51 protein-coding genes and 1 riboswitch (1 of these 52 cut by a window edge) are annotated in these 57671 nt (G+C 35.2%); of the genes, 33 read left to right on the top strand and 18 right to left on the bottom strand.

Annotated features, from left to right (window positions below):
* From A994_RS13450 to A994_RS06080, 7 genes are all read left to right on the top strand, one after another.
* Positions 1-722 carry the 3' portion of an aminotransferase class III-fold pyridoxal phosphate-dependent enzyme gene (locus tag A994_RS13450; protein WP_004030491.1) on the top strand. 595 nt of this gene lie to the left of the window's left edge, so only the last 722 of its 1317 coding nucleotides appear in the window; its start codon lies off the left edge, out of view; its stop codon occupies positions 720-722.
* A gap of 12 nt (positions 723-734) precedes the next feature.
* On the top strand, positions 735-1712 hold the full coding sequence (locus tag A994_RS06105; protein WP_004030490.1) for a Gfo/Idh/MocA family protein: 978 nt from the start codon (positions 735-737) through the stop codon (positions 1710-1712).
* Positions 1713-1720: 8 nt separating this feature from the next.
* Entirely contained in the window at positions 1721-2737 is a 1017-nt protein-coding gene (locus tag A994_RS06100) for a hypothetical protein (protein ID WP_004030489.1), read from the top strand.
* Complete coding sequence (locus tag A994_RS06095; protein WP_004030487.1) at positions 2730-3662, top strand: class I SAM-dependent methyltransferase; 933 nt, start codon at positions 2730-2732, stop codon at positions 3660-3662. The genes A994_RS06100 and A994_RS06095 overlap by 8 nt, the downstream gene beginning before the upstream one ends.
* Before the next feature lie 49 nt (positions 3663-3711).
* Positions 3712-4923: an ATP-grasp domain-containing protein gene (locus tag A994_RS06090; RefSeq protein ID WP_004030485.1), complete on the top strand. Its 1212-nt coding sequence runs from the start codon at positions 3712-3714 to the stop codon at positions 4921-4923.
* Positions 4920-6128 carry a Gfo/Idh/MocA family protein gene (locus tag A994_RS06085; protein WP_004030484.1) on the top strand — a complete coding sequence of 403 codons (1209 nt, stop codon included), beginning with the start codon at positions 4920-4922 and terminating at the stop codon, positions 6126-6128. The genes A994_RS06090 and A994_RS06085 overlap by 4 nt, the downstream gene beginning before the upstream one ends.
* A gap of 66 nt (positions 6129-6194) precedes the next feature.
* A complete protein-coding gene (locus tag A994_RS06080) occupies positions 6195-8441 on the top strand; it encodes a hypothetical protein (protein ID WP_048204102.1) in 2247 nt (748 codons plus the stop codon).
* A gap of 106 nt (positions 8442-8547) precedes the next feature.
* Here A994_RS06080 and A994_RS06075 read toward each other — a convergent pair whose 3' ends face one another.
* The gene (locus A994_RS06075; protein ID WP_004030482.1) at positions 8548-10005 is read right to left on the bottom strand and encodes an oligosaccharide flippase family protein; all 1458 of its coding nucleotides are present in this window, start codon (positions 10003-10005) and stop codon (positions 8548-8550) included.
* A gap of 25 nt (positions 10006-10030) precedes the next feature.
* Positions 10031-10969: a GDP-mannose 4,6-dehydratase gene (locus tag A994_RS06070; RefSeq protein ID WP_004030481.1), complete on the bottom strand. Its 939-nt coding sequence runs from the start codon at positions 10967-10969 to the stop codon at positions 10031-10033.
* 81 nt (positions 10970-11050) lie between these two features.
* Here A994_RS06070 and A994_RS06065 point away from each other — a divergent pair, with 81 nt between their 5' ends.
* The gene (locus A994_RS06065) at positions 11051-12358 is read left to right on the top strand and encodes a UDP-glucose dehydrogenase family protein (RefSeq protein ID WP_004030480.1); all 1308 of its coding nucleotides are present in this window, start codon (positions 11051-11053) and stop codon (positions 12356-12358) included.
* Positions 12359-12376: 18 nt separating this feature from the next.
* Here A994_RS06065 and A994_RS06060 read toward each other — a convergent pair whose 3' ends face one another.
* From A994_RS06060 to A994_RS06030, 7 genes are all read right to left on the bottom strand, one after another.
* Positions 12377-13621, bottom strand: coding sequence for a CDP-glycerol--poly(glycerophosphate) glycerophosphotransferase (locus A994_RS06060; RefSeq protein ID WP_004030479.1), 1245 nt, complete (start codon positions 13619-13621; stop codon positions 12377-12379).
* A gap of 229 nt (positions 13622-13850) precedes the next feature.
* Positions 13851-15281 carry a hypothetical protein gene (locus tag A994_RS06055; RefSeq protein WP_004030478.1) on the bottom strand — a complete coding sequence of 477 codons (1431 nt, stop codon included), beginning with the start codon at positions 15279-15281 and terminating at the stop codon, positions 13851-13853.
* Between the two features lie 186 nt (positions 15282-15467).
* Positions 15468-17030, bottom strand: a complete 1563-nt coding sequence (locus A994_RS06050; protein ID WP_004030477.1) for a hypothetical protein — start codon at positions 17028-17030, stop codon at positions 15468-15470.
* 89 nt (positions 17031-17119) lie between these two features.
* A complete protein-coding gene (locus A994_RS06045) occupies positions 17120-18148 on the bottom strand; it encodes a glycosyltransferase family 2 protein (RefSeq protein ID WP_004030476.1) in 1029 nt (342 codons plus the stop codon).
* Positions 18149-18223: 75 nt separating this feature from the next.
* Positions 18224-19168 (bottom strand): glycosyltransferase, encoded by a 945-nt coding sequence (locus A994_RS06040; protein ID WP_048204100.1) that lies wholly within the window; start codon positions 19166-19168, stop codon positions 18224-18226.
* Between the two features lie 235 nt (positions 19169-19403).
* Entirely contained in the window at positions 19404-19997 is a 594-nt protein-coding gene (locus A994_RS06035) for an acyltransferase (RefSeq protein WP_237739708.1), read from the bottom strand.
* Between the two features lie 316 nt (positions 19998-20313).
* Complete coding sequence (locus A994_RS06030) at positions 20314-21636, bottom strand: hypothetical protein (protein ID WP_192812700.1); 1323 nt, start codon at positions 21634-21636, stop codon at positions 20314-20316.
* 235 nt (positions 21637-21871) lie between these two features.
* Here A994_RS06030 and A994_RS06025 point away from each other — a divergent pair, with 235 nt between their 5' ends.
* Together A994_RS06025 and A994_RS06020 are read left to right on the top strand one after the other, a co-directional pair.
* Positions 21872-24082 (top strand): STT3 domain-containing protein, encoded by a 2211-nt coding sequence (locus tag A994_RS06025; RefSeq protein ID WP_004030472.1) that lies wholly within the window; start codon positions 21872-21874, stop codon positions 24080-24082.
* 97 nt (positions 24083-24179) lie between these two features.
* Positions 24180-26417, top strand: coding sequence for an STT3 domain-containing protein (locus A994_RS06020; protein ID WP_004030471.1), 2238 nt, complete (start codon positions 24180-24182; stop codon positions 26415-26417).
* 38 nt (positions 26418-26455) lie between these two features.
* Here the strand turns inward: A994_RS06020 and A994_RS06015 are convergent, their stop codons facing one another.
* On the bottom strand, positions 26456-26623 hold the full coding sequence (locus tag A994_RS06015; RefSeq protein ID WP_004030470.1) for a class III signal peptide-containing protein: 168 nt from the start codon (positions 26621-26623) through the stop codon (positions 26456-26458).
* 351 nt (positions 26624-26974) lie between these two features.
* Positions 26975-27154: a class III signal peptide-containing protein gene (locus tag A994_RS06010; protein WP_004030469.1), complete on the bottom strand. Its 180-nt coding sequence runs from the start codon at positions 27152-27154 to the stop codon at positions 26975-26977.
* A gap of 203 nt (positions 27155-27357) precedes the next feature.
* Between A994_RS06010 and A994_RS06005 the strand changes: the two genes are divergently transcribed.
* A complete protein-coding gene (locus A994_RS06005) occupies positions 27358-27921 on the top strand; it encodes a hypothetical protein (protein WP_004030468.1) in 564 nt (187 codons plus the stop codon).
* Between the two features lie 141 nt (positions 27922-28062).
* On the opposite strand, the gene A994_RS06000 is transcribed toward A994_RS06005, so the two are convergent.
* Complete coding sequence (locus A994_RS06000; RefSeq protein WP_004030467.1) at positions 28063-28242, bottom strand: class III signal peptide-containing protein; 180 nt, start codon at positions 28240-28242, stop codon at positions 28063-28065.
* Positions 28243-28559: 317 nt separating this feature from the next.
* Here A994_RS06000 and A994_RS05995 point away from each other — a divergent pair, with 317 nt between their 5' ends.
* From A994_RS05995 to A994_RS05970, 6 genes are all read left to right on the top strand, one after another.
* Entirely contained in the window at positions 28560-29720 is a 1161-nt protein-coding gene (locus A994_RS05995; RefSeq protein ID WP_004030466.1) for a UDP-N-acetylglucosamine--N-acetylmuramyl-(pentapeptide) pyrophosphoryl-undecaprenol N-acetylglucosamine transferase, read from the top strand.
* Positions 29721-30094: 374 nt separating this feature from the next.
* Entirely contained in the window at positions 30095-31435 is a 1341-nt protein-coding gene (locus A994_RS05990) for a hypothetical protein (protein WP_004030465.1), read from the top strand.
* Positions 31432-32127 carry a metal-dependent hydrolase gene (locus tag A994_RS05985; protein WP_048204119.1) on the top strand — a complete coding sequence of 232 codons (696 nt, stop codon included), beginning with the start codon at positions 31432-31434 and terminating at the stop codon, positions 32125-32127. Before A994_RS05990 ends, A994_RS05985 begins: the two co-directional genes overlap by 4 nt.
* 4 nt (positions 32128-32131) lie before the next feature.
* Positions 32132-32776, top strand: coding sequence for an Era-like GTP-binding protein (locus tag A994_RS05980; RefSeq protein ID WP_004030463.1), 645 nt, complete (start codon positions 32132-32134; stop codon positions 32774-32776).
* 11 nt (positions 32777-32787) lie between these two features.
* The gene (locus tag A994_RS05975; protein ID WP_004030462.1) at positions 32788-33171 is read left to right on the top strand and encodes an OapB/ArvB family protein; all 384 of its coding nucleotides are present in this window, start codon (positions 32788-32790) and stop codon (positions 33169-33171) included.
* Positions 33155-33454 (top strand): Zn-ribbon domain-containing protein, encoded by a 300-nt coding sequence (locus tag A994_RS05970; RefSeq protein WP_004030461.1) that lies wholly within the window; start codon positions 33155-33157, stop codon positions 33452-33454. Before A994_RS05975 ends, A994_RS05970 begins: the two co-directional genes overlap by 17 nt.
* Positions 33455-33642: 188 nt before the next feature.
* Here A994_RS05970 and rqcH read toward each other — a convergent pair whose 3' ends face one another.
* Positions 33643-35778 (bottom strand): ribosome rescue protein RqcH, encoded by a 2136-nt coding sequence (rqcH, locus tag A994_RS05965; RefSeq protein WP_004030459.1) that lies wholly within the window; start codon positions 35776-35778, stop codon positions 33643-33645.
* 58 nt (positions 35779-35836) lie between these two features.
* On the opposite strand from rqcH, the gene A994_RS05960 reads away from it, so the two are divergent.
* Positions 35837-36118 (top strand): EMC6-like membrane protein, encoded by a 282-nt coding sequence (locus A994_RS05960; RefSeq protein ID WP_004030457.1) that lies wholly within the window; start codon positions 35837-35839, stop codon positions 36116-36118.
* A gap of 467 nt (positions 36119-36585) precedes the next feature.
* Here the strand turns inward: A994_RS05960 and A994_RS05955 are convergent, their stop codons facing one another.
* Positions 36586-38400 (bottom strand): DUF2070 family protein, encoded by a 1815-nt coding sequence (locus A994_RS05955; RefSeq protein ID WP_004030455.1) that lies wholly within the window; start codon positions 38398-38400, stop codon positions 36586-36588.
* A 616-nt stretch (positions 38401-39016) separates the two neighbouring features.
* Between A994_RS05955 and A994_RS05950 the strand changes: the two genes are divergently transcribed.
* The 7 genes from A994_RS05950 (at position 39017) to A994_RS05920 (ending at position 43119) form a co-directional block, all read left to right on the top strand.
* Entirely contained in the window at positions 39017-39577 is a 561-nt protein-coding gene (locus A994_RS05950) for a hypothetical protein (RefSeq protein WP_004030454.1), read from the top strand.
* A gap of 93 nt (positions 39578-39670) precedes the next feature.
* Positions 39671-40219, top strand: coding sequence for a FumA C-terminus/TtdB family hydratase beta subunit (locus tag A994_RS05945; protein WP_004030452.1), 549 nt, complete (start codon positions 39671-39673; stop codon positions 40217-40219).
* Positions 40220-40288: 69 nt separating this feature from the next.
* Positions 40289-41107 carry a DUF6282 family protein gene (locus A994_RS05940; protein WP_004030451.1) on the top strand — a complete coding sequence of 273 codons (819 nt, stop codon included), beginning with the start codon at positions 40289-40291 and terminating at the stop codon, positions 41105-41107.
* A 1-nt stretch (position 41108) separates the two neighbouring features.
* A complete protein-coding gene (locus tag A994_RS13380; RefSeq protein WP_192812699.1) occupies positions 41109-41600 on the top strand; it encodes a hypothetical protein in 492 nt (163 codons plus the stop codon).
* A 343-nt stretch (positions 41601-41943) separates the two neighbouring features.
* The gene (locus A994_RS05930) at positions 41944-42189 is read left to right on the top strand and encodes an AbrB/MazE/SpoVT family DNA-binding domain-containing protein (RefSeq protein ID WP_004030447.1); all 246 of its coding nucleotides are present in this window, start codon (positions 41944-41946) and stop codon (positions 42187-42189) included.
* The gene (locus A994_RS05925; protein WP_004030446.1) at positions 42190-42582 is read left to right on the top strand and encodes a type II toxin-antitoxin system VapC family toxin; all 393 of its coding nucleotides are present in this window, start codon (positions 42190-42192) and stop codon (positions 42580-42582) included.
* A gap of 345 nt (positions 42583-42927) precedes the next feature.
* On the top strand, positions 42928-43119 hold the full coding sequence (locus A994_RS05920; RefSeq protein WP_004030445.1) for a 4Fe-4S binding protein: 192 nt from the start codon (positions 42928-42930) through the stop codon (positions 43117-43119).
* 165 nt (positions 43120-43284) lie between these two features.
* On the opposite strand, the gene A994_RS05915 is transcribed toward A994_RS05920, so the two are convergent.
* The 3 genes from A994_RS05915 to acs all read right to left on the bottom strand — a co-directional run bounded on the left by A994_RS05915 (position 43285) and on the right by acs (position 48544).
* Positions 43285-43515: a hypothetical protein gene (locus A994_RS05915; RefSeq protein WP_004030444.1), complete on the bottom strand. Its 231-nt coding sequence runs from the start codon at positions 43513-43515 to the stop codon at positions 43285-43287.
* 80 nt (positions 43516-43595) lie between these two features.
* A complete protein-coding gene (locus tag A994_RS05910; protein ID WP_004030443.1) occupies positions 43596-45977 on the bottom strand; it encodes a PAS domain-containing sensor histidine kinase in 2382 nt (793 codons plus the stop codon).
* Positions 45978-46402: 425 nt separating this feature from the next.
* Positions 46403-48544, bottom strand: a complete 2142-nt coding sequence (gene acs / locus A994_RS05900; protein ID WP_004030442.1) for an acetate--CoA ligase alpha subunit — start codon at positions 48542-48544, stop codon at positions 46403-46405.
* Between the two features lie 544 nt (positions 48545-49088).
* Here acs and A994_RS05895 point away from each other — a divergent pair.
* The gene (locus A994_RS05895) at positions 49089-49862 is read left to right on the top strand and encodes a BPL-N domain-containing protein (RefSeq protein ID WP_004030441.1); all 774 of its coding nucleotides are present in this window, start codon (positions 49089-49091) and stop codon (positions 49860-49862) included.
* 78 nt (positions 49863-49940) lie between these two features.
* Here the strand turns inward: A994_RS05895 and A994_RS13375 are convergent, their stop codons facing one another.
* Complete coding sequence (locus tag A994_RS13375; RefSeq protein WP_004030440.1) at positions 49941-50108, bottom strand: hypothetical protein; 168 nt, start codon at positions 50106-50108, stop codon at positions 49941-49943.
* 407 nt (positions 50109-50515) lie between these two features.
* Positions 50516-50581: riboswitch (Fluoride riboswitch) on the top strand.
* 15 nt (positions 50582-50596) lie between these two features.
* Here A994_RS13375 and A994_RS05890 point away from each other — a divergent pair.
* The 7 genes from A994_RS05890 (at position 50597) to A994_RS05860 (ending at position 57553) form a co-directional block, all read left to right on the top strand.
* Positions 50597-51049 carry a universal stress protein gene (locus A994_RS05890; protein ID WP_004030439.1) on the top strand — a complete coding sequence of 151 codons (453 nt, stop codon included), beginning with the start codon at positions 50597-50599 and terminating at the stop codon, positions 51047-51049.
* Positions 51050-51110: 61 nt separating this feature from the next.
* A complete protein-coding gene (locus A994_RS12875) occupies positions 51111-51911 on the top strand; it encodes a prenyltransferase/squalene oxidase repeat-containing protein (protein ID WP_004030438.1) in 801 nt (266 codons plus the stop codon).
* 51 nt (positions 51912-51962) lie between these two features.
* A complete protein-coding gene (gene eno, locus A994_RS05880; RefSeq protein ID WP_004030437.1) occupies positions 51963-53204 on the top strand; it encodes a phosphopyruvate hydratase in 1242 nt (413 codons plus the stop codon).
* 53 nt (positions 53205-53257) lie between these two features.
* The gene (locus A994_RS05875; protein WP_004030436.1) at positions 53258-53806 is read left to right on the top strand and encodes an inorganic diphosphatase; all 549 of its coding nucleotides are present in this window, start codon (positions 53258-53260) and stop codon (positions 53804-53806) included.
* Positions 53807-53924: 118 nt separating this feature from the next.
* A complete protein-coding gene (locus A994_RS05870) occupies positions 53925-54446 on the top strand; it encodes an inorganic diphosphatase (RefSeq protein ID WP_004030435.1) in 522 nt (173 codons plus the stop codon).
* 359 nt (positions 54447-54805) lie between these two features.
* On the top strand, positions 54806-56164 hold the full coding sequence (locus tag A994_RS05865) for an ATP-binding protein (protein WP_004030434.1): 1359 nt from the start codon (positions 54806-54808) through the stop codon (positions 56162-56164).
* Positions 56165-56353: 189 nt separating this feature from the next.
* Positions 56354-57553: an aspartate aminotransferase family protein gene (locus tag A994_RS05860; protein WP_004030433.1), complete on the top strand. Its 1200-nt coding sequence runs from the start codon at positions 56354-56356 to the stop codon at positions 57551-57553.
* The last annotated feature ends 118 nt before the right edge of the window (positions 57554-57671 follow it).

Here is a 57671-nt window from a genome sequence, read left to right as displayed (position 1 = left end):
AACATGGCTATGATCTAGCCGCTATCATAATGGAACCTGTCAGAAATTATCATCCTGATGATTCATTTTTGAAGAGAGTTAGAGAAATTGCTAATTCAAGTGGGGCAGTATTGATCTTTGATGAGATAACTACTGGCTGGAGGCTTACCGTTGGTGGTGCTCACAATATTTATAATGTTGAACCTGACATGTTGATTTTTGGGAAGGCCATGGGTAATGGATATCCCACCGGTGCAATCATTGGTAAGCGAGAAATTATGGAATCAGCACAGGACACATTTATCAGCAGCACATTTTGGACAGAACGAATAGGCCCCACGGCCTCCATTGCCACCATAAACAAGATTAAAGAAACTAACAGCCCAAAACATTTGATAAAAATAGGGGAATACATTAATAAGGGATGGAAGGTATGTGCTGATAATAATGAACTGGATATCGAAATTGTGGGAGTCCCTCCACTTACCACATGCCTTTTTCAGTATCCTGAGGATACTGCCCTTGAACTCCAGACTTTATTTACTCAGGAAATGCTAGAACGTGGATATTTAGCATGGAACCATGTTTACACATGTTATAAACACACAGAAGAAATAGTAGACCAGTACATGGAACATGTGGATGATGTTTTTGGGTTAATGGCTGATGGTGTTAAACAGGGAAACCTCAAAAACCTATTAAAAGGACCAGTTGCCACCAAAGGATTTAAAAGATTAAATTAAGGAGATTAAGTTATGGATACCATTATAATTGTTGGTTGCGGGTCCATTGGTCAAAGGCATGCGATGAATGCGAAACAAATTGGCATTGAAAACATTATCCTATGTGATATTAATTTGCAAAGATTAAAAGAATTTGCAACAGAATTAGGCACAACATATTATTACTCTTCTTATGCTGATGCCTTTAGAAAACATCCTGAAACTGAAGCTGCAGTTATATCAACTCCTTCAGGGATACATATCCAACCCGCCACTTTCTTTGCAGAAAAAGGAATACCTATTTTTATTGAAAAGCCTTTATCAAATAATTTAGATAATGTGGATAACCTAATGGAAATAATTGCTGAAAATGATTTGGTGACCATGATGGGTCAATCCTATAGATTCCATGAAGGTTTCCTGCAGCTTAAGGAACTACTTGATAGAGATGTAATTGGCAAAATTTTCCATGTTAACTATTTTGGTGGGCATTACCTTCCTGATTGGCATCCTGATCAGGATTACCGGAAAGAATATGCTGCTCAAAAAAGATTAGGTGGGGGTGTTCTTTTAACCAGTGCAAGTCATGGTTTTGATACAATTAACTGGCTTTTTGGCGAAATTGATCAAATCACCGGATGGAAAACCCGTCAGAGTAATTTGGAAATCGATGTAGAAGATTCTATTTTCTGTTTAATTAAAACCCGAAAAGATATAATTGTTCAATATCAATCAGATTTCATTCAGAGAGAAAATAAGCATCAAATGATTGTATTTGGGGAAAAAGGCCACATTTCGGCGGATTTTGTTAAAAATGAGATTGAAATAGGGGTTATGGGTGAAAATCTCGAGAGAATTTATTATGATTTCGATCCTAACAAAAGATATGTTGATGAATTAATATACTTTACAAATATTATAAAGAAAAAGCTAACTAAACAAGAATTAGATCTTTCAGTAGGTAAAAAAATACTGGAAATGATTAAAAACCCTAATATAAAGTTTATATAGGAGTTGAAATGTTAAAAAAAATAATTTTTCGTTGTGATTCAAACCCCGATATTGGTTTAGGTCATTTAACTCGCTGTATTTCTATTGGAAGAGAACTTAAAGGGGATAATGACGTAATCTTTGCCACTATTTCAGATAAAACTAACTCTAAAATTGAGAATGAACTTTTTAGGATTTTTTTAAAAGAAAATTTTGAGACGGAAGAACTTTTTTTATTAAGGATCGTAGAGGAACTTGAACCTGATGTAATAGTCCTGGATAAGAAATATCCTTATTCAAAAGATATTATCATTCAATTAAAAAGTTTAGGTATCAAGATTATTATTTTAGATCACATCTGTGATGGAATATCGGAAGCAGATGAAGTAATTTTTCCAAATGCACATCTAGATAATAAACGTCTTAATACATATCTTTCAGAAGAAAAGATGGCAAAAGTTAAATTTGGTCCGGAATATGTAATTATTAGGGATGAAATTCTCAGATTAAAGGATAAAGAATATACTCAATTTAATCGTCCAATAGTTGTTGTCACTACTGGTGGAAGTGATCCAGAAGGTGTGTTAATTAAAATAATTCCATGGTTGATCGAAGGAAAATTTGATGCAGATTTTCGAATATTGATTGGAGAATCTTTTCAACATAGGAATAAATTAGAATATTTTTTAAAGAATTTGCCAGATAACTTCAAAATAATGGATTATTCCCCTCAAGAATTTGTTAATGCGAATTTGGTGATTTGCACGTTTGGAATAACCCTCTATGAAATGATTTATCTTGATAAGAATATTATATCCATTTCACATAGTTTAGAAAATGATTCAGTTTCTTCTTCATTGAGTCAAAAATTTGAAAGAATTGAAAATTTGGGATATATCAATGATTTAAATTTTAAAATACTAATTAAAACCATAAATAAAATACTTAACGAGAGTTCTTATAAAATTTTAAGTGATAACAATAATAATTTGATCAACGGTTTAGGTGCTGTGAGGATTGGAAAAATAATAAGGGGGGATGAATAACATCAATCATATTACGTATACTTCGAAAGATGGAAAAAAACACGTAGGTAACACCCTTGATGAAAAGAATGGATATACTGTAATTGAATGTAAAACTTGTGGATTCAAACATATTGTACCTATCCCTGAAAAAGAATTATTAGATAATCTGTATAAAGAAGAGTTTTACTCTTCAGAAAAGCCAAGGTACTTAACAGAAAATGAAGAAGATTTTAATTGGTGGGAATTAACTTATCATTTATATTATGATATGCTTGAAAGGAATATTAAATCAACTTCTAAAAAGTTATTGGAAATTGGTTCCGGTCCCGGATTTTTTTTAAAAATAGGTAAAGAAAGGGGATGGGATGTAACAGGGTTCGAACCATCTAAATTAGCTTATGAATATTCTAAGAAATTTAAAGTCTCAGTTGTGAACAATGTTTTTAACAGATCAACTGCTAATGAATCTGGAAAATTTGATGTTATATATATGGAAACAGTTATAGAGCATATTGATGATCCTGAAACTTTAATTAGTGACGTAAAATCTGTTTTAAAGCCAAATGGCCTATTTTGTGTGATTGCTCCTAATGATTATAATCCTTTACAAATGCTCTTAAAAAAAAAGTTAGGTTATATGCCCTATTGGGTTGCACCTCCACAGCATATCAATTATTTTGATTTTGATTCAATGGAAAAGCTCTTAACAAAATTAGGTTTTGAAGTTTTAGAATCATTTGCTACTTTTCCAATGGAATTTTTTTTATTGAGCGGTCAAAATTATGTTGATGATAATAAATTGGGGCGTAAATGTCATTTTATGAGGAAAAAATTAGAATCGAATTTGTATATACACGATAAAGATCTGCTGTTAAAAACTTATAATTTTTTTGCAGAAAATAGAATTGGTCGAGAATTTATCTTGTTGGTGGAACTGGTCTAAAATTAATTACTGTGATAGTTTAAAGAAAGAAATAATCTGTGGGAATGCGATGACTAAAATTTTAATACTTGGCGCTGGAATTGAACAAACAATCCCTATAAAATTAGCAAAAAATATGGGATTAAAAGTAATTGCAGTAGATGGAAACATTAAAGCACTTGGTTTGAGACTAGCTAATGTAGGAATTTCTGATGACATAAAAAATGTAGATAGAATGGTAGATATCGGGAAAAGATATGAAGTTAATGGAGTATTTGCTCATGGAGTGGAGATTCCGGAGATAGTTGCTCAAGTGGCAAAAAAGCTGAATTTGCCTGGAATTGATCCTAAAGTTGCTGAAAATGCAACTAACAAATTAAAAAGAATAAAATGTTTTAAGGAAAAAAATATTTTATGTCCTAAATTTTTAACAGCCAAAAATATTGAAGAAGCAGGAGAAAATGCTGAGAAAATAGGTTTTCCATGTGTTTTTAAGCCTGTTGACAATGCTGGAGCAAGAGGAGTCATTAAAGTTCGAAGTAAAAATGAAATAGAAAATGGATTTAAAGAAGCAACAAGGTATTCAAATGCTAATGAGATATTAATTGAAGAGTTTTTAGAAGGTCTGGAAATAAGTACTGAGTCTGTCATTTATGAAAATAAAATATTTACTACTGGATTTGGAGACCGGAATTATACTCGAAGAAGTGAATTCGAGCCATTTTTTGTTGAGGATGGACATAATGTTCCATCGTCTATTTCAACTGAATTAAAAGAAAAAGTCATCAAGACTGTTGAAGGTGCGATAAATGCCTTAACAATTAATTGGGGTGTAGCAAAAGGAGACATCCTAATTAAAGATGAAAAAGTTTATGTTTTGGAAATAGCGGCGAGAACTAGTGGAGGATGGTTTTGTGCCGGTACTGTTCCGATTGCTACGGGAGTTAATATATTGAGCTCTTTAATAAAAATGAGTGTTGGATATCCTCTAGATGAAAATGAATTAAAACCAAAATTCAATAAGGCTGCTTGCCAAAGATACATTATACCTACTCAAGAAGGGATTTTTGAACGAATTGGTGGAATTGATAAAGCTAAAAAAATGCCCGGAGTTAAAATGTTCACATTATTTAATAACATTAATAAGGGGGATTTAGTTAGAAAAGCCACGAATCATAGTGAAAGGTTCGGTCAAATTATTACTCAAGGGGAAAATATTGAGGATGCAATTAAAAAATGTGAAAATGCCATGAAAACGATTCAAATTGTTGTGAGAGAATGATTGACAAAATTAATGTCTTAATTATTGGTAATGGTCATTATTCCACAGGGTCAACTGTTTTGGAAGGCATAAAAGAAACTGATAAAGATTTTGGTGTTGTTTTACCTTCAATTTTTGAATTAAGAAGGCAGGGTTTTGTTGATAAAATCTATTTAGCTGCTAGAAATGGTAAAAAATTCAAAAATTTAAGAACAAAAACCGAAATTCTCGGAAAAAAATTTGGTTGGGATACTAAAATAGAATTATTTCCCAAAGATGATGATACTAATGAAAATGCATATTTAGATGCATTGGAACAGATTCCAAGACCCGTTGCAGTTATTATTGTTACCCCTGATAATTTGCATAAACAAATGATTATTGATTCTATCGATCATGAATATCATTTTCTTGTTGTTAAACCCGTCGTAAACAAATTGAGCGACCTGAATGAGATCATTTTGAAATTAGAAAATAAAAATGTCTTGGGGCTTGTTGATTTTCATAAGATTTATGATGATGCAAATATATTGATTAAAAATAATTATTTGAGGGGTGAATATGGGGATTTCCAACATATTTTTACTAAAATGACTCAGAGGAGGGATATGTTAAAAATATTTGGAAGTTGGATAACTAAAGCAGATAATATTAATCATTATTTAGGATCCCATTATATTCATCTTGTTGGATTTATCACTAAGGCCACACCTTTAAACGTGAGAGCCACTTGCCAGTATGGTGTGGCGATAAATGAATACAATGTGGATACTCCGGATATCATAGAAACCCAAATTGAATGGAGAGCTATGAACGGATCAAGCTTTATATCATACCATGTATCTGGATGGGGTGATCCACCTGAAACAGGTGGCATGACATATCAGGAGATACATATCATTGGTACGAAAGGTCATATAGAATCAGATCAACGTAACAGAGGGTTCGAAAGTATTCTTGAAAAAAAAGGACAACAAATAATAAATCCATATTTTTTCAGTTTAAATAAAGGAATTGATGGTAAAGTGGATTTAGAAGGGCAATACGGTTTTAAGAGTATTAAAATGTTCATTAAAACAGCAATCGATGTAGAAAATGGTGCGGATGTTGGAAGCTATGAAGGTATTCTTCCCACAATCAAGGACTCTTTGAACGTCACTGCGATTTTAGAAGCTGCAGATGAAAGTTTGAAGAAAAATTCTTCGATAATTAAATTGAATCTATAGGAGGGGGTTGGATTTACAAAACTTTATCTTTACACGGCTTTCCATGCGAATCTCAAATTTTCTAGTATCCCCGAGGATCAGTACTCATCTGTTTTAGATAGATGTTATTGGCCTATGCTTGATTTATTAGATGATTTCAATGTTAAGTTTGGTTTTGAGTTCCCAGCATCGACTCTAGAAATAATAAACAATATTGATACTGATTTTATAGACTCTTTAAAAAGGAAATGGAAGAAGGGTAAATGTGAGGTAATTGGTTCAGGATACTCTCAATCTATATTCCCTCTTATCCCTGCTAAGGTAAATTACATGAATTTAGTTCTGGGAAATAGATCATACCAGAAACTATTAGGAAGTGTGCCTAAAACCGCCTACGTAAATGAACAAGCATTTTCTTCAGGTATTGTTGAATTGTATGTCAAGGCCGGATTTGAAAATATAATCATGGACTGGGATAATGCACGTAAATTCAAGAACTTCCCTAACGAGTATGTTTATGCACCTAAGAGATTGGTGGGGGCTGACGGATCAAAAATAAATCTTATCTGGAATAGCACCATCTCTTTCCAGAAGTTCCAGCGATATTCCCAGGGAACACTCACTCTGGAAAATTATTTGAAATATCTCTTCACTCATTTATCAAATGAGGAGGATCATTCTTTCTTATTATATGCCTATGATTTAGAGATATTCGATTACATGCCGGGTCATGGTGATTTACATGAACATAAAGATGAATTTACAGATTTTGAACGTATACGTGGGTTATTTGAATTTTTTGAAGAAGATGAACGTGTGGAAATAACTACTCCTGGAGAAATTGTTGAAAAATTCCCCCCCACTAATCAAATTCAATTGGGAACTGCAGAATATCCTATACCTTGTAAAAAGCAGTACAAATATAATGTTACTCGTTGGGCAGTTTGTGGTCGAGAAAATAGTAGAATTAATGGGCAGTGTTACGAAATATTCCAAAAACTCCAAAATATCATCTTTTTAAATGAGCTTGTATCCTCAAGTATCAGAAAGGTAGAGATCGACAAGATTTGGTTAAATTTAATCAACCTATGGAGCAGTGATTTTAGAACTCATACAACTGACAAGAAGTATACTAAGTTCAGAAATCATATAGGATATACCTTGGAATTTTGTGATAACGCTCTTCAGCAATTAAAAAATTCTATTAATGTTGAAGATGATTTTGTACTGATAAATCCTCATGGATTCACTTGGAAATATCCCTTTGAATTCAAATACCAATTTAAGCATGGTGAGGTTCGGGAAAACATTTCTATAATTTTAGATGGTAAAGAAGCAGTCACTCAACTCGAAGAACAAGAGTTCTACCATGATGGGAGCCTTAGAAGTGTTAAGATTATAATTGAACCTATTATTAAATCTAAATCTTCAGTTCAGGGTAAAATTATATCAAAAACGAATGAAAATGAACTTATTATTCATTCTAAAAATAAAAATGATATTTTAGAAACGCCGGAAGTGGCTTTAACATTACTACCTGATAAGGGTGGTTCAATTGGTCAATTGAAATTTCCTAATATTGCAGAAGAATTCTTCATAGGTGAACTTGAGCATGGATTCTATAATGACATAATGTACTCCCCGGATTGGTATTCGGGACATACAGTTATTTATGAACGTTCTACGAAAAAACATACTGATCTTGAAACAACTAAATTAAATTCCTTTTCACTTGATAATACTCCTATTAGAATTCCAGTAACTTTTAAAATAAACATACCCATTGGTATTATCCAAAAAACATATTATGTTTACGTAAATCAACCAAGAATCGATCTGAATTACCACTTTAGTTTAAACGACATCTTTCCGTTATATTTCAGGGCAGGAATTGCAACTTTCAACCCTAACTGTTTTGATAAAGAGAAATTAAAGTATACTACTAACAATGGTGGTTATGAATATGAAACTTACAATCTTAAAGGTAGATTGGTTAAACATGATGAACCCGTTAGTTTAAATGTTTCATCTCATCAATGTTTAGGAGCTACTGAAGGATGGGTTGGTATTAGTGATGATGAAAAGGGATTTGCTATTTTGAATAATAAAGCAAAACAATATTCTGTGCCCCTTTTGCATTATGAAGAATTAAAAGATTCATATTTCTTAAGACTTTATACTTCTATCTCTGAGATGGATGATACAACAGAAACATTCCTTAAAGGACACAACAACTTGTCATTAACATTTTTAGGTCATAAAAATGACATAAATGAAGTTATTAAAACCAGTAAAAGTATTAATAATGGATTAATCATTTGCTTCAAGGAATAAAACACTTTGGTACCCTAATTGGGAATGAGATCCAATTTTAAATTAGAGTGTTTATGTAGTTAAGTCAAAAATAGTGATATAAATTCTAAAAATCATTTAAGTTTTTTCATCTATTTTTTATCATTGAAATGAAAAGATTAATTTCCTTTTTGTCAATAGTTTTTGTTGCAAGAATAACTACTAAATAAACTAATATACTTGCAGAAACTGCTAAAATCACATCTAAAAGAGTTACTGGTTTAAGAATAAGAATAAAAAGGGCCATCACTAATGATGAAACTATGATTTTAATGGTGGCGGTCCAATCAACGGAAAAGTCGAAGTATTTAACAGCGAAATATGTTCCAAAGAGGAATCCAAAGGAAAATGAAGCTAAAGTTGCAATAGCGGCCCCTAATATTCCCATTTTGGGAATTAATAATACGCAGAGAACTATATTTATCATGGCCACTAAGAACCAGTTTATCATGGTGATGTGATTTTTTTGAGCTAAATAAAGGGATTTACCTGTGGCTGTGGCCCCAATACCAGAAAGTACCATGGCCATACCCACTATTGGAACCACTAAATAACTTTGCTGGGCAATTTCAGGTGTGGAAATAATTGTCAGGATGGGATTGGCCAAAATCGAAATTCCAAGAAGGGTAGGCACAGAAATTAGAAGGTAGTACTTTAAAGAGTGTTTGAACAAATTTCTTACCAAATCTATTTCTCCTTTATTATAATACTCAGCGGCAATAGAAACCAAAACGAAATCGAAAGGTACAGATAACATTCCAATTACAGACCCAATGGAATATCCCGGGTTATAATAACCAACTGCTGCAATTCCAAGTAATATGGTTATAATGTACCTGTCACTAGAGTCGTTTATCCAGGATGCCACATTGGAGGGGATAGTGGGTAATCCAAACTTTAAATATTTTTTCATAGATGAAAAATTTGGTTTACCTAACCCTATTAATCGCTTCATGATTGCTGAGATCACTAATAAAAATATGAACCTAGTGATCAGGATACTAAGGGCTACTTCTATGATACCAAAGCCGGAAATAATCACGGCAATGATTAATATCACTTCTACATATGTTTTAGCAATATTAAAGATAGAGTAGTATTTTATTTTTTGAAAGACACGGAATAAATTCTGAAAAGTTCCACTTATGCATTCAATTGGAACTAACACGGCTAATATAATGACTAAAATGGATAAACCGCCAAATAAAGAATTAGCTATGCTGTTGGAAAATATTATGATTAATAATGATACTGCAAGACTAGTTAATAATATGATCAAAAAGGAAGACCATACCTCCCCCCGGATTTTTTGACGGTTTTTCTCCCCAGCTAAAAACCTCACTGTTGCATATGGCAGTCCTAAAGTTGTAAATCCCATAATCAATGCTAAAGTAACTGTAAATTGGACATAAAGACCATAATTTTCCACACCCAAAAATTTAGTGATAACTGGAATTAACAATATTCCACTAAGACTTGTGAACATCCCAAGAATAGTAACTATACCTATATCTTGGATAATTTTTTTATAGAGTGATTCAGACACGACAAACACAACAAAAAAGCTTAGATTATTTATCTATCCGGCTGGTTTTATTCACCCATTCAATATAATTTAGCAAGCCTTCATCAATACGCACTTTAGGTGACCATTTAAGAAGTTTATGAACTTTTTCAATATCAGCTAAGGTTTCCCTCACATCCCCCTTCTGTTTTTCTAATTTATTAATCATTGCTTTTTCACCAGTGAACTCTTCTAGTTTTTCTATCAATTCAGAAATACTAATCTGATTACCGCCCCCAATATTGAAGATTTCTCCAGCAAATTCACTCTCTGCTGCCATTAAATTAGCTTTAATCACATCTTTGACATAAGTGAAGTCTCTTGTTTGACTACCATCCCCATAAACTTTTATTTCTTCTTTATTCAATATAGCTTTGGTGAATTTGTTAATAGCCATATCTGGCCTCTGTCTGGGACCATAAACTGTGAAATATCTAAGAGATACAGTTGGTACATTGTAATTCTTCCAATAAAGATATGTTAGGTGTTCGGCAGATAATTTACTGACTCCGTATGGGGAAACAGGCTTTAATAGACTTTTTTCATTCATGGGAAGGTTAGAATCGCCATATACTGAAGATGAAGATGAATAAACGAATTTTCTAATCTCAATATCCTTATAAAAATCTAATAATTTTTGAGTGGCTTCTATGTTGTTTTTGGTGTAAATATGAAAGTTTTCACCCCATGAAGCCCTTACACCCGCTTGAGCTGCTAGATGAAATACATAATCTACTTCTGGAAACTCGCTAAAATCGAGAATATCTTTTTTTATTAATCTGAAATTTTTTTGTTTTAAAGAGTATCTTATATTTGATTTTTTGATTTTTGTAGCATAATAATCAGTAAAACAATCTATTCCCACAACATTATATCCTAAATCAAGTAAATAATCGCTCAGATTACTTCCTATAAAGCCTGCACATCCTGTAACTAGAGCTTTCATATAAAAAGTCTATCCGTGACATATTTATATATTGCTATTAGATTAATAATAGATTCTGAACAATTTATTGGTAGGGATAATATGAAAATTACAGTTATTGGGGCAGGTTATGTGGGTTTAGTTACAGCTACTTGTCTTGCAGATTTGGGTAATAATGTTTTATGTGTTGAAAAATCATCATTTAATCTTGAAGAACTTAATCTGGGAATGTCACCAATCTGTGAACCTGATCTGAATGAAATGCTTCACACAAACCTTGATGAAGGTAAAATGAGATTTACTAACGATATGGACGAGGCTATTGATTTTAGTGATGTTATTTTTGTATGTGTTGGAACTCCGCAGGGTAATAGTGGAAAAGCTGATCTATCACAGATTGAAGAAGTTTCAAGACAGATTGCTAAACGAATGAATGATTATAAGCTCATCATAGAAAAATCAACTGTACCTGTCAACACTCATAAACTGATTAAGAGAACTGTGAAAAGATATGCTCGGAAAGATTTGGACTTTGATGTAGCCTCCAATCCAGAATTTTTGCGTGAAGGATACGCGGTTTATGATTTCATGAATCCTAATCGCATAGTTATAGGTATTGAAAGCGAAAGGGCAGGAAAGATATTCAGAGAAATTTACAAGCCTTTCACAGAGAAAGGAACTAAACTCTTTATAACGAAGACACCTGCTGCAGAAATAATCAAATATGCATCAAATTCTTTTTTGGCCATCAAAATATCTTACATCAATATGTTAGCAGATCTCTGTGAAAAAGCAGATATTGATGTAAATATGGTTGCTGATGGTATTGGTGCTGATAAAAGGATAGGAAGGGACTTTTTAAACGCAGGAATTGGATATGGAGGGTCTTGTCTCCCCAAAGATATCAGAGCATTTATTAATATAGCAGAAGATTATGGTCTAGATTTTGAACTTCTCAGGGCAGCAGAGAAAATAAATAAAGATAGGAGGAAAAAATTTCTAGATAAAGTTGAAGAATTGCTTTGGATATTGAAGGATAAGAACATAACAGTCTGGGGATTGGCTTTTAAACCTGATACAAATGATATTAGAGATGCTCCTTCAATTGATATAATAAATGGGATTATGGGTGCTGGAGCTAAATTAAGATTGTATGATCCAGAAGCTGCAGAAAATTTTAAAAAATTATTCCCTGAGAATGATTTCATAACCTATTATGAGGACAAATATGAAGCTCTGAAAAATTCTGATGCTTTAATCATAATTACTGAGTGGAATGAATTCAGAGAGGTTGATTTAGATCGAATAAAGAAGCTAATGATACTTCCTATAATTATTGATGGTAGAAATATATATGAACCCGCTTTAATGGAGAGTAAGGGATTTGAATATTATAGTGTAGGGCGATAGTTTAACAGGTTAACACTATTATAATATCTCATCTATTAAATCTAAAAACTTCGTTCCAGGATTTTGTGAAGGAATTTCAATATAATTTTTATTTACTTTTTGGTGAAATTGAGACAAATCATTTGTTAATGATAATTTCTTCAGATAAATTCTTAGTTCATCTAAATTATCAAAGGAACGGCATATTCCTAATTTTTCGAAATCATCTGTTTGATATGGGTAATATCTTAATTGAATACATATTTTTGAATGTAATGCTGCTTCTATAAGTGTGGTTGAATTAAATGAAATGAATAAATCTCCTTTTCTAAAAGAAGTTATCAATTTTTCTTTTTTTGGGCTAAATCTTATATTCTTAAGATTGGATTTTAATTTTGCAATGTCCTCTTCAGGGTGTGGTCTATAAATAAAATTTAATCCCAAATCATTACATAAATCATGAAGTTGATGGATGGTTTCTATTTTAATGTCTAATGAATCTTCAGCATCTTTAGCATAGTGTTCATAATCTTCGCTTAGATAATAAACAGTTTTTGGAGGGTTTCCTGTGTTGTTAATGATCCTCAGTTCATTAGGAAATCCTAATACTTTTATAGCTTTTTTGTCTCGAATTTTTTCATCTAAATAAATATTTTTAAAATATTCCCCCCAAACAAATAAGTAGTCCGAATATTTACCCGTTGGAAGCATATGTTTTGCTTGGTATATTCCATGTTGAATCTCTACTGTAGGAATACCAAGTTTTTTGCTCACTAATATTAGTGCTCTACTTGGTGGGAGAGCATCATCATTTAAAACAACCACATCTGGATTTAAATATTCAAAAACTTCTGTTAATTTATCTATACCTCTTTGGAGCTGTTCATCATTATTATTGATTATTCCCATATTTAAGTCCAGATAAACATTATCAAAAACAGGATAGTACATTGTCCTTTTAGATATAAAGTCCCAAATTGCGCTTGTTTTTATTCCAAGGATGATTGCATTTTTTTTGGAAGATTCATTAATGATAGAATTATATCTGCCAATACCATTCTGGAATAAAATTGTTTTTTCTTTTTTTTTTGATAATGGTGAAAAAAGCGTATAATTGGTCCTAAAGGTTTTTAATCCAATTTTTATCAAAGGATTTTTATAAAGTTGGGAGTAGTTCTTTAAATAATCTAAAATTAAAGAATGCATGTCTGTTCCTTCTTTCATGTACATTTCTTGGTATTCTTCAAATAGAAACCACCTTAAATCCTTCTTGATTTTTGTCATGTAATTATCACTTATTTTTAAATTTTATAAGATTGATTATTCATTTAGAGATTATTCATTATAAAGTCTTAAACACCTATCTTTTCATTGTACTAGTTAATTTATTATTCACTACTATCAACAAAACATATTCTTAACTTAAACATCTGATGTCCAATGACCTTATTATTGTTTAATTAGTATTAAATTATTTAAGATGTATGTAGCAAAGAGTGCAGTTAATTGTAAATTAAATGTTCTTTCCACCCCATGAATAAATCTTCAAACCATGAATTTTACCATTAGTAATTTCTTTATAACTTATGAGGGTTAAGTTGCTGGAATCCCCCCAGACAAAGTAGTAAGTTATGTTATTGGCCATTAATTCATTTTCTAACTGTGAAGAGTTATTAATATTCTTGGGTAAGCCATAATACTGACTATTCAAATAATAAGAAATTTTATTAGTTTCTGACCAACCATCATTTGATGCAATATTCCCGTGTATTCCATAATTATTCTTCAAGGTTTTACTTAATTGTTCACCATCTGTTTGGGGATAGGTAATCAACCCGTACACTGGAGTTAAAATGAAAGATCCCATTAAAATTATGATTAAAATATTTCTTAATTTCGCACTAAGAACTTTGTTTTTATATAAACTGCTTATTAAATAAAATCCCCAGATCATCAATAAAATGATCACAGGCCAAAAAAAGCGCTCTTGGATGAACATTAAGATGTATCCTGCAGAATAAAGAGAAATAGTAATCAGTAAATAGATTAATTTTGTTTTAAAATATTTTTCAGTATCTTGTTTGAGAATATAGTATAAACTAATGATTATTATTGCTATGGACAATATTGAATAGTACTCTATCAGGAATAGGGTAAGGTAAAGATTGTTAATGATATTTTTTATTTGAAATTCGAAATTTTCCCATGATTCAAAAGGACTCCAATCTTTCAACTTAATTATAGATGGGTCTTCCCAGACACTAGTGGCCGTAGGATTAGGCGGTTTTATAAGGCCTAAAGAATCTCCCTGATGTTTTAGGTAATCTGGGCCAATAATTGCATGATTATAGTTTATTGCAGTACTAATCGTTGGTTTATCATATTTTTCACTCAAAGCACCAATCCATATTCCACTAATTATGAAAAAAACTGCTAAACCAATAATTAAATTTTTTTTAACCTGCATCTTATTGATTTTACAGCCTTTAAAATAGTATAATATGTTGAAAAAAATAAAGTGGACAATGAAAAAAGGTAAAATATATGATTTGCTTAAAAAAGCAAGAGCTCCAATTAAACCACATAATGCTCCGCTTGTTGAAGTGGTAGGATAACTGGATTCAAAAATGAAACTAAAATAATAAATAAGGAGGCATGCTACCAGTAAATCAGGGGTGTCATAAAATATTGCAAAAAACAAAATCATAGGAATTGAAGTGATGAGTAAATATCTTTTCATCAGCCTTTGCAACTTGAAAGTAACTGCTAACTTGTTAATTCCAATGATTGTAAAAAACCCAACAATTAAAGATACTATCCTGGTTACATATGATGCATTAAATGGATTATAAAATAATAACAGGATTGGTGTCATTAACCATGAGTATAATGGACTCCAGACTCCATTAATGGCATTTGCCCAGTCTCCATTAACATATTTCAAGGCAATGGAGATATAGGAAATCCCATCAGCGCCAAGATTAAAATGGTAATAAATAATGGAAAATATCGCAAGGACTGAATATATAATTAGAACTATACTTAAATCCAAATTATCATATAGAAAATTCTTTTTTCCATTAAAAACCCCTAAATAATAATAGTATATCAATTTTGTTTAATTCTCATTTTAATTTATTACATAAATTCTCAGACCCGAAATTCTGCCATTTGTTATTTCATTATAATTTAACAGGTGAACATTAATGGGATCACCCCAAACAAAGTAGTAATTTATATTATTGGCTAGCAATTCATTTTCCAATTCAATAGAGTCATTAATATTTTTAGGTAGCCCATAGTACTGGCTATTCAGATAATAAGCAATTTGTAGAGTGTTTCCCCAATTCCCATTTGATGCTATATTTCCATGCACTCCATAGTCATTTTGTAATGTTTTACTCAGGTCGTATATTCCATTGTCGGTATGGGGATAATTAATCAACTCATAAGCGGGATTAAAGATGAAAGAAAACATTAAAATGATTATAAATATGTTTCTAATTCTTATACTGATACTCTTATTATCATATAATTTTTTTGCCAGATAAAAACCACATGTCATTACTAAAATTATTATAGGCCACAAAAATCGTTCTTGAACCATTATTAAACAATAACCTCCAGTATAAATTCCAATAGAAATTAATAGATAACTTAAATTCTTTTTAACAAATTCAGGAGTATCTGATTTGAGAATAAGGTATAAACTAGTTATTATAATTATCAAAGATAATAATGAGTAGTATTCAATCATTATTAGGGTTCGATAAAGATTTTCAGCAATAATATTTAGTTGATAATCAAAATTGTGTAATGATTCAATGGGACTCCAATCTTTCATTTTTACCAAATAGGGATCATCCCATGTGCTTGTTGCATTTGGATATGGTGGTTTTATAAGTCCCATAAAATAAACTGGATGATCGGGATAGTCAGGACCTATAACTTCATGGTTATATTCATTTGCAGTACCTATGGTGAGTTTATCATATTTTTCACTTATAGTCCCTATCCAGATTCCACTAATTAACATAAATACCATCAGACCAAAAAATAAGCTCTTTTTAATATTGGCTTTTTTAAGTTTTCCTCCTTTAAAGTAATAGATTAAATTGAAAAGGATAAAATGAACCAGGAAAAAAGGAAAAATATAACTTTTACTCAGAAAAGCCATTGCCCCAATAAAACCGCATAATGCACCATTTGTCCATTTGTCGGAATAATCTGGTTTGAAGATTATACTAAAATAATATGTAAGTAGGCAGACAACCAGTAAATCGGGGGTGTCATAGATTATTGCGAAAAATAAAACCATTGGAATTGAAGTCACTAGTAACGCTCTTTTAATGGTGCGATCTAACTCAAAAATAGAACTCAAGTGGCTTATGCCGATAATTGTAAAAAACCCGATGATTAATGATACAATCCGGGTGATGTATGTTGCGTAAGCTGTATTGTATCCAATTAACATGATGGGTGTCATTAACCATGAGTAAAGTGGACTCCAAACTCCATTGATGGCGTTTACCCAATCACCATTTACATATTTTAAGGCTATGGATATATATGAAATACCGTCGGCTCCCAGATTAAAATGGTAAAAATTAAGGGAGATTATTGCAAGAATAGAATAAATAATTAAAACAATGCTCAAATCAAGATTGTCAAGAATAAAATTTTTATTTCCCATTAAAACCCTCAAATGTTACTGTTATTTTCCAATTTATCACTTAAACTTTCCATATAATATCTTGATTAATGCCTATTCTTGTTTTGTAGTTATTTCTGATTAATTCCATCAAAAAATCCCCGATAATAGGTCAAGAATAGTTTTTGATTTCTATAATAAATGATAAGCACAATAGGGAATATAAAAAATCCTATTATCTGATAAGTAACAAAAAAAGCATAATCACTCCGATTAGCCCATTTTTTCATAAAAATCCAGCGGTTACGGGTTATATAATACAAACCTGTTGGTTTACTCATTCCCCCGCCTGATTGGGAAACTTTATGCCATATTTCGGCAGTGGGGACGTATAAACTTTCATAACCTGCCTGGTTTGCTCTTAATGTCCAGTCACTTTCTTCAAAGTATAAAAAGTATTTCCTATCCATCAAACCTATTTTCTGGATAACTTCAGTTTTAATTAAGAATGCAGAGCCACTTACATATTCAACTTTTCTTTGTGTATTAAACTGCCCCTGGTCCAATTCATTGGCGCTGATTTGTATTCCCCGGCTTAATTTCCAGGATATTTTGCATCCTGCACTCCAGATTACATCTGGATTATCGTAAGAATAGATTTTAGGGCCTAAAATGCCAATTTCTCTATTATTTTCTCCAGTTTTAACCAGTTCATCCAGGAAATTTTTCCCCACAACAGTATCGTTATTTAAAAGTAGAATGTAAGCAGGATCAAGGTTATTTAAGGAAAATCGTATTCCAATGTTATTTCCTTCAGCAAATCCATAGTTTTCTTTGTTTTTTATTAAAATTAGAGAATCAGAATCATTATTGCTGAAATTTTGATGATTGATATTTTCATTTATATTTTTATCATTATCAAATTCCTGAAGGAATATTGGTTTATTCATCAGGTTATAATCAAAAAATTCTGATACGATCTCTAATTTGCCTTTACAATATTCCCTTATTTTAGATAAAGACTCATCATTAGAGTTGTTATCAACTAAAACAACTGAAAAATTAGGGTAATTAATGTTATAAACAGATTCCAGACATTCTATGGTGTCTTTCCACCCATTAAAGTTCACAATAATTATTGCAACCCTTGGATATTTCATAATAATCACTAGCATTTAATAGAGGACAATATTAAGGGGCTTAAAGTTCTATTAATCTTTTAAAAGAAGATTAATTTATTTTAACTTTTTTCTAAGCAACTTATTTTCCTTTTGAACCAGATAGATCTCTCTTTTTAAAAGGCTTATCTGGGTTGCTACAAATCCAAATATTAATATCTGGATCCCTGAAAGAATAGTCACAACCATGAACAGCATTAATGGTCGGGTAGGGTCTAAGCTACCAATTAAATATAAATAAAATAGGTATATGGCACTAACTATTCCAATAACACATAAACTTAGTCCCACTATTCCAAAAAGCATCATTGGTTTTTCGTAGAAGGTGAATAAAAGATGGGATATTGTTGTTGATTTGATCTTTACCTTTGATTCACCATATTCTCTTCCTTTAAGAACTACTGGGATTTCTTTTATTTTATAACCAACCGCGTTGGCCTTTGAAAGTATTTCGGGGTTAATTTCAGTTCCAGGAGATTCTAACTCTATGGAATCTAAGACTTCTCTCCGGTATGCTCTTAAAATGCCTGTAACTGTACTAATGTCTCCTGTGAGTGCGTAACCAACGATTTTGTTGGCCATTTTGCTTATAAATAATCTATGAAATGGTATTGATTCTGTTTTACCCCCTGCCATGTACTGTGACCCAATTACAATGTCAACCGCAGCAGAATCAAGTGTTTCAATTAATTTAGGAATGTATAATGGATCGTAGCTTAGATCTGCATCCAGAGTAATAACTACATCCCCCGTGGAATATTCAAAACCAGTGATAAGCGCTCGACCCATTCCCATGTTAATAGGGTGTTCTAAAAGGATGATTTGGGGATTAGCAGAAGCATACTCTTTTACAATGTGGCTGGTATTATCCTGGCTTCCATCATTTACAACCAGAATTTCGTATTTTTCGTAATAGTTTTTTAGAACGGCCGCTACTGTTTGCAATGTCTTCCGGACATTTTCTTCCTCATTATACATGGGGATTATTACAGAGATCTTCATATACAACAATTAGAGTTTTAATTAGTTAATATAAATTTCTAATGAATTTATTATAGAATCAATTCCATTGTATATATCCCTTTGAAAAACTAGAAACAGAAGATTAAGACGCAAGTACTCAAGCGAGCTATTTTTAATTTTCTGGTTATAAAAAGCAACAAAATCTTTTAAAATGATGTTTTCTTAAATCTAAAGACAAAAACTAGCATAACCAGATTGAAAAAGCTCCATGAAATTATATCTTATTCAAGGTCTTGAAATGTTTAGGTAATGGTTTCATTTTGGCTGGTGCACCTATTGCTAAATAGAATGGTGGCACGTCTCGGGTTACAATGGCCCCTGCAGCAATCATGGCTCCTTCTCCAACTTCAATTCCTGAAAGAAATGTTGAGTTTGCCCCAACTGATGCACCTTTTCGTATTATGGGACCTTTGAGTTTATAATCTGCTCTTAACGGGTATCGGTCGTTGGTGAAGCAGGCGCAGGGTCCTATAAAAACATGATCTTCAATTAAAGTATTTTTAGGGATATAAACATTAGATTGGATGCTGATGTTATTCCCAATTTTAGTGTGGCCTTCAATCACACTGTTGGTTCCCAGAAGTACTTTATCCCCAATGGTGGTTTTTTCCCGGACCAGTACACCATGTCCTGTTTGAAAATCATTTCCGATTTCTACATCATTGTAGATTACGGTGTTTGAACGTAGTAAAGCGTTTTTACCAATCAGGGGTGGTTTAGATCTGAATTTATAACTGACTCCCAGTGTTACATTCTCATGCACTTTAGGTTTGTCAATATTATCTTCAGAGTCTACTCCAAAAAACATATTTTTGAAATTGACTTTCTCACTGGAACCCCATGGGTTTTTGAATAGTGCCATAATCCCTCAAATTTTATCTATAAATCCGATTTTCAGTAATTAGGGTAATTAATATATTATTTTACTGATACTTAATCTATTTTGCCATTGATTATGGCTACTATTAATAGTACATTGAATAATAATATTAACTATGGTATTTTTAATAATTGTTCTTTGGATACTGTGTTTATGATAAAAATGAACTATTGTAATCAAAATATGGAATAAATCCAAAATCAATTACCAATTGGATAAGTTATTATTAGTTCTTAATTTGTAATCAAAAATTAATTGATTCAAATATGTTTGAAGTATTGTATTTTCTCAAATCATATTTATAATTAAGTTGGGTAATTTTCCAAGCTGCTTGGCCCATATAATAAATTGTGTATCCGTTATTTTTCCATTGAATGACATCTTCAGCGCTTACCATGTAAACATAACCAATGTTTTTTTCATGATCCCAGTATGAAACGTATATCTGTTTGGGATCACTTTCTTCCCCGTATATTTGGGGGTTCTTTTGGGAGTTTTTTGACATATAACGTAAAATAGGATAGTATTCACCGGTTAATATAACAGAATTATTGAAGTTGGTGTTAATCACTTTTTCTAGTGTGGTGGTTAACAATGCACGGTCATCTGCATCACTGAAAACAATTCCCTTTCCAATTATTTCCGATGTTTCAAAGGTCAGGCTGACTGAAATAAAAGAGTTTAAAATTAAAAAAATGCATAAAATATTGAATAATCTTTTACTGCCAATTTTACTTAAGAAATACAGTGCAAAGGGAATTGTTGGGAGTAGATAAGCCGTATCATATGGACTGCCTATGAATAACACAATTATGAGAAAAACCACAAATAATGCGAATTTCATGTTATTATCTGTTTTAATGGCATAATAAGCTTTTTTAGGTGATTTAATTAATAACAATATTAATATTAAAACAGCAAGTAACCCAAAGGAGGAAATAAAACTCCCCAATACGGTGTTTAAATCAACAACTGTGGTATAAAAACTGATAAAACCTATTCCATACTGGAAAAGTAATGGTGAGAACAAGGTAATGCCCACAGCTAATGATGCAAATAAAAAGTATAATCCTTCCTTTATTTCATTTTTGGTGAGTATAATATAAATAAATGGGATTAGAAGTACGGCTGATGTTGGTCTGGAGGCTATGGCCAACCCCATCATCAATCCTGCCATTAAATATCGTTTTTTGATTACAAAGTACCAGCTAATGATTATAAACGTCACAGCCCACATATAATCCATGGTAATAACACTGTTAATCCATATAATTGGTAAGAATGCAAATGTAATCACTATGAGTCCTTTATTTTCAACTTCAAGTTCTTTGAGTATTTTGGCAAATACCAGAACAGAAATTAGGGTAAGGATCATGGTGAGGCTGTTGGTTGCCAGCCACCCATAGTTTATAACAAGAGAATTAACGTATTCGGGTAAAGGATATCCTGGAAAACGTGAAGTATGATAGATCAGGTAGTGATTTAAATCAAATGCAGAGTTTGCTATCCTCCAGGCATCGGGGTCATTTCCAAAACCCAGATTTAGAAATGGAATCCGGGATATCAAAAAAACAATAATAAAAATGATAATGTAGGGGTATTTCGTATAATCAAGTTCAATCAATGATTTTAGGTAATGTTTAATCATTTTGATACCAGTAATTTATTTTTAATTTTATTTTTCCTATTAATTTGATATTTTACTGTTAATTCTATTTGGTAAATATTTAAATTCTAATGGTAACTATCAATATAGGTAATACATAACATTAAATAAATCATTTATTATAATTGGGATTAAGATGTTAAAAAAAGAGACAGCTCTAACTCTTCTTATCATTTTCATCATATTTATGATTGGATTTTTAGTGAGGCTGGAGTCAACACAACTATCCGGTATTTCTGAGGATAAAAAGTCTTTTTACCAGGATCAGTATGGTCTTCCCTATTTTTATGATATGGACTCTTACTACAATTATCGCTTAACTAAAAATTACATTGAACATGGTTATTTAGGGGATGAATTAATCAATGGTACGGAATATGATTTGCACTCCTATTACCCTCCCGGTGTGCCTATGGATTATCCTCCATTGATCGCATATTTAGCAGCAACTATTTACAATATCCTGAATATATTTGCTAAAATTCCGCTTCTGGTAATCTGCTTTTGGACACCTATATTCATTGCTCCTCTTGCCGGTATTGTGGCATATCTTTTCCTTCGTAGATTCACTAATAATTATGGTGCTGCCACCGCAGGAATATTAACAGTTATTGTGCCCTTTTATTTCATGAGAACTGTTCCAGGATGGTTTGACACGGATATGTTTAACTTAATATTTCCATTTCTGATTGTTTGGTGTTTTTTTGAAGCTCTTAACAGTGACAGGAAAGCTGGAATTTTATTAACATTAGCCTCAGCATTTTTCATGTTCTTATTTTCAGCGGCTTGGAATGGATGGCAATATTTATTTTATGTGATGTTAATTTTTTGTATCCTTTTAATCACTTTTGGGAAGATTACAGGACAATTAAACAGACAAGCCCTTAAAAAAATTAGTTACAGTTCACTATTATTTTTTATAACATCCCTTGGTCTGATCTGGAGTTTAACTGGCTTTCAAAATATTTTAAAGCTCATATTATCTCCATTTGAATTAGTTTTATTGGGAGGCGGATCTTTAGGGTATCCCTGGCCCAATGTGTATATTTTGGTTAGTGAACTTCAGATCCCATCTTTTGGTAGTATAATGGGAGGTTTAGGACCTTCACTGTTGATTCTTGCCATTATAAGTATTATATTTTTCATGATACTTCTTATTAGAAAAAATAAAACAATAACTAAAACAAATAAAATTAAACTTTTATACATGTTCAGCATCTTTTGGGCATTATGTGGCTTTTTATCACTTTTAGGTGGGATAAGGTTTATTTTACTACTCGCAGCTCCCTTAATTATTCTAATTGGTATTTTTGTGGGTTTGATTGTAGATAATTTAAGTTTAAAAAATCATAGATTAAACCGGTTAATTCCAATTTTGATGATTGTTTGCATAGTTTTACCTTCATTGGTAGTTGTTAATGATAATTATAATAATTTAAACCCTAGAATGAATGATGATATATGGGAAACTGGGATTTGGGTGCATAATCATACGGATAATAACACGGTAGTCATATCAAGTTGGGTATATGGTCATTTTTTCGCAGCAATTACTGACCGTCCAGTAGTTTTTGATGGAAGGCTTGGTTATATCGAAAATATTCCAATAAAGAGTTCTGAAAATATTTATCTTAATAGTTCTCCCAATGTATCCCGCGAATATTGGATTGATAGGGCTTTCTATACCAACAACGAGAGCTTATCTAGGGGTATTTTTAGCATGCTTGCTACCAGTGGTGACATGGCCTATTTGACTCTTAATAAATATAATAATAATAGTTCAGAAGATGTAGAAATCTTAAATTTTATATTAGGAGTGGATAATAAAACAGCAGAATATATTCTTGAAAATAAATATAATTTAACCCCCGAACAGGCTTCTAATGTACTTGAATATACTCACCCTAATAATACTACTCCTTTTGTGGTGATAACAATGAATGAAATGATTTATGGGGGCTACTGGATATTTAAGTTTGGAGGATGGGATTTTAACACTGATAAAGGTCTTAATCCATTATATTCTTATGGAAATCTAAAGATTGATAATTATACAATTAAAAGTGATGATGGTGTTGTTGGTGACCTGAAGTCTAATGTTATAGTATGGAATAATGTAACCCCTTATTGTGTTATTAAAGTTCAAAATGGGGTTGTGGAAAAATATTATGAAAATGAGAGCAGTAACTTCTGTATAATATTGCAAATGGATGATAATTTATCGGTAGTGTTAGATCGTGATTTTGAAAATTCTATGTTTGCCCGGATGATCGTGGAAAAGAATGAAACTTCTTTATTTAGGCCTCTTTATCGCAAGAATGGGGTTGTTGTATGGGGATCAACCTAGATGATACCTTAAATAATCACTTATCAATCTTTATTATATCCCTAAATATTCATAAAAAATTTATTAAACTTAATCTAAATATTCTGTGGGAGTTGAAATGGATAAAAAATTGTTTACCACCATAGCCATTGTCTTGCTGATTTTTTCCATTGGTTTTTTCTTGAGAGTGGAAACCACAAATCTCAATTCAATTCCAGATTCTCAAAAATCTTTTTATCAGGATCAAAACGGCCTCCCTTACATGTATGAACTGGACTCATACTACAACTACCGTTTAACCGAAAACTATTTGGACCACGGATATTTAGGTGATGCAATAATTAAAGGCATGGACTGGGACCTCCACTCTTACTATCCTCCCGGAGTCCCCATTGACTATCCTCCTTTAATAGTTTATTTAACAGCATTTATCTACAAATTCATCAACTTATTGGGAGATGTGCCCCTCCTTGTTATATGCTTCTGGCTATCTGCATTTATAGCACCACTGGCAGGAATTGCAGCCTATTTCTTTGTGGGTAGATTAACCAATCAATACGGTGCAGTTACTGCTGGTATTTTAACCGTCACTATCCCCTACTACTTTGTTCGTACAGTCCCAGGATGGTTCGATACAGACATGTTCAACTTATTATTCCCATTTTTAGTGGTTGGCTTCTTTTTCCTGGCACTGGATAGTATAAATAAACCCGGTAAAAAGGCACTAATTTTTTCAAGTCTAACAGCAGTGTCCATGTTCTTATTTGCGCTGGCCTGGAATGGTTGGCAATACCTCTTTTACCTCATTGTTATCTTCTGGGCTGTATGCATTCTAGTAACTAAGTTACGGGGTGGAATAGTAAAAAATCACCTATACAACCTGATATTATTCTTTGCAGGGACCTTAATCTTAGTAGGGCTATTCACAGGATTAATAAACATTTTTAAACTAGCATATAGTCCAATTCAACTTCTTAATTTATCTACTGGCAGCGCATCCTGGGCTGATTGGCCCAATCTTTACATTTCAGTTTCAGAACTAACTAAACCTTCTATAGAATCAATTGTTTCACGTATAGGAATTGCACTCTTTGCCGGATTATTCGGACTGGTATGGACTTTCAGAATACTGTTAAATGACAAATTAAGCCAAAAATTCTTGAAGAGAATTAACTGGATGTCCTTTTGGTTCCTGGTTTTATGGACCATTGCCGGTTTTGTTGCATTGAATAATGGTGAAAGATTCATGATCATGTTAATCCCACCTCTGGTGGTTAGCACCGGAATCATGATTGGGATCTGCATTGAATACATAAGCTTATTGAAAAACAGCCAAAAAATCCATATTTTTAAAAGAAATCCCTACATTCTCAAAGTTCTTTCTATTTTAATTGTGATATTAATAGTACTCCCTGGGATATGGGCTAGTGAAACCAGTTTTAATCTAATTCCCGGAACTAATGATGATATCTGGGCTGCTTCAGTTTGGATAAATAATAACACATCAAATAACACGGTCATTATAGGTGACTGGAACAATGGTCATTTATACACTGCTATCGCAGATCGCCCGGTTCTTGAGGACGGCAGAATGGGATATATAGAAACATTACCGGTTCGTAACTTTGATGATCTATTCCCCTATAAAGATAAATCTCCCAGTATTTCAAGGGATTACTGGATTAATAAAGCATTTGTAACTGATAATGAGAGCCTTTCAGTAGGTATCATGCGTATGTTATCCACCAGTGGGGATCAAGGTTACATCACACTGGACCTGTTTGTGGGAAACACCAGTAAAACTGTGGATATCATGAACAATATATTGGGTCTTGATAAAGAAAGTGCTCGCAGTCTACTTTTAAATGATTATAATCTAAGTAATAATCAGGCTGATGAAGTTTTAAAGTATACTCATCCCGAAAATCCGTCTCCTATGGTTGTGGTTACCAATGATAAGATGATTGGTATTGGGCACTGGATATTCACGTTTGGTGGGTGGAACTTCACTGGAAATTCTTCTAATAATTATATTTACTCATCTGGAACTGTGAATATGACTTCTGATTATCTTAACTCCAGTAATGATGTATTCATGGATTTTAAAACAGAAAATTTAACCTGGGAAAATGAAACACCTTATTTTGTGGAATTCATTGATAACGGAACCATTGTAAAGCGTTATGTTAATTCCAGTAGTGATTTTGGTGTTTTCATCATTGATCATAAAAAAGCAGTAGTACTGGATAAACAATTTGAGAATTCTATTTTCACCAAGTTAGTCATCGAAAAAAGTAATTCTACTGTGTTTAAACCTTTATTTTATCGTAATAAAGCAGTGGTTTGGGGAGTTTGATGAATGTAAATTCTTAAATAAATTCATCTTAATTCTTATTACATTTTACCAATAGCATTGTTTCTGGCAGTATCTATCACTTGAGAGATATTCCCTGCAAATGATTGGGTAATACCAAATATGGCTCCACCTGCAACAATCACTATAACTAACATCGCACCAAGTAATAATATCATTTCAGCGCTGATTTGACCTTTTTCATCCATTCTATCCACCTTATTACATCGAAATATACTTACAAAATCGTAATTTAATCCAGTACTTTTATTATAAATTATAAGATTCTGCTATAAATTATTTTGTACTCAGAAAGAATTCTCTTGAGATTATTAGACAAATTTAATGTAATCTTTAATTTTTCAGAGTAATCCTTATAAAAACAGTTCTTTGTGCCCTAATTCGTTAATGCTTAGTGGATAAAATTGAAGTTCATATTCAATTTCATATATTAATAGAGAAAAATCATAGATTTAATCTAAAATTTATATAAAAAATCAAATAAATTTAAAAAATAAAAAAATAGCCCATAAATAGGTTTGAAACCTCTTTATGAGAGTTTATTTCAGTGAACTTGTAGTTCTTATGGTGTTAACATCCTGACTGGCATTTAATCCAGAGTTGCCACTGAAGTATGCCCTGTAGATCAGTAATGCAGCTATTGCAATAACGATAACTCCACCAAACAATAAAATATATTCAGCTGCTCCTTGTCCACCTTCGTCTTTTAAAAAGCTCATATTTTTTACCTCCAATAAGGTTATTTCAATTATATACAACTTCTCTGTTGATAGTTATATATAAACATTTTCATTGCTCGCTGACAACAATATTCATGCTGTGCAAGTATGTGCTCAGTAATATTCTTTAGTGTTCACATATAATTATCTTTTATATACTTCTTTGTGCATATTATCACATACTAATTAAGAGGCCTGTGAACATGCCCAAAAACTACAATTTACGAAAATTGATCCTGGAAGTTTTAGAAAACGATGAGATATCCAAAAAGAGGATTCTGGAAGTTATACGATCAAAATCAGGGATCGGAACATCAGACAAGACTTTTAACGAATCATTAATGGCTCTTCTCCGTGAAGGGCAGATATACATCGCAGATTATGATTTCACAATATATGATGGTGTAAAAAGAATACAATCCATAAGACCCGAAGGTATTGTGTTCGGTGTTTCCAGAATGGATTTTGTGGAAATAGAAACCATCCTTAAACAGATGGAAAGTAAGGATCACGAAGAAGTTTACAAAGCATCAAAGAACCTTAAAAGGGTTTTCCGCAGGAAAATAGATGAACTTCAAAATGAAGGTACATTCAACAACCCCAACGGAGCAGACACACTTTTCAATCAAACCATTTTCTACATGAACTCAATGGGCGAAGAACAGAAAAGATCATTTAGAAATAAATTAGCATGGGGATTAAGTAACAATAAAGGATCTCTAGAATTATTCAAAAACATTGTTTCCTTTGTCCAGTCGCAGGAATAATTTTTTTTTATCGGTTATATTATTAGCATTTTTTTTTCAGTGTCAAATATAAATAAAAGTAATTGAATCTCTTTATTAGAGTAAAATATTACAAATTAAAAAATAGAGTTACAAGTCCCATACTTTATTACTAATTGGGAATTAAGCTTTAGTTGGAATTGTACTTCGCACTTGATTAATATCCTGAGCGGAATTTAAAGGATTGGTTGATAAGACATAATTGCGATAAATTATTATTGAAAATATGGCTATAACAATCATTGCTCCAAATAAAAGTATGTATTCTGCCGCCCCTTGCCCTCTTTCATCATTTAGAAACACATTTTCCACCAAACCCCTTACAATGTTATTACATTTGTTAACTTATTATAAATAAATCTTTCTACAAACTTTTATCAATAGATTGGCTTTCAATGATATCCAATGGAATTTTAACGTGATATGTTGACATAATCTGTCCATTAAAAAATAATTATTAAGTTATACATAATTCTGGAAATAATATAAAATTTGAAGAAGGTCTTATGGACAAAACTAACTGAATATAGATAAATTTATTTAAAAAAAGACCACAATTGAATCTAATTACTGTTTCAAGTTTTTTAGAATAATGTTTCATAACTTTTCAAGGCACTTAAATGAAAGTACTCCTAATACCCTGTGGCATTGGAATGGGACACACCTCCCGTTCAGTGGCTTTAGCCCAAAAATTAGAAGAGAAAGGTGACGAGGTTCTCTTTGCTAGCTACGGTTCTGGCTACCAGACACTTAATGAGTACAGTGACTACGATGTGGTGGAACTTCCAACCATCAAGTTCTACGGAAGTTCCGGTGAGCTGAACTTCAAACACACTGCCCGCAAGTCCATTGATGCACCTTACATTTTCCTGAAAAGTATATACCATGAATCCCGTATAATTAAGGAATTCAACCCGGATGTGGTTGTTTCTGATTCCCATTACTCAGTCCCCATCACCTGCAAGGTACTGGGCATACCCTGTGTGTTGGTAAGTAACGACCTGGCACCGGAACTTAAAGAGGAATGCCAGAAAGACCGTACCCTGGAATACTTGGAGAATGGATTGCAGCGCTTTATAAAGGATGTTTCAAGGCTCTGCCAGTCAATCATCATACCGGATGTTCAAAACTCTTACGAAGTACCTTCCCCTGTGCGTGACCGGGTGAACTTCACCGGACCCATACTGAAGATGAACCCCAAAACCATGGATGGTAAAAATGAACTCAGGGAGCGTTTTGGTTTTGACCAGTCCGAAAAAATGGTGATGGCCACTGTAGGGGGATCAGAATTTGGTAACAAACTTTTAAAACTCCTGCACCAGGCAGCACCAGACCTTGATTGTGATCGGATGATCCTGGTCACCGGGCCCCAGATAAAACTGGATCTGGAATCTTCCCCACGGATAATATGCAAAAGATTTCTGGGGGATATCATGGAGTGGATGAAACTATCCGACTTCCTGGTGAGCCTGGCTGGACACACCACCTCCATGGAAATAGCTTCCCTGGGCATTCCCAGCCTGATGGTTCCCATAGAGAATCATCCTGAGCAGATGAAAAACGCCATGAAAATGAAAAATTATGGAATAGCTCAGGTGCAGAACATGGGCACTTTAACACCGGAGATTTTATCAGAAAATATCAACCGGCTCCTGGAAAGTCAGGATCTCAGGAAAAATGCAGAAAAAACCAGGAATATATTTTCCAAGTACAATGGAACTGAAGATGCAGTGAATATCATTCGCAGTTGTGCAGGAACTGGAGATGAAGCTTCAAATTAGTCAAATTAAAATGAAGTTTCCATTAGTCAACTTGAATGATGTATCATCAATCAACTGTTTCTAAAAGTTTACCTAGTCATTTTGTAACTGAAATTTTTCACTAGGCACTTGAAAATGAAAGTTTCACCTTAATCAACCTAGAGATGAAGTTAAACTCTTAAACTGGATAAAATTTCTAAATCAAATACTTTTTTTAACTGAAGTGGGGAAGATCGGCATATGAAATCCGGAAAATATTAATAATTGTTAAGGTCCTATTTAGAATTAGAAATTCAATTTTTTAAGACTCATATTGGAAGAATGATAATATTTGGTGTGTGATGAAACTAATAATTTATAAATAGTCCTTAACATAATATGATTGGAGGTATGAGATGATCAATTTAATTGTCAGCGTTTTTGGGGGTCTCTTGGTTATCGGTGGTTTTTATTTAATGTACCTTGGTTTTAACATACCACCTAACCCAATAGCATTCTTTTTAGGATTAATTGCATCCGTATTTGGACTAATTTTAATGATATTTTTCGGTAGCAGGATAGATTTATCAAAAGGGGCAATGCCCAGACCAAAAAAGGTAAAAGCCCCAAAATCAGCGGCAACTGCACAAATCAAACCGAAAAAAATGCCAGTTAAGGATAAAATACCTTCAAAATCAGCCACAATTAATGATTCACGGGTTATAAAACCCAAACCACGGCCCAAGGAAGAACCTAAATTTGGTCCATCATCAACATCCACACCGCCCATTAAAAAAGAAAAAGCTGCCCCAGTTGGAAAGGCCATAACCCCAAAAAAGAAAACCGAAACACCTCCAAGCACATTTAAACCACAGAAAAAGGATGCAGCTCCCACCAATAAATCAACTACATTACCTCCTGATCTGGCTACTAAACCAAAAACACAACCAAAGAAAATAGCACCCAAGAAAATAGCACCGGTTAAAAAAGCCACCACAGATGAGGGATCTGCCATTAAAAAAGAAGACAAAGCTGAAAAACCTCATCAAGTAAAACCCTTCAGGATTAAACCGAAAACTGATGAAAAAGGGAAAACTGATGAAAAAGTAGTACCTGCACCTAAATCTGTACTGGAAACTGCGGATAAGGAAAGGCTCAAGGAACTGCAAACCCGCACTGGACGGGATGATCAGTTCGTTAAAAACAGACTGGACAAACTCAAAGAAAACTACATCCAGAATGCCAAGGACATTGAAGGCATTATTGATGAACGTTTGGATTCATTTAAGGGAACCATAGACAAATTGAAGACAGATTCAACAGAACCATCCATAATATGGTCCTTTGAGGCGCATGATGTTCAGGAAGCCATGAAGGACACCATAGTAACTGCAGAAAATAAGTTACTGATGATGTACCCCTGGGTGCGTAACATTGACGTGAGCATCCTTAAAAAGTTCATGGATACCCAAAGCCGTATGATAATCCAGGAAGCAAGCCTGGATGATGATGCATCGGTGGAGTTAATTAAGCTCCTCCAGGATAAAGATGTGAAGATCAGGACCATGCCCCACGTGCACACTGTGGCCATTGTGGCTGATGAGGTTAACGGTCTCATAATATCCACTGACCCCATATACGAAAGTTACGAAGTGGGAGTTATCTACAAGGACAAAAAATCCATTCTGGAGATTGAAAGAATGTTTGAGGATGCATGGAGCATCTCCCAGGATGTAGATCTGGAGCTGAAAAAGTGAAGATCCAGTGGCTGGGCCACTCGGCCTTCCATATAACAACTGATAATGGTATTCGCATTTTAATCGATCCCTTCCTTCGTGATAATCCTGCCTGTCCAGTGGATGTAGAGGAAGTTACCGCTGATGTGATATGCATCACCCATGGTCACAAGGATCATTTTGGAGATTCAGTGGAACTAGCAGAAAGAAACAGTGCCATGGTGGTGTGTAACCATGAGCATTCAGTATACCTCTCCCAGCAGGGACTGGAAACAACTGGCATGAACGTGGGAGGAACCATTGAAGCAGAAGGGATTAAAATAACCATGGTTAACGCCATTCACTCTTCAGACATGGACTTCGTAGAAGGCATAGGGCCCGGTGGAAGTTCCTGTGGTTACATTCTGGAACTGGAAAATGAGCAGAAGATATACCACTCTGGAGACACCGGTATCTTTGGGGATATGAAAACGGTTATAAAGGAGATTTACCGACCAGAAATAGCATTACTACCAATTGGTGATCGTTTTACCATGGGGATCAGGGAGGCTTCCATTGCTGCGGGGTGGATAGAACCGGAAGTCATAATACCCATGCATTACAACACATTCCCAGTGATAGAACAGGACCCATACCGGTTCAAAGAATTGGTTGAATTATCCACCGAAACCAAAGTAACAGTGCTTAAACCTGGCGAAACATACCAAGAGTGATTTAATGGTTGATATCATGCGCATATTCCGAAAAAAATTCTTCACAGACATCTTCAACAAACTAATTGGAAAAGAAAAAAAGCTTAAAATAGGATTCTACGGTCACCCCAACTCTGGAAAAACCACATTGGCCAATAGGATGACCAAGGAATGGACCGGCAAATCCCTGGGACTGGTTTCCGAGATACCGCACGAAACCAGAAGAGTTTACAGGCAGGAAAGAGTCAGCCTAAACTTCGATGGTGTGGAACTGGATTTTGATATCATTGACACACCAGGTATAGCCACCAAGATCGATTATAAAAACTTCTTACAGTACGGCCTATCAGAACAGGAAGCCAAAGAAAGAGCTAAAGAGGCAACAAAAGGGATAATAGAGGCTATTAAATGGTTAGATGATGTTACTGGTGTTCTACTCGTGGTGGACTCCACCAAAGACCCCCTAACCCAGGCTAACATAACCATAATCGGTAACCTGGAAGCCCGTAAGATACCCTTTGTAATTGTAGCCAACAAGGTGGACCTGCCAGAATCCAATCCCGAAAGAATTCTTTCAGTATTCCCCCAGCACAAGGTGGTTTCCATTTCAGCCTTGCACGGTGAAAACACCGATAAACTGTACCAGGCCATGGTGGAAAAGTTCAACTAAAGGTGATAGATATGGATGACGTTGATACCAACAGTCTCAAAATGGATTTCCTCTCATCAGATGCACTTAAAACACAAAGTAGCATCGAAAAAATATCCATGATCGTGGAAAAGGTAAAAAAAGGTGAACTTCTGGTAATTGAAGGTGGACTGGAACCCGAAGAAGAGGCAGAGTTAATAGAAACCACCATGCGCGAGATCGATGTGGAAAACTTCATGGGAATTGATATCTACACCCTGGAAAAGGATGAAAGCTCCTTTTTCGGACTTTCCAAGAAGAAAACAGTGGGTATTACCATTATCGGCCCGGCAAATGTCATGAAAGCAGTTAAAAGGAAGTCAAACTTCCTGTCAATGGTGGCCAGCCTCGGTGGTAGTGATGCATCGATGTATTAAGTGCGGCCAGGAATACGAAGACTCAGAGGACCTAATCCTAAAAGGATGCCCCAACTGTGGCAGTAAATTCTTTGAATTCCACCAGGAAGGAAAAGTCCAGGAGATCAAAGAAATTAAGGACAGTTCTGTGGAAACCATAATGGTCAAGGAACACGGGGTCTACGAGGTGAACCTGCAGTCCCTGATGGCTGATGAATCAGTAATAGTCTCTGATGAAGAAGGAAAATACCTTATTGACATTAATTACATCTTAAAAAAGAAGATTAAGGAAAAGGATAAGTAAATTTATTTTTTTAAATGAATGTAGAAGTTTTTAAAAAGCTAATATAACTATTAGTATCTCTTTTTGTAAAAACCTCTTTTTACTTTTTGTTAACTTATCTTTTTACTTTTTGCAAACTCATCTTTTTACTTTTTGTTAACTTATCTTTTTACTGTTTGTAAATTTCGCTTTTTGTTAGTGTTTTTTGGTTATTTCCTTCCCTTCTCTACAAAATCACACTTACCTGATGGTAACACGCGTATAACATCTTCCAGGGCCAGTATTTTCTCCGGGTCGATCTTTCTAAGAACAGATCTGGCAATTTCTTCTTTCTTGGTAAAACCTGGTTTTAAGACCACGTAGTTATCAGTGTATTTGGATACAGCTTCAGTAGGACCAGCCATGATCCTTTCACCCTCATAATCTACAATACCCACCGCTATCTTGAGTGGTATTCCCCGGAGATAATTCCTGCTTCCTCTGATTATGAATGCTCCTCTGGCCACGAATTCACCTGATTGGGGTGTTTTTGAAACCTGGTCCGGGTGTACCCAGTAAACATCCTGGGAACCATAACCCTTACTCCATGCACTGGAAAATGATGCAGCCAGGTTCCCGGCTTCATGGATGGTTGATTCAGGGATTTCTTCTGCTTCACCTTTTTTAATAACCACAGATGGAGCACCGTGTATATCCGAGTGCAGGTAAATATCCGGGTTATCCAGGTGGCGCTTCACCACCATTTCATTGGTACCGGCATCCCGACCACCAATAACCAGGAACCCATCTGAGGATAAGAACCAGCGTAGTTTTTCAAACCACTTAAGTTCTTTGCGCACTCTCTTCTGTGGTACTCTCACTCTTTCCAGGGCCAGCTCCCGCTTGTTGCGCTTTCTTTCCACATCTTTCTTGGTGCGTTCAATGGCCATGTTAACGCCTTTGATCTTCCGTTTTGCCTTTTTACCCTTGTTATAATACTTTTCTGCATTTTCAGGGATCTCCAGGTTGGCATCAACAGTTACAGTTTCACCCTCCAGGTTCAGGGTGAGCACCCCCATTTTATCCATGGATTGGATGATCTGTGCCTGGACCATTCCTTCTTTACGGGCTTTTTTAAGTTTTGATGCAATTTCCATCCAGGAAAACTTCTCTCTGGCCTGGTGGATGATGTCCAGCAGGTTCTGAATTTCAGAGTAGTGGGAGTAGATGAGGTTACCCTTCCTCTTGGTTTCAACTATGGTTTTCTGGAATTTTTCCAGGGTTTCCTCCTGTATACGGAGCCTTTTTTCATATTTACCAACTTCTTTGGCCCAGATATCTTCCTGAACCTTCTTGATATCTGCACCCACCTTTCCACTGTAGAACTCATCAGCAGCCTGGTTAAAGGTTTCAAAACGCTCTTTATGGAAATTCTGGTAGGTTAAAATATCCAGGGGCAACACATCCTCTTTACCCTTTTTGGTTTTAGAATCCTCTTTACCTTTTTTGGTTTTAGAATCCTCTTTACCTTTTTTGGTTTTAGAATCCTCTTTGCCTTTTTTGGTTTTAGATATATCTTTGACTTTGCCCTCTTCTTTACCTGTTTTTTCTTCATTTTCCTTTTCTTCACCCTCAACTACTTCTTTCACGATCTGGGGCTGGAATTTGAAGGTTTTGAGTGGTTTGAAGAGCTCAGTCATGCTCTGGTAAATTGATTCTATTTCACTTTCACTGGTCTCATTGGCAGGCTGTTTTTTATCCACACCAGAACGCAGGAATATTTCCTCAGAGTACATTCCACCCAGACCACTCCTGGCAAGTGTCCGGATAAGGTCCGAGTCAGAATTAGCGAATAACTCCTTCAAGTCTTCCAGTTCAACATTCAGGATGTGTATACCTCTCTCTTCAGGGTACTGGTATTCTTCCTTGGAGGTTATCTTTCTTCCCTGTGCGTGACGGTGTTTCAGGGGTAGGATTATCTGGTTCTCCTCATCCAAAAGTATTATATTACCTTGAGAGAAAAGTTCAACAACCAGAGTAAAGCGATGTTCCTTCTGGATGTCAATTTCCAGAATACGGTCAAAGTTATGCTGCCGGACCCCCTTGACTGTGGCATTTTTCAAGTGCTTACGGAGAAGCATGGGAAATGAAGGTGGTACTTTGGGATTTTCAGGTGGATACTGGGTGGTGTGCACCCTTAAACCTGCCTGGAACGCCACATCTACCCTTCCTTTCCCCGGGACGTGGAATCGTATGATCACAGTGTCCCTGGTGGGCTGGTATGCTTTTTGCACCCGGGCATCCTGGAGGAGTTCATTGAGTTCATGGGAGATGGCGTAAAGATCAACATTGGACATGGCTTTCATAGGAGTCACCTTTATCTATATTATATGGTAATGAACATAGTTAAACCGGAGGAAAAATATGGACATTGAAATTAAGTTAACCATTGTACATTCTGCACTGGCTCTAGTTGCAGGATTCCTATCATTCTTACTATCAACGGGTGGCATTAGCGGCCTGGGTAAAAACGAATTCCTTGCAGTCCTAGCAGGGCTATTAATCCTTTACTTAGGAGGACAGCTCTCTGAGAGGATGTTTGGTAAGGAAGCAGTTGGTGGAATGAAAGGATGGCTATGGAGTGGTATTGTACCATTCTTCTTTGTATGGATAATGGTATGGGTTATCCTCTACAACATGATGTGAGAGTATTTCACCAAACCCTTTTTTCTTTTAATCCTTAATTTTTTCAAAAATCCTGATTTTCAATATTTTTTTTAAGAATTTTCACGGTTAATATGGGTTTTAGAAGATTAATTCTGTGTAATAAAATTTATTCCCTGCAATAACTTATTTTTTCTAATAATTTTTTATTCAGAGTTTTTTTTTAATATTGTTTTTATAATGTTCATATCTTTAATGGGTGTTATTTGTAGTTTGTTTCTTTTAAGGGGTGTTATTTGTAGTTTATTCTTTCAATGGGTGTTTTTTTTAGTTTTTTTCTTTTAAAATGGTTTCCAAACCTTTTTTTATTTAAACTAATTTTTTCATGTTAATGAATTTCAAACTTTAATGAATTTCAAACTATTTCTCTCATATAAAAAGAAAAAAACTCCATTTATGTGGAGTTGTAAATTTATAACTTGTTTTTAGATTTGATTTATGTGTTGAGTCTAGAATGTCCAGTAGAATATCCAGATAAACACGAAAATCAATGCCAGTACAAATACCAGTGGAGCTACTACCCTGCTTACCGCTACTATGGAGCTGATGGTGGTTACCAGTTCGGTGGCATGCGTGGGTCCCAGGGTGTTTATACTGGATAGTTTCACAGTCTTGGCACCAACCTGGACTGGTTCTAGGTCATCCAAAGCATTTTTAGTGCATTCTACTATTTTTTCTATTATTATATCCCTGTCTTTTGTTCCCAGGGGATTGTGACCACCGGAAAGGCCATTAACGAAGTGGGTGTCTGTGGTCATCACTTCAGCGTGGTCCAGGTCCAGTTTTTCCACATGACTCAGTATTTCGTCTCGGAAACCAATAACCATGTTGTTGGCATCCATGAGTATGTAGGCAGTTTTCTGGCCATCAACCTCAGTAACCATAACTTTAACTCCACTTTGACCTATGCCGCTCTTTTTACCTAATTCTGGGATAGTATCATTGGCACATCCCATTTTAAGCTCACTTTCTCCTGGATTTTCCAGTTTTTCCACTGCATTTAGAAGCTGGAAAACCTCAGGGTTTCCTGGTAACACCCGTCCTGATTCTCCCTTGAAGGAGTTATGGCAGTCTACTAATACCACGTTTTTGGCTCCAGTGTGTCCCTGTGCTGCTTTAATAAGAGCCAGTCCTACTCCAAAGTCTATATCATCAAAACCATGTGGTGCAAAGGTGGCCAGGAGTACCAGGTTATCGCCAAAGTACTGAGCACCGATTTTTGCATTCTCGTGTTCTACCCTGATGAATGGACTGGCTGTTGCTGTGTATTCCATGTCATCAAGAGCTTCTAAAACCACATTTTTAATTTTACAGATCTCTTTGGAGCTTACCGGGTTAAAATCGTGTGTGGAGGGGCCGTGGCTCACCATGGTAAATGGTTCCAGGTTTTTTGCCAGGACCGTGGGCATATTTCCCCCTCCAATGGTTCCAACTGGGCCGGGATGAACACAGGGGGATATGAACAATCCTTTTATTCCATTTTCGCCTTTGAAACTGACTAAACCCACCAGGGTATCTATGGGTTCGCCCATATCTTCAAAGAGTGTTTCCATGGCACGTGACCCTTCAGTGTACTGTGCTATGAAGAGTGATAATAATTCCAGGCCGCCCACTCCCAGGTTACGTTTGATGGGGGATTCAACCACCAGCATGAAGGAGTAAATGGCGATCATCAGTATCAGCCCTGCGATGAGTCCTTTGAGTGCTACGGCTATGATGCTGAAGGATCCAATGTTGGTGGTGATGCTGGTTAAGGATACTATTACTACCACCATGCTCAGGATGAGAACTGGCTGGATTGCGGAGATTATAATGGATCTAAGGGGGCCTATGTTGGAGGTTCCCCAGATAATGAATATGCGCAGGCCAAAGGCCAGTGCGCATCCTAAGATCAGCGCATCAATAACGTAGCTGTAGATGGTGAAGCTGGACACCAGACTGCCCAGAACGTATACCATGGCCACCAGTACCATGGTTAAAAGGGATATGAACATGGATTGTTTCATCTTCATGTGTCTTCCCTTCATGGCATTTATCAGGGGCTGGCTTATAGCCCCATCCATGATGGATGTTAGTCCAAAGATCAGGAAACCGGCAGATCCACCGTAAACAATGCTATCGAATATTGAAGATAAGGGTTCCATGTAGGCTGCAACAGCTCCGGCAACGAAGCTAAGGAAGGTCATGCATAAAATTGATATTCTGCTAGGTGGAAGGGTCACCATGTACTTGGAAAGGTCGGTAATATTATCAACGGCTGACATAATTCACCTCTAGGTATGAGATAATAATATAATTATTACAATTATTGAATATAACAGTATAATGGACTTGATATATTAGTCTGTTCTCTTTATTTATAGTTAAGTAATTAAATTATGGGTTTACTACAATATAACAATATTCTGTTATTTTTCTTGAAATTCTAAGATTTAAAGACTGGGTTTCCATAGATTTTAGAATTAATAAAGCTATCTATATTAAATCTCTTAAGCTAATTAAATATTTAACATTCTATTGGTATTTGCATATAAAAAAGTAATACTTTAAGAGTTGCTAACTAGGAGTGAACTGTGACCTTCAAGTTTTCCTATTTTTATAGATTATTTCTTGAGTTCTTCTTTTTGATAGTTCCTTCAGATTTTTTGGATTTTTTTTAAAAAATCCGAACTGGATGAGAAGTATCCAGTTATTATGTAATGCAATTTAATGTAATGAACTGTATCTATAAATTTCCAAAAAGCATTAATATAGAAATAATAAACCTATATTAAATTGGGTTAGGGGACACAACTGGAAATTATCAAAAAATAGGTATGAAAATAATTCCAGATATAATTCCTAAATATAATTAACACTTTCCCTTTTCAAGGTGTTTTAATGGTTTTAAATGAAAATAAAACCAAAAAATATGTTCGTTCCACAAGTGGTGGTTACCTCTTCTGCAATTACTGTGGAGGATATTATAAACTAAAAAATGGAGAATCACCCCGTGATTTTGTGAATTGTGAGTGTGGCAATCCCCTAGAATTCTGTAAAACCCTTCATGAATTGGAATTAAAAAGTTATAATCGTAAACTCAGTAAAGAAGTTTTTGATTCATTCAATGACCGGTTATCTGAAAGAAGAGAATCTCTTAAAAATATTTTCCCTACAATAGGAATAGATGATGATTTTATCAATGAAATTTTTGAAGAAGAAGAGTTATGGGATGTCATTGACCGGGAAAGCAGTTTAAACAGTCAAAAAAATTATTTGAATATTCTACTGGAAGAAGAACGTTTAATGACTGCTATTGTTGAAAAAAAATCCAGAGTTAAAAACCAGGGATTGATGGATAAAATCATCCGTTTTTATGAAGAAACAGACCCTCTGATTATATTAGGAGTGATCATAGTTATTCTGATTATTATTTTAGTTCTGGCAGTATACCTGAGTTAAAACTCATTTTTTATCAAAATCAAGGGTTAACACAGATGGTACCATGGTTAATAAAATTCATCATATTATAAAATCGTTAACGGTGCAATAAAAATGATTGTTCATCTCAAAACACCCCTCACCAAGGAAGAAACTCAAAAGTTAAGAATTAAAGATTCGGTTTATATTTCTGGAACCATTTACACGGCACGTGACAGTGCACACAAGCGCATAATTGAAACTGAATCACCAGTGGACTTGGAAGGGGCAGTTATTTTCCACGCAGGGCCCATAATAAAAAAACAGGATGATGATACCTACCAGATGGTGGCAGTAGGTCCCACCACCAGTACCCGTATGAATCCATACCAGGCAGCTGTACTGGACCAGGGAGCCCTGGCAGTAATTGGAAAAGGGGGAATGGATGAGAAAACTGCCTATGCATTAAAAAGGAACGGAGCAGTTTTCATGGCAGCAGTAGGGGGTTGTGCTGCTCTTTACGTCAGTTCGGTCCTTAAAATAAATAATGTGCACTGGCTGGATCTGGGCATGCCTGAAGCAGTCTGGGAACTGGAAGTCAAAGATTTCGGACCCCTGATCGTTACCATGGACTCAACCGGGGGCAATTTATACCAGGAAGTCCGTCAGCAAAACAATTTATGAATTTCAATCTGAAATAAATACCTGAAATTCAGCCAGTGGAGTATCTGAATTTTTGTTAAGGGGGAGTATATGAATCTCAGCCAAGAAAAATCTATGAATTTCAGTCCAGAAATGGGTCAGAAAGATATCCTCACGGGTTTCATTGATACTCATATCCATACCAGTCCTGATGTTAAACCCAGATTGTTGAATGATTACGAGGTAGCCCTGGAAGCTCAGGAGAAAGGCATGGGGGCAATTGTACTTAAATCCCATGTGGAACCCACTGCCGGCCGGGCCTATATAACCCATAGAGTAACAGGGTTCCCTGTATGGGGTGGTGTAACCCTCAACCTCAGTGTAGGGGGATTAAACCCCGAAGCAGTGCTGAACACGGCTTTAATGGGTGGCAAAATAATATGGCTGCCTACTATTCATCACAAGGAAATAGATCTAGATCATGATGCTCTGGATGAAATCTTACATTTGGTGAAGGAGTATAACCTTATCCTAGCCACAGGTCATCTAGATTCAGATGAAATATTCCAGGTTATAGATCAGTGTCAAAGTTTGGGTGTAGAAAAGATCATGGTGAACCATCCCTTAACCCGGGTGGTGGGTGCATCTTTAGATGAACAGAAGGAAATGGCACGCCATGCCTACCTGGAACATTGCTGGGTGGCCACCATGCCACAACATGATAAACTTGACCCTAAAATCATGGCAGAGTCCATTAAAGAGGTGGGTGCCAAACACTGCATCCTGGCCACGGATTTTGGGCAGGAACACAACCCTAGGCCTGTAATGGGAATGCAGATGATGATCGCCAGCATGATCCAGCAGGGAATTTCATGGAAAGATGTAACCCGAATGTGCCATGATAACCCGAAAAAACTGTTAAATGATTAAAATGAATGAAATACGTCCTATAAAACTTATTTTTAAATACGAATCATTTAATGAAGGTTATTCATTCTCTCTAAAATGGGAAGATAAAGGTTTAATCATAAAACAATTATCTAAAAACCAAAGCCAAAATAGTAATCAAAACCAAAATCAAATCATAGAACACGATCAAAATCAGAATCATAATCAAAACCAAAGTATAAACCAGAGCCTAAATCATAACCAAAATGAACAGAAAATTATCCCCAGTAATGAAGAATGGGAAGATTTCTGGTATTATCTTGATGAAATAAAAATTTGGGACTGGTATGAAGACTACCGGGTCACCTGCAGGGATAGTTGCGTGGAAGATGATGAATGGGAAGTTGATATTGTTTTTGGTGACATAAAGGTTGAATCCCATGGTGCCAACAGTTACCCGCCAACATTTAGAGAATTCTTAAAAGCAATAGAAGAGTTAACTGGCATTCTCATTGAATTCATTCAACAGGACTGATCTAGTACGGTAAAAATTGATGATTTGATGGTTAATGCTAGATGTCTGGCACGTTAATGGTTGATGATCTGTTATTGTTCTTTTATAGTTACCGTGTAGTCTCCAGTAGATTTTGAATTTTCACATTTTATAAATACTTACTTTTTTTTTTATTGTAATGCCTGGGATGATAATATTAAATCCTAGGAATGTAGGGGTGTAACGTGTAGGGACTTCTAGATTTTATTGATTCCTTACTCTTGGGGTCATGTTATAACTTTAGCTCTTGATGGTTCCCGATTTATTATAATCAATACTAATCTATTTTAAGTATTACATCAATAGTTTAAGTAAGGTGTTATTAATGGTTAGTGTCACTAAAAAGTTTCAGGTAACGATTCCAAAAAACGTTAGAGAAGATCTTAAAATCCAATCTGGAGATAAAGTGGTCTTTGTAAAGAACAAAGAAGGTAATTGGGTGCTTATGACTGTCGCTGAATTAACTGATCGAATGATTGAATCATCATCTGATATCTCCAAAACCCAAGTTGAATCTAAAAAAGGGTTCAAACAGGGAGTGGCGGATAATCTTCAATTATTGGGTGATTAAATGAAGTTAGTTCTAGACACCAATGTATTTAACAGTAAAAACTTTTGTAACTGGTTGTTAAATTCGGAATTTGAAAAATATCTTCCGGCCATTGCTTATATGGAATATCTGTATCATCATCTAAAAAAGGGAAATACAGAATCAATGGTGAATGCATTTTTGGAACAAATGAATATTGTTGTGGCCCCTTTTGGAAAACATGATGCAGTTGAAGCTGCTAAAGCTTCTATTGGGCGATGGGATTTTAGTGAAAATGCCCATGACTATGCAATCGGTTCCACTGCAATTACCCTAAGTGCTACGCTGATTACTAATAATATTAAACATTTTCAGTGGATGGATAATGTTTTAACTCCTGATGAAGTCATGGATAGTTTTCAAAAAACCGTGTAGTTTTTAATAAAAAAGTATAGTTTTTAACAGGCATCACGGTTTTAACAAATAGTATGATTTATCATAATAATGGTAAAAAAATGATTAATTCCAGAGAATGCTCAATTTTTGGGAGTTAGTGTATATGTATTTATTGAAAAACACCTATTTTGGGAATTTTTCATTTAGGCCCTATTATTGGTTAATCAGTGTGTGAAAAAATCTCTTAATCTAAAAAATCTCTTAATCTAAAAAATCTCTTAATCTAAAAAATTTTGATTTCAATAAAATCTTCACAAAATAAAAATATTAATATTTACAAAATAACTTCAACATAATCTTAAATTATTATGGAGGAGAAGGGGTATGCCTAAAATTGAAATCGATCCAAAAATGTGCACCAAGTGCGGGACTTGTGTAACCAACTGTCCGGTGGGTATATTCCAGCAGGATGCTGATGATACCATACCCATGGTTGTGGATACAGATAACTGCATACTCTGTGGTATGTGTGTGGATAACTGTCCGGAAGATGCAGTGAAACACGAAAATTTCTAGATTGTTCTCCTTTTTCAAATTATCATTTTTTTTAAATTACTATATTTTAGATTATACCTTTAGATTACTATTTTTTTGAGATTGCTAACTTTGATTACTATATTTTAGATTGCTATCGGGTTAGTTAATAATCCCTTCATTGTTTAAAAAAAATCATAATTTTTTTTATCTAAACGATGTAATCAGTCCTTCCAGATCACAGGGTGAAATTTCATAGCTAGCCAGGTTATTTGTAATTATAACCTTACATCTGTTTCTACCTGTGGAAGGGTCTTTATTGAAACTGATTACCATTCTATCTTCCATAACCTTAATCTGGTTCACATCGTTACTGGAAATATCGAATGATTCTTCTGTGCCGTTTTGATACTGTACACTTAACATACCCACATCCATACTATCACCTCTTACTGGGAACTATTTCTTGTATATCTTTATCTTTTTTTCCTTGTTTCCCAATATTCTCTTTCCCTTTCTTACAATCTCTGTTTATACTTTAATTCTTTAAATGTAATCTTGAAAGTGGTTCCATGGTTTCTATCAAGCTCAAGGGTACCATCAATCTGCTTAGTTAAGCTGTTCACCAGTTCCAGTCCAAGAGTCCTTGTATTTCTAAAGTCAAAGTCAGCGGGTAGTCCTATACCGTTATCCTGCACTGTTAAAATATAGTTCCATTCCTGTTCATTATCCTGATATTTTTTAAGGGAAACTCTTATTTCTCCACTTTTTCCCTCAGGGAATGCGTATTTCAGGCTGTTGGAGAATAATTCGCTTATGATCAATCCACAGGGAATTGCAGTTTCCATATTCAGGTCAATGTCTTCTACATCCACCCGTAACTTAATCTGTTCCATTTTGGTGTCGTAGGAATAAAATAAATTCGATATCAACCTTTTAATGTAATCTTCAAATTTGATGTGGGTGAAATCCTTGGACTGGTACAGTTTCTCATGGATCATGGCCATGGACTTAACCCTGTTTTGACTTTCCTTCAAAACATCCTGAGCAACTTCCTCATCCTCAGTCAGGTGCTGGCTTTGCAGACTGAGTAAACTGGATATGATCTGCATGTTATTTTTCACCCGGTGGTGTATTTCCTTAATCAGGATCTCCTTCTCATTCACCGATGATTTCAGGTTGTCAATGGCTTTTTTTCTTTCAGTTATATCGGTGGCAATTACTAAGATGGAATTAATTCCCCCATCTTTCTTAATGGGGACTAGTTGCGATTGAACCCAGCTATATTCCCCTTTTTTGTTAATCAACTTGTACTGGAATGGTTTAACAGTATCTCCTTTTAGAGCCTGTGAAAATTTTTCCCTCTGAAAACTGACATCTACCTTTGGAAATAGGCCCAGTTCAAGTAATTTCTTACCAATTAATTTCTCTGGAGCTATACCAATAAATTCCGCAGTAACACTGTTAACATCCAGTATAACTCCTTCTAAATTTAAAAGCATGGTGTAATTTGGATTGGATTCAAAAAGAGTGTGATATTTCTCCTCATTATCTTTGAGTGCTTTTTCTGTATTTTTACGGCGGGTGATATCCATTAACATCCCTGAAATAATATCACCTGTCAAATTAGCACTTATCAACATGTTAATAATGTTCCCTGAATTGGAAACCATTTCTAATTCATATTGATTTAATTTACCTTCCTTTTTAAGTTTATAAATAAATTTATTCCTTGTTTCAGGATTTTTATATAATGCAGTGGTTTTTCTGGTCTGGAAATCTTCCACACTTTCAAATTCAAATATTTTAGCCAGAGATTCATTGGCAAATAGGATATTCCCCTCCAAGTTGGTTTTGTAAATCCCAACCAGGGAGTTATCCACCAGGTCACGGTAACTTTTTTCGCTTAATACCAGGGCTTTTTCAGTAAGTAACTGACGAAAAACCACCATTAAAATAATGATTCCCACCCCTGCTTTGATTAATATTAGGTGTGGCTGCGGTTGGATATTATTGGCCCAAAACAGTAAAACAAACGCAATTAATACACAGAAAAGGGGTAATGATGTGATAAAACTTGAGCGTTTTGCAAGGGGTAAAAATTTAATGTATTTATAAAAATCGTATTTTTCACCACTGGTGTGTAAAAAGGAGGCTAAACCCACCAACAGCATTCCTATTATCCATCCCGTATCCAGTAAACCTCCTGAAATATAGGTTCCCTGCAGGTTTTGATAGGAGTAGATGCAATCACTTATAATCAGGGCAATAATTCCCAGTCCCAGAAGCAGCATGGTACTGTAATATTCTTCTTTGAACTTGCTGTAGATTAATCTCATCATGGCAAATAGAAGAATAAAATCACCAATAACGTAGGTTATGGATATTATCATGGCCAAAAAATCTTCCCGGCTGGAGATATTGGGTTCTATAAGGAAAATCCATAAAATAAGGCCAACAGTTAGTATCATGATTCCCATTTCCAGGATGATTTTCAACTCTTCCAAACGGTTGAAATGCTCCCTGGGGAAAAAGTAAACTCCCATAACAAAAAAAGGATAAAATAAGAGGTAAAAAATGTCAGCTAATGATGGAAAGGGGTTCTGATTGTAACCAAGTTCTAGCACGCCCCATATCACATCCCCTATGGCGTAACATAAAATAGCAACTCCTAGGAGTGTCCAGGCAATTTGCATATGTGTACCCTGTTTACTGGAGCGGTATGCAGCATAAAATAAACTGCTAATCACCAGTATTTCAATTAATGGGCTGCTCAGATCACTGAAAATGGTTTTAAGGGTAGATTGGTCCTGTATGAGTAATGAAATTATTATAAAACTAATTACTATAATAATTGTCACATAAGATGCTTTTTTAAAGGATAACGGAGGATTATTCATTTTAACACCTTAAAAGTATCATATGTGGCTATTTTTATGGATTATTCTTTAATGGGTTCAATCCTCTGTTTATTTCAAGTTCCAGTGGAGATATTTTTTCCTTGGGCTAGAACACAGGTACTATTGACTGGTATTGATACATTCACCATTTTTATCTTTGATTTTAATATGGTGATTATATTTAATATAGATTACAAACATGAATAATCCGAAAAAACATCCTTATTATTCTTGAAAACAGTTTAATGTAGGTTTTTAGGACAGGAGTCTCTTGGGTCAGTTGACAAAATCAGTGCAGTATAAAAATCAGTTATTATACAATTATTCTTTTAAAAAAAGAGGAATTAGTTTAAAAAGGATTGATATTCATTTAAATATCAATCCTGGGCTTATATTTGGGATTTAATAAGTGATGGGTCAATTATTTAGTGGGTTGATTTTAACCGGGTTGAAAGTGGAGAACTCTGTAACAGGTCATCAGATCCTCCTTCTTTCAACATCAACCGCATGTCAACTGCCATTGCTCCGTCTCCTTCATTGAAAACCATTAATGGGTTGATTTCAAACTCGTTGATCTCAGGGAAATCAGTAACCAGCTGTGAGATCCGGAGTATTATGTCCGCAATGGAATCCACATCCTTGGGCTTATCTCCACGGGCGCCTTCCAGAAGTTCATGAGTTTTGATCTGCCTTATCATATCCTTGGCTTCCCCTTCATTTACCGGGGCGATGGCAAATTTAACATCCTCCAGGACTTCCACGTATATACCACCCAGTCCAAACATGAGCATGGAACCAAAGGTAGGGTCCTGCACCATACCAATGATAACTTCAGTACCACCGGATAACATTTTCTGTAACTGAACACCTTCCAGATCCGCTTCTGGCTCTTTTAATGGTATGTTCTCCATCATATCATCATAAGCAGCTTTAACTTCCTCAGCACTGGTGAGGTTGAGTTTGATTCCACCCACATCTGATTTGTGTGAAATTTGTGGGGAAACGATCTTCATAACCAGGGGATATCCTATTTCCTCAGCAGCTTTCACAGTTTCCTCCGCGGTTTTGGTGATGGCAGTGCCGACTGTGGGTATTCCGTATGCTTTTAAGATGTCCAGTGATTCCAGACCCAGGGTGTGCATACCCTTTTCCCTGGCGTTTTCTATGATGTTTTTAACCAGATTTTTATCAACATCAAATTCTGGAGATTTAGGATATTCCTGTTCCCGAATAACGGTGTAATCATACAGGGTTTTCAGGCTTTTAACCGCCCTTTTGGGGTAAAGGTAGTTGGGCACCTGTTTAGCTGCCAGGAGTTTTTCAGCCCCTTCAAAACGAGTTCCTCCAAAGAAACTGCACAGGATTGGTTTTTCGGTTTTACTGGCGTGGTCTATGGCAACCTGGGCAATTCCCTCAGGGTCCGTGACTGACTGGGGTGTTACCAGGTAGATAACTCCATCCACATTGGGATCTGCCAGTACAGTGTCCAGGGTGAAGGCGTACCTTTCAGGGCTGGCGTCCCCCAGGACATCTACTGGATTTTTAACACTGGCAGTAGCGGGTAATCCTTCGTTTAGTTTTTCTTTGGTTTCTGTGGTGAGTTCGGCAATTTCCAGACCTGCTTTTATGGCAGCGTCCGTGGTCATAATTGCTGGACCACCAGCATTGGTGATTATGGCTATTTTGTTCCCTTTGGGGAGGGGTGACAAGGCCAGGGCACTACTGTAGTCCATCATTTCGTCCAGTGAATTCACACGTATGATTCCGCACTGGGAGAATGCTGCTTCATAGGCTGAATCTGATCCAGCAATGGTACCGGTGTGGGATGAAACTGCTTCTGATCCCTTGGATGTTGTACCAGACTTGATAACCAGAACTGGTTTTTTCTTTGAAGCTTCTCTACATGCATCTATAAATCCGGGTCCGTCTACAATACCTTCCAGGTAGGCGGTTATAACCTCGGTGTTTTCATCTTCCATGAAATCCTTCATACAATCATTTTCATTGATCACGGCCTTATTTCCCAGGCTCACGATCCTGGAAAATCCTATATTCTTCTTATCAGCGTAATCCAGGATAGCAGCCATGATGGCTCCAGATTGGGTCATGAATGATATTTTCCCTTTATGGGCAATATCAGAAGAGAATGATGCATTCATATCATTGTAGGTGTCCATTATGCCCAGACAGTTGGGGCCCACCAGTTTAATATTGTATTTTTTGCATATTTCCACCAGCTGGTTTTCCAGTCTGGCTCCTTCTGTGTCAACCTCTTTAAATCCTGCTGAGATCACAACGATGTTCTTTATTCCAGTTTCTCCACAATCTTCAACTGTGGCCGGGATCAGGTGTGATGGTATTACTATAACTGCCAGGTCTACATGTCCATATTCTTTTATGGATTTATAGGCCTTGAGTCCCAGTACTTCACCACCTTTGGGGTTAATTGGGACTATTTTACCTTTATAATAATTAAGGAGGGATGTCATTAAGTCATAACCAATTTTACCCTTTGTTTCGGATGCACCTATTACTGCAACTGATTTAGCATTAAACATATCAAGCATGTTATCACCTATTATATCTTTACTAATTATCTGCTCCCCTATTTATTATATTCGGATAAATCTGATGATTTATAGCAAAATAACTATGATTAAAGTACTTACTTACTTAACACTCATTATTAACCCTTTATTTTGGAATCTGATTTAAAACAATTTTATTTATTGTGAAATTAATCTGCAACTATTTTCACATATTGGGTGGAAAATGCAAGTTCGAAAATAAATATTCACCTATGATGAATTTATTTCATAGTGATTTATCAGAATGTGAGATGAGATTAACTTCAGGAATATTTTTTTACAGGTTGGGCTCATTCTTACAGATTCTCATCACTCTTAAAAGAAAACCTATTACTCTTAAAAGAAAAAATAAAGTTTTTTAAAGGAGTTATTATATAAATATAACTGAAATAGGGGTTTCTGAAGATTTGTATTTTAAGTTATTAATTCAAGTAGCAATTTGTAGATTAACCGATCTAAGGAAACTGGGGGTTTAACCATTAAAAAATTTAAATACACCCTACTCATTGGAATTATACTACTTTTGACTCTCAGTGTGACTATTTACGGATTTGACCTGCGGGAAGTTAATAAAACTACTTGCAACGCCAATTTCGAACCAGTGAATGTCTTGATTTATGATGGAGAAGCCACATCTACCGATAGTGTGGATGGGTTAGAATACTGTCTGGAGCAAGCACAAAAGAACGATCCTAATCTTAAATTTAATTACACCACCACTGATGTTATCAATTCGGAAGTTTTATCAGGTCAGGATGTTTTAGTCATATCTGGGGGCGATATCCAACTTCTCTTTAATGATCCATCGGTAAATTCAGAGGATATAAAAAAATTTGTAGAATCTGGAAATGGTTACATGGGAATATGTGCTGGTGCCTATGCTGCTTCCAACTACAATGGAGAATATGGTTCTGGTTGGGGAATTTCACCCAATGTAGGCTGCAATTACACCTATGCAGATGGTTTCGTGCCCATCACCATTACCAGTTATGGTGTTAACACCCTCAAATATTCTGCTGGAAAAATTGATCCCTGTGCATTCATCTCCAGCACGACCGACACATTTACTTTACTCTCTTTCACGGTTTCCAACACCCCCGGACTATACAAAAATGGTAATTACACTCCTATAGCTATTTATGCGGAAAATAATACGGTTTTATCAAGTTATGCTGCAATTTTGGATGATAAGCGTGGTTCCGGTAGGATCATTCTCTCTGGTCCCCATCCTGAACTGGATCCAGCTAAACCCGAACTGGTTGCCAGGATGGTGCTGTGGGCTTCCAAAAGGATTTAAATACGTTAAGATCATCCTTTTTAGGATCCAAATTACAAAAAAAATAAGGATTTAGTTTTCAAAGGTTATTAGTAAATATTATTCTGCGCCTCCGGTCATCATGGTAATAATACCGCCAAGTAGCATTACAATAATTGCAAACCAGATTAGGTACCAAGTGAACACCGGGAATATCAGGAAAAGAATTAAGATTATAATTGCAAATCCAACCATTGATCCCCCAGTTGCTTGTTGTTTTTCAACCATTTTTTCACCTCCCCTTTAGATGAATAATCTATACTATAATTTCTTTTTTTAAATATAAGTCTTTTATGGCATAGATTACTGTATTTTAATTGTTAAGGACATTTTATGCAATACTCTACAAAAATAAACAAAGTAAGATAAAATCTAAAAAGACAATACCCTTTATAAACAGGAATACCATTTAATTTATTTATTAAATACAAAAGGTAATGTTAGGAACGTCATCAAGTTCATTCTAGCCTTGTACCATGGATAATTTTTGGACTAATAGTTGGACAATCATTTTTCAGTCTGGAAACAGCTATAATCATATCCTTGGCTATGTCAATTATATCTCCCCTAATTGATTTTTTTATTATAATTGGTCTAATTCATAAGAAAATGTATATATAGAAAATAATAGCATAGTTTACTATGGTGATGGAGTTCACCTTCAACCGCTTATTTTTTAAGCTGATGACTCCTGTTAAATTAAGGAGGAGGCTGTATTGTCTGATCAAATCATTGAAAAGATTTTAATTCCTACAAATGGTTCTGAATATGCAAATAAAGCTGTAAAACATGCACTATGGCTTGCCAGTGCAAGTGGTGCAGAGATTATTGCTTTAAACGTGATTGATACTTCTTCATTAGTTGCTTTACCAGAAGAGCACATAAGAGTGCAAACTTTAAAACTGCTTAAAGAAGAGGGAAATAAAGCACTTATAAAGATATCTGACCTGTTGGAAACTGAAGGAGATAATCAGAAAAAAATTAAACTGACCACTCTTATTAAAGAAGGTTCTCCTACAGATGTAATAGTTAAAACTGTTGAAGAAGAAAGTATAGGCTTAATCACGATTGGTACTTCTGGAAAACAGGGAATTAATAGATTTGTACTGGGGAGCCTGGCTGAAAACGTGGTTAAGGCAGTATCTTGTCCAGTTCTGGTTGTTCATTAAAAAGGGCCGAATGGATTTTAAAAACCATTACAACTCTAAAATTTAGAGAACTGGATCTATAATGAACTATTTTGGGTGGTGCATTAGAATTTTAAACCAAGCTTTAAAGTTTGTGCATGCTAGGGAACATGTAGAAGGTGGATTTACACTTTACAGTGGTATTCCTGACACTAAAAATACTTATTATGGATTGAAAATCCTTCACATGTTCAATGATGAACCTAATAATAGAGAAGATACCATAAACTGGATCCAAAAATTGCAGAAAGACAAAATGTACGGTATTCAGGGAGTATTTTACCGGGTTAACATTTTAAATATTTTCAATGAAGAAATCACGGTTCCAAATTCTTACCTTAAACAACTAAGTTCTAAAAGCGATTTTGCTAATTTAGAGGTGGCATATTATCACACAGTCATATTCCATATCTTAAAGTTAGATAATTTTGAAAATGTCATAGAATGGATAATATCTCATCAAAATGAGGATGGTGGATTTGGATTAGGCCGATCGGATATTCTATCCACTTATTATGCCCTTGAATCATTAAACTTCATAGACCCATCACTAATTAAAAATGATAAGCAGATTATGGGATTTATCCAGGAATGCCTGACTGGCGAGGGTGGTTTCACATTTATACCGGGCATATACCCACCTTATCTGGAACCAACACATGCTGGAATGAAAATCTGCGAAATATTGAATAAAGAACCCATTGATCCAGATATAACAGTTAAATTTATCTTAAATCTTCAAAATCATAATGGAGGATTTCGTAGATCCAAATATATGGGAATTTCAGAGTTAGAATATACATTTAAATCTTTACATGTCTTAAAAATGTGTTCGAAGGTATGATATTCACATGATTAAATTATTCAGGTGAAATAAGCATGGGGAGTGTGTTTTATGAGCAGTGTTATTGAAAATATCGGAATCAGGAAAATTTTAGATAGCAGGGGAAACGCAACAGTAGAAATAGATATAACAACTGGAAATGGTTTTGGTAGAGCTGCGGCTCCCAGTGGGGCGAGTACGGGGGCCATGGAAGTAGTGGCGTTTCCGGAAGAAGGTATTGATAGTGTAATAGGCACGTTCAATGAACGGGTTAAAGGGGACCTTGTTGGGGTAAGTGCAGATGAAACAGTCCTTATTGATGATATTCTGAAGGAAATTGACGGTACTGATAACCTGTCATCTTTAGGGGGTAATGTAACTGTAGCAATTTCTCTAGCAGCAGCAAAAGCAGCAGCTTCATCCTTCAATATGCCATTATATCAGTTTTTAGGGGGCAATCTCAAGAATGAAATTCCTTATCCCCTTGGAAACATGATAAACGGAGGAGCACACGCTGGGAAGAACGCACCGGATATACAGGAATTCCTGGTTGTTCCAGTGGGTGCTAAAAACATCACTGAAGCAGTTTTTGCCAATTCCAGTGTTCACAAAAAAATTGGAGAACTAATAAAGGTAAAAGATGGTCAATTTACCGGTGGAAAGGGTGATGAAGGTGGATGGGCACCTAACCTTTCAAACTACGAGGCATTGGAGATTCAATCACGAGCCTGTGAAGAAATTTCCGATGAAACCGGTATCAAAGTAAGACCATCACTTGATTTAGCACCCAGTGAATTATGGGATGGTTCAAAATATATTTACGGACGGGAAGGAGTCAACAGAGATACTGGTGAACAGATAGATTTCGTGGAAGAAATAATTGACACCTACAAAATGTTCTTTGTTGAAGATCCATTACGAGAAGGGGATTTCGATGGATTTTCCCAACTAACAAAGAGGGTTGGTGATGGGTGTATTATCTGTGGTGATGATATTTTCGTTACCAATGCAGAGATTCTTTCCAGGGGAATAGAAAAAAAGGCTGCCAACGCAATTATCATCAAACCTAACCAGATAGGCACATTAAGCGGCACCTACCAAACAGTGAAACTTGCCAAGGATAACAATTACATCCCAGTAGTATCACACCGCTCTGGTGAAACCACCGATGAAACCATAGCCCATTTAGCCGTTGCATTCGGAGCACCACTCATCAAAACCGGAGCTATTGGTGGTGAGAGAATTGCAAAACTCAACGAACTCATCAGAATCCAGGAAGAAATGCCCAGTTCAGTCATGGCCAAATTAAAATGAATTATATTAGTGAATTATCTGGAAAAGAGTGATTCTTGGGGGAGGAACAAATTTTGAACCTGTGGAAGGACATAAAAAATCAACCACCACACGCTCCAAAGGTGGTATACGCAGTTATTGAAACTCCAAAAGGTTCATGGAATAAATATGTGTATGAAACCTCAAAAGAAACATTTTGCCTGGGACAAGTTTCCCCATTGTGTTATCCTGCTGATTATGGTATAATACCCCAGGCACTTGGAGATAACGGGAATCCTCTCAATATGTTGGTTTTAACTCATCAACCCACATTCTCGGGTTGTTTGATAAAAACGAAGCCCATAGGTATCATAAAAATGAGAGATGATGAGGGGAAGGATGAGAAAATTATAGGGGTCCCGGTAAATGATCCATCTTCTGAAGACATTCAGGATATTAAAGATCTCCCCAAATCTCTCCTTGAAGAAATCACTCACTTTTTCAGGGAATATGCGAAGAACCAAAATATCAACACGGAAATAGTAGGATGGGAAAATAGAAAAGAAGCAGTTAGAATAATAGAACGTTCTATGGATTGTTACAATGATATGTTAAGTATTAAATCCCTTTTCTTACTGGATTAAGGGTGTTATGGGTAATTATAAAGGTTTCAGTGAAATTAAAGGTAAATTTCAAGGTTTTAGTATATTTAAAGTTTCAGTACATTTTAAGGTTTTACTAAACTCCAAGGAGGAATGAATTATGAATTTATGGAAAGACATACCCACCGGACCATCAGTCCCACAAGTAGTTTATGCGGTAATTGAGATCCCAAAAGGATCACGGAATAAATACGAATACGACAAGGATAAAGAGGCATTTGCACTGGACCGGGTGTTATATTCACCAATACACTACCCTGCAGAATACGGAATTATCCCCAAAACTCTCTGGGATGATGGAGATCCCATGGATATATTGGTGGTTATGGAACAACCCACATTCCCCGGATGCGTTATAGAAACCCGGATAATTGGTGTAATGAAAATGATCGATGGTGGAGAAAGTGATGATAAAATATTGGGAGTACCAGTGAACGATCCCAAATTTAAAGATGTTCAGGACATTTCTGATATGCCCAAACCATTTTTAGATGAAATTTCACACTTTTTCACAGAATACAAACGATTAGAAAAGAAAACAACCGAAGTTTTAGGATGGGAAAATGCTGAAAAAGCATTTGAAGCTTTAGAACATTCTATGGAGTTGTACCAGAAGATGTGAGTGTAAAAGAGTGTGTTTCATGGGGGAGTGTGTTCTATGGGTGTATCCTATGGGCGTATACTCTATGGATGCATACCCCATTCCATATGCTCTTTATAACACATGTTCCACTTTTTTTTAAAAGATATTTTTAGTTTTAGAAGATCTTTTTTTAGCAATTTCATTATTTTAACTTGAAAATATTTACCCAATAAAATAAATAAACTAATAAAAGTATGTCCAGTATAAGATGCTGGAGTTTAGTTTATAATCGGATTTTCAATTATCATTTCCATCTCGACTGCAGGAGATTTTGATTGTGGGAGAAATAACAGTTCAACCGGTTAATTTAAGAGTTTATACAAATTAGGAGAACCATTATGCATCATTTAACATCTAAATTGGTGATTTACAAAAATATCAACCCGGATAGTATCCTGTTAAGATTATCCAATATCTGCCAACAATTTGAATCAGGTGACTATGTGCAAGAAGACCTGATTTCAGATATTTATATCGAAATTAATCGTCTGCTTGATATTTCAACACTTTACGGCTTTGATAAAAATTTATGGCACAACTATCTGGCCTTTGTTCTGGCAATGACTGAAAACCCATTTACCCTTGTCTCAGAAAAAGTGGGAGTCAACCAAGGCACGGTAAATAAATTCGCCTGTAACGATTTTGGTATCTTCAAGCAGCTGTTTGATTATGACTTCTCTAAAATAGAAAAAGAACTGGACATTGACTGCTTTGGGATTATCACTGATTATGATGCTGTTGTCAAAAGCGAACAGATCTTCAACAAGAGTGTGAGTGAAAAAGTTCAAAAACTCAGCCAGGCCATAGAGCAAGCTAAAGATGACGATGAAGTATATAAAGTGGTTACAGATTTTTACAGAGTATATGGAGTTGGAGAATTTGGATTAAATAAAGCCTTCCGTATTTCACCTCAAGAGGAGTCCGGAATCTCCACTGGGGACATGTCTAGAATCGCGAGTGATGATAAGTCCAGAATCCTTTACCCCATTACCAACACCAGTGACATGCAGCTGGAGGATCTGGTTGGTTATGAATCTCAAAAAAGGGAACTGGTCCAAAATACCGAAGCATTTGTTGAAGGGCGCAAAGCAAACAATGTTCTTCTCTACGGAGATGCAGGTACAGGTAAGTCTGCCAGTATAAAGGCAATTCTCAATCAGTATTATAGTAAGGGTCTGCGCATGATCGAGATCTATAAACATGAATTTAAGGAACTTCCAAAGGTAATTGACGCGATAAAAAACAGGAATTATCGTTTTATAATTTATATGGATGATCTGTCCTTTGAAGAGTTTGAAATTGAGTATAAATATTTGAAGGTGGTTATGGAGGGGGGTCTGGAGGCCAAACCTGAAAACGTGCTAATCTATGCAACATCCAACCGTCGCCATTTGATCCGGGAAACCTGGAGCGATCGTTCGGATATGGCAGAGGATGAACTGCATCGCTCGGAGACTGTCAATGAAAAACTATCCCTGGCAGCCAGGTTCGGGGTGACAATTGGTTACTACACACCTCAAAGGAGTGAATATTTCAACATAGTCACCACTTTAGCCCGAAGACACCCTGAAATCACACTTACCGATGAAGAACTGATCTCTGAAGCAGGTAAATGGGAAATGCGTCACGGTGGAATGTCCGGACGCACAGCCCAGCAGTTTGTTGATTCCTTGTTGGCAGCTAGTGATTCATCCTAGTATTTCCACCAATAAGGTGGAGCTAAATGGTTCTCAAATAGTTAATTGTATTTTTTATTTAAAATATGACCTAACAAATGTTATTTTGAATAAATGGGATTCAACCTTAGTATAATGATTCATAGCGAGAATATGTTATAAAAAATATTGAGAATAAGTTTATAAAAAATTTAATTTGGGGATTTAGATATGGAAAAAACTTTAAACACTTATGAAATTGAAGATGAGTACTATGCTTCTTTTGCTAATAAAACAACATTATCCATAGAAAAAGGTGAAGGTGTCTATGCTACTGATGAGGATGGTAAAAAATATCTGGATCTTACTGCCGGATGGGGAGTAACCAGTATTGGGCATGCAAATCCAGTAATCACCGAAGCCATTTGTCAGCAAAGTAAAAAAATCATACAGAATCCAAACTCTGGAGCTACCTATTCACCAGCAAGGTCTAAACTTCTGTTATTGATGCAGGAGATACTACCTGAAAATTTAACCCGCATATTTTTTTCAAATAGTGGTGCCGAGGCAAATGATGCTGCTATTAAACTGGCAAGAAAAGTAACTGGAAAATTGAATATCATATCCACTGAAAAAAGTTTTCACGGAAGGACAGTTAGCACGGTATCTGCAACCGGTCAAAATTCCCACAGGGATAGGTTTAATCCACTAATTCCCCATCATATATTTGTTCCCTACAATGATATTCCTGCAGTAGAGGAGGTTATTGGTAACGATGTTGCGGCGGTAATCGTAGAACCAATACAGGGTGAAGGTGGTGTCAATGTTCCTGATCCAGACTACCTAAGTCAATTATCTGTTTTATGCACAGAAAATAATGTTCTTTTGATAGTAGATGAAATTCAAACCGGTTTTTGCAGAACTGGGCCTATGTTCATGTCTCAAGATGTTAAAATTGATATTTTAACCATGGCCAAGGGAATTGCAGGAGGATTCCCCTTCGGAGCATTTGCATTTACTGAAGAGATCCATAGCAAACTTGAAAAGGGAGATCACGGTGGCACTTACTGTGGCAACCCCTTAGGTTGTGCAGTTTCTTATGCAGTTATCAAATATATGTTAGATAATAAAATCTGGGAAAATGTGGAAGACGTTGGTAATTATGCAATCCAAGAACTGAACAATTTAAAGAGTGAATTCCCTAACATAATTAAGGATGTCCGGGGGAAAGGACTATTAATTGCAGTTGAAGTAGCTGGTGATAAGGTTGCAGCATTTATTAATTCCAACTGTTTGACCAAGGGCCTTATTTTAAATGTTACCCAGGGTAATGTGGTTCGAATGTTCCCAGCATTAAATATATCCCTGACACAGATGGAAGAAGGAGTAAGTATATTTAAAAAGGTCTTAAATGAATATAATGAACAGTAAATCCAGTTTACAGGACCATGAAAACCAATACACTTAAATTTTTTTATTTCAAAGATAAGTTTGAATGTTACTTCGTTATAGGATAGTTTAACGAAGTAAATAAAATATTTTATCTTAA

The sequence above is a fragment of the Methanobacterium formicicum DSM 3637 genome (assembly GCF_000302455.1).
GTDB lineage: Archaea > Methanobacteriota > Methanobacteria > Methanobacteriales > Methanobacteriaceae > Methanobacterium > Methanobacterium formicicum_A.
This window is presented reverse-complemented; position numbering and strand designations above follow the sequence as displayed.

Excerpts from the sequence above, each read along its gene's own strand:
- A994_RS06105 (WP_004030490.1), top strand. The coding sequence starts at position 735 with ATGGATACCATTATAATTGTTGGTTGCGGGTCCATTGGTCAAAGGCAT.
- A994_RS06100 (WP_004030489.1), top strand. The coding sequence starts at position 1,721 with ATGTTAAAAAAAATAATTTTTCGTTGTGATTCAAACCCCGATATTGGT.
- A994_RS06095 (WP_004030487.1), top strand. The coding sequence starts at position 2,730 with ATGAATAACATCAATCATATTACGTATACTTCGAAAGATGGAAAAAAA.
- A994_RS06090 (WP_004030485.1), top strand. The coding sequence starts at position 3,712 with ATGACTAAAATTTTAATACTTGGCGCTGGAATTGAACAAACAATCCCT.
- A994_RS06085 (WP_004030484.1), top strand. The coding sequence starts at position 4,920 with ATGATTGACAAAATTAATGTCTTAATTATTGGTAATGGTCATTATTCC.
- A994_RS06070 (WP_004030481.1), bottom strand. The coding sequence starts at position 10,969 with ATGAAAGCTCTAGTTACAGGATGTGCAGGCTTTATAGGAAGTAATCTG.
- A994_RS06065 (WP_004030480.1), top strand. The coding sequence starts at position 11,051 with ATGAAAATTACAGTTATTGGGGCAGGTTATGTGGGTTTAGTTACAGCT.
- A994_RS06060 (WP_004030479.1), bottom strand. The coding sequence starts at position 13,621 with ATGACAAAAATCAAGAAGGATTTAAGGTGGTTTCTATTTGAAGAATAC.
- A994_RS06050 (WP_004030477.1), bottom strand. The coding sequence starts at position 17,030 with ATGGGAAATAAAAATTTTATTCTTGACAATCTTGATTTGAGCATTGTT.
- A994_RS06045 (WP_004030476.1), bottom strand. The coding sequence starts at position 18,148 with ATGAAATATCCAAGGGTTGCAATAATTATTGTGAACTTTAATGGGTGG.
- A994_RS06040 (WP_048204100.1), bottom strand. The coding sequence starts at position 19,168 with ATGAAGATCTCTGTAATAATCCCCATGTATAATGAGGAAGAAAATGTC.
- A994_RS06035 (WP_237739708.1), bottom strand. The coding sequence starts at position 19,997 with ATGTTTTTTGGAGTAGACTCTGAAGATAATATTGACAAACCTAAAGTG.
- A994_RS06025 (WP_004030472.1), top strand. The coding sequence starts at position 21,872 with ATGTTAAAAAAAGAGACAGCTCTAACTCTTCTTATCATTTTCATCATA.
- A994_RS06020 (WP_004030471.1), top strand. The coding sequence starts at position 24,180 with ATGGATAAAAAATTGTTTACCACCATAGCCATTGTCTTGCTGATTTTT.
- A994_RS06015 (WP_004030470.1), bottom strand. The coding sequence starts at position 26,623 with ATGGATGAAAAAGGTCAAATCAGCGCTGAAATGATATTATTACTTGGT.
- A994_RS06010 (WP_004030469.1), bottom strand. The coding sequence starts at position 27,154 with ATGAGCTTTTTAAAAGACGAAGGTGGACAAGGAGCAGCTGAATATATT.
- A994_RS06005 (WP_004030468.1), top strand. The coding sequence starts at position 27,358 with ATGCCCAAAAACTACAATTTACGAAAATTGATCCTGGAAGTTTTAGAA.
- A994_RS05995 (WP_004030466.1), top strand. The coding sequence starts at position 28,560 with ATGAAAGTACTCCTAATACCCTGTGGCATTGGAATGGGACACACCTCC.
- A994_RS05990 (WP_004030465.1), top strand. The coding sequence starts at position 30,095 with ATGATCAATTTAATTGTCAGCGTTTTTGGGGGTCTCTTGGTTATCGGT.
- A994_RS05980 (WP_004030463.1), top strand. The coding sequence starts at position 32,132 with ATGGTTGATATCATGCGCATATTCCGAAAAAAATTCTTCACAGACATC.
- A994_RS05975 (WP_004030462.1), top strand. The coding sequence starts at position 32,788 with ATGGATGACGTTGATACCAACAGTCTCAAAATGGATTTCCTCTCATCA.
- A994_RS05970 (WP_004030461.1), top strand. The coding sequence starts at position 33,155 with ATGCATCGATGTATTAAGTGCGGCCAGGAATACGAAGACTCAGAGGAC.
- rqcH (WP_004030459.1), bottom strand. The coding sequence starts at position 35,778 with ATGAAAGCCATGTCCAATGTTGATCTTTACGCCATCTCCCATGAACTC.
- A994_RS05960 (WP_004030457.1), top strand. The coding sequence starts at position 35,837 with ATGGACATTGAAATTAAGTTAACCATTGTACATTCTGCACTGGCTCTA.
- A994_RS05955 (WP_004030455.1), bottom strand. The coding sequence starts at position 38,400 with ATGTCAGCCGTTGATAATATTACCGACCTTTCCAAGTACATGGTGACC.
- A994_RS05950 (WP_004030454.1), top strand. The coding sequence starts at position 39,017 with ATGGTTTTAAATGAAAATAAAACCAAAAAATATGTTCGTTCCACAAGT.
- A994_RS05945 (WP_004030452.1), top strand. The coding sequence starts at position 39,671 with ATGATTGTTCATCTCAAAACACCCCTCACCAAGGAAGAAACTCAAAAG.
- A994_RS05940 (WP_004030451.1), top strand. The coding sequence starts at position 40,289 with ATGAATCTCAGCCAAGAAAAATCTATGAATTTCAGTCCAGAAATGGGT.
- A994_RS13380 (WP_192812699.1), top strand. The coding sequence starts at position 41,109 with ATGAATGAAATACGTCCTATAAAACTTATTTTTAAATACGAATCATTT.
- A994_RS05930 (WP_004030447.1), top strand. The coding sequence starts at position 41,944 with ATGGTTAGTGTCACTAAAAAGTTTCAGGTAACGATTCCAAAAAACGTT.
- A994_RS05925 (WP_004030446.1), top strand. The coding sequence starts at position 42,190 with ATGAAGTTAGTTCTAGACACCAATGTATTTAACAGTAAAAACTTTTGT.
- A994_RS05920 (WP_004030445.1), top strand. The coding sequence starts at position 42,928 with ATGCCTAAAATTGAAATCGATCCAAAAATGTGCACCAAGTGCGGGACT.
- A994_RS05915 (WP_004030444.1), bottom strand. The coding sequence starts at position 43,515 with ATGGATGTGGGTATGTTAAGTGTACAGTATCAAAACGGCACAGAAGAA.
- A994_RS05910 (WP_004030443.1), bottom strand. The coding sequence starts at position 45,977 with ATGAATAATCCTCCGTTATCCTTTAAAAAAGCATCTTATGTGACAATT.
- acs (WP_004030442.1), bottom strand. The coding sequence starts at position 48,544 with ATGCTTGATATGTTTAATGCTAAATCAGTTGCAGTAATAGGTGCATCC.
- A994_RS13375 (WP_004030440.1), bottom strand. The coding sequence starts at position 50,108 with ATGGTTGAAAAACAACAAGCAACTGGGGGATCAATGGTTGGATTTGCA.
- A994_RS12875 (WP_004030438.1), top strand. The coding sequence starts at position 51,111 with ATGAACTATTTTGGGTGGTGCATTAGAATTTTAAACCAAGCTTTAAAG.
- eno (WP_004030437.1), top strand. The coding sequence starts at position 51,963 with ATGAGCAGTGTTATTGAAAATATCGGAATCAGGAAAATTTTAGATAGC.
- A994_RS05870 (WP_004030435.1), top strand. The coding sequence starts at position 53,925 with ATGAATTTATGGAAAGACATACCCACCGGACCATCAGTCCCACAAGTA.
- A994_RS05865 (WP_004030434.1), top strand. The coding sequence starts at position 54,806 with ATGCATCATTTAACATCTAAATTGGTGATTTACAAAAATATCAACCCG.
- A994_RS05860 (WP_004030433.1), top strand. The coding sequence starts at position 56,354 with ATGGAAAAAACTTTAAACACTTATGAAATTGAAGATGAGTACTATGCT.